This is a genomic window from Pseudarthrobacter sp. LMD1-1-1.1 (genome assembly GCF_040676255.1).
In the GTDB taxonomy this organism is placed as follows: domain Bacteria; phylum Actinomycetota; class Actinomycetes; order Actinomycetales; family Micrococcaceae; genus Arthrobacter.
On record NZ_JBEGHP010000022.1, the window covers coordinates 570,920 to 628,590 of the forward strand.

The 57,671-nt window shown below is 64.4% G+C and carries 43 protein-coding genes (2 of these 43 running past the window's edge); 14 read left to right on the forward strand and 29 right to left on the reverse strand.

The features are described 5' to 3' along the window. The 13 genes from murC to dinB all read right to left on the reverse strand — a co-directional run. Nucleotides 1-609 carry the start of a UDP-N-acetylmuramate--L-alanine ligase gene (gene murC / locus MRBLMD1_RS13155; RefSeq protein WP_364400245.1) on the reverse strand. It extends 768 nt beyond the left edge of the window, so 609 of the gene's 1,377 nt are visible here — the first part of the coding sequence; its start codon is at nucleotides 607-609; the stop codon falls past the left edge of the window. Next, entirely contained in the window at nucleotides 606-1,706 is a 1,101-nt protein-coding gene (murG, locus tag MRBLMD1_RS13160) for an undecaprenyldiphospho-muramoylpentapeptide beta-N-acetylglucosaminyltransferase (RefSeq protein WP_364400248.1), read from the reverse strand. The genes murC and murG overlap by 4 nt, the downstream gene beginning before the upstream one ends. Nucleotides 1,707-1,712: 6 nt before the next feature. Further along, nucleotides 1,713-3,047, reverse strand: a complete 1,335-nt coding sequence (gene ftsW, locus MRBLMD1_RS13165; RefSeq protein ID WP_159632241.1) for a putative lipid II flippase FtsW — start codon at nucleotides 3,045-3,047, stop codon at nucleotides 1,713-1,715. Between the two features lie 2 nt (nucleotides 3,048-3,049). Continuing rightward, a complete protein-coding gene (murD, locus tag MRBLMD1_RS13170; RefSeq protein WP_224025672.1) occupies nucleotides 3,050-4,627 on the reverse strand; it encodes a UDP-N-acetylmuramoyl-L-alanine--D-glutamate ligase in 1,578 nt (525 codons plus the stop codon). After that, complete coding sequence (mraY, locus tag MRBLMD1_RS13175) at nucleotides 4,609-5,718, reverse strand: phospho-N-acetylmuramoyl-pentapeptide-transferase (protein WP_159632243.1); 1,110 nt, start codon at nucleotides 5,716-5,718, stop codon at nucleotides 4,609-4,611. The genes murD and mraY overlap by 19 nt, the downstream gene beginning before the upstream one ends. Continuing rightward, nucleotides 5,715-7,178, reverse strand: coding sequence for a UDP-N-acetylmuramoyl-tripeptide--D-alanyl-D-alanine ligase (locus MRBLMD1_RS13180; RefSeq protein WP_159632244.1), 1,464 nt, complete (start codon nucleotides 7,176-7,178; stop codon nucleotides 5,715-5,717). The genes mraY and MRBLMD1_RS13180 overlap by 4 nt, the downstream gene beginning before the upstream one ends. A gap of 6 nt (nucleotides 7,179-7,184) precedes the next feature. Continuing rightward, nucleotides 7,185-8,816, reverse strand: a complete 1,632-nt coding sequence (locus MRBLMD1_RS13185) for a UDP-N-acetylmuramoyl-L-alanyl-D-glutamate--2,6-diaminopimelate ligase (RefSeq protein ID WP_364400254.1) — start codon at nucleotides 8,814-8,816, stop codon at nucleotides 7,185-7,187. Between the two features lie 96 nt (nucleotides 8,817-8,912). Continuing rightward, entirely contained in the window at nucleotides 8,913-10,715 is a 1,803-nt protein-coding gene (locus tag MRBLMD1_RS13190; protein WP_224025670.1) for a peptidoglycan D,D-transpeptidase FtsI family protein, read from the reverse strand. Between the two features lie 48 nt (nucleotides 10,716-10,763). Then, on the reverse strand, nucleotides 10,764-11,486 hold the full coding sequence (locus MRBLMD1_RS13195) for a hypothetical protein (RefSeq protein ID WP_364400257.1): 723 nt from the start codon (nucleotides 11,484-11,486) through the stop codon (nucleotides 10,764-10,766). Further along, entirely contained in the window at nucleotides 11,483-12,475 is a 993-nt protein-coding gene (rsmH, locus tag MRBLMD1_RS13200; RefSeq protein ID WP_159632248.1) for a 16S rRNA (cytosine(1402)-N(4))-methyltransferase RsmH, read from the reverse strand. The genes MRBLMD1_RS13195 and rsmH overlap by 4 nt, the downstream gene beginning before the upstream one ends. Before the next feature lie 166 nt (nucleotides 12,476-12,641). Next, entirely contained in the window at nucleotides 12,642-13,070 is a 429-nt protein-coding gene (gene mraZ, locus MRBLMD1_RS13205) for a division/cell wall cluster transcriptional repressor MraZ (protein WP_018763545.1), read from the reverse strand. Nucleotides 13,071-13,435: 365 nt separating this feature from the next. Then, the gene (locus tag MRBLMD1_RS13210; RefSeq protein WP_364400260.1) at nucleotides 13,436-13,807 is read right to left on the reverse strand and encodes a DUF3040 domain-containing protein; all 372 of its coding nucleotides are present in this window, start codon (nucleotides 13,805-13,807) and stop codon (nucleotides 13,436-13,438) included. A 252-nt stretch (nucleotides 13,808-14,059) separates the two neighbouring features. Continuing rightward, nucleotides 14,060-15,292 carry a DNA polymerase IV gene (gene dinB, locus MRBLMD1_RS13215; protein WP_364400449.1) on the reverse strand — a complete coding sequence of 411 codons (1,233 nt, stop codon included), beginning with the start codon at nucleotides 15,290-15,292 and terminating at the stop codon, nucleotides 14,060-14,062. A gap of 126 nt (nucleotides 15,293-15,418) precedes the next feature. Here dinB and MRBLMD1_RS13220 point away from each other — a divergent pair, with 126 nt between their 5' ends. Together MRBLMD1_RS13220 and MRBLMD1_RS13225 are read left to right on the forward strand one after the other, a co-directional pair. Beyond that, the gene (locus MRBLMD1_RS13220) at nucleotides 15,419-15,943 is read left to right on the forward strand and encodes a hypothetical protein (protein ID WP_159632250.1); all 525 of its coding nucleotides are present in this window, start codon (nucleotides 15,419-15,421) and stop codon (nucleotides 15,941-15,943) included. Further along, on the forward strand, nucleotides 15,940-17,034 hold the full coding sequence (locus MRBLMD1_RS13225) for a polyprenyl synthetase family protein (RefSeq protein WP_224025668.1): 1,095 nt from the start codon (nucleotides 15,940-15,942) through the stop codon (nucleotides 17,032-17,034). The genes MRBLMD1_RS13220 and MRBLMD1_RS13225 overlap by 4 nt, the downstream gene beginning before the upstream one ends. Nucleotides 17,035-17,043: 9 nt before the next feature. Here the strand turns inward: MRBLMD1_RS13225 and MRBLMD1_RS13230 are convergent, their stop codons facing one another. After that, the gene (locus MRBLMD1_RS13230) at nucleotides 17,044-17,397 is read right to left on the reverse strand and encodes an Rv2175c family DNA-binding protein (protein ID WP_201302431.1); all 354 of its coding nucleotides are present in this window, start codon (nucleotides 17,395-17,397) and stop codon (nucleotides 17,044-17,046) included. A 249-nt stretch (nucleotides 17,398-17,646) separates the two neighbouring features. On the opposite strand from MRBLMD1_RS13230, the gene MRBLMD1_RS13235 reads away from it, so the two are divergent. Next, complete coding sequence (locus MRBLMD1_RS13235; protein WP_364400265.1) at nucleotides 17,647-19,041, forward strand: LysM peptidoglycan-binding domain-containing protein; 1,395 nt, start codon at nucleotides 17,647-17,649, stop codon at nucleotides 19,039-19,041. A gap of 102 nt (nucleotides 19,042-19,143) precedes the next feature. After that, nucleotides 19,144-21,162 (forward strand): Stk1 family PASTA domain-containing Ser/Thr kinase, encoded by a 2,019-nt coding sequence (gene pknB / locus MRBLMD1_RS13240; protein WP_364400268.1) that lies wholly within the window; start codon nucleotides 19,144-19,146, stop codon nucleotides 21,160-21,162. A 51-nt stretch (nucleotides 21,163-21,213) separates the two neighbouring features. Here pknB and MRBLMD1_RS13245 read toward each other — a convergent pair whose 3' ends face one another. Both MRBLMD1_RS13245 and MRBLMD1_RS13250 read right to left on the reverse strand, forming a co-directional pair. Continuing rightward, nucleotides 21,214-22,605 carry a class II 3-deoxy-7-phosphoheptulonate synthase gene (locus MRBLMD1_RS13245; RefSeq protein WP_159632253.1) on the reverse strand — a complete coding sequence of 464 codons (1,392 nt, stop codon included), beginning with the start codon at nucleotides 22,603-22,605 and terminating at the stop codon, nucleotides 21,214-21,216. A 97-nt stretch (nucleotides 22,606-22,702) separates the two neighbouring features. Further along, on the reverse strand, nucleotides 22,703-23,524 hold the full coding sequence (locus MRBLMD1_RS13250; RefSeq protein ID WP_364400271.1) for a lysophospholipid acyltransferase family protein: 822 nt from the start codon (nucleotides 23,522-23,524) through the stop codon (nucleotides 22,703-22,705). Nucleotides 23,525-23,634: 110 nt separating this feature from the next. Here MRBLMD1_RS13250 and MRBLMD1_RS13255 point away from each other — a divergent pair, with 110 nt between their 5' ends. Genes MRBLMD1_RS13255 through MRBLMD1_RS13265 form a run of 3 tightly spaced genes read left to right on the forward strand, consistent with a single transcriptional unit; the run spans nucleotide 23,635 to nucleotide 25,770 of the window. Continuing rightward, nucleotides 23,635-24,423 carry an alpha/beta hydrolase gene (locus tag MRBLMD1_RS13255; protein ID WP_364400274.1) on the forward strand — a complete coding sequence of 263 codons (789 nt, stop codon included), beginning with the start codon at nucleotides 23,635-23,637 and terminating at the stop codon, nucleotides 24,421-24,423. Further along, nucleotides 24,420-25,226, forward strand: coding sequence for an alpha/beta hydrolase (locus MRBLMD1_RS13260; RefSeq protein ID WP_364400277.1), 807 nt, complete (start codon nucleotides 24,420-24,422; stop codon nucleotides 25,224-25,226). The genes MRBLMD1_RS13255 and MRBLMD1_RS13260 overlap by 4 nt, the downstream gene beginning before the upstream one ends. Continuing rightward, a complete protein-coding gene (locus MRBLMD1_RS13265; protein ID WP_364400280.1) occupies nucleotides 25,213-25,770 on the forward strand; it encodes a hypothetical protein in 558 nt (185 codons plus the stop codon). Before MRBLMD1_RS13260 ends, MRBLMD1_RS13265 begins: the two co-directional genes overlap by 14 nt. A gap of 28 nt (nucleotides 25,771-25,798) precedes the next feature. Here the strand turns inward: MRBLMD1_RS13265 and MRBLMD1_RS13270 are convergent, their stop codons facing one another. After that, the gene (locus MRBLMD1_RS13270) at nucleotides 25,799-26,887 is read right to left on the reverse strand and encodes an ROK family glucokinase (protein ID WP_159632258.1); all 1,089 of its coding nucleotides are present in this window, start codon (nucleotides 26,885-26,887) and stop codon (nucleotides 25,799-25,801) included. 170 nt (nucleotides 26,888-27,057) lie between these two features. Here MRBLMD1_RS13270 and MRBLMD1_RS13275 point away from each other — a divergent pair, with 170 nt between their 5' ends. Further along, nucleotides 27,058-28,866 carry an AMP-dependent synthetase/ligase gene (locus MRBLMD1_RS13275; RefSeq protein WP_364400283.1) on the forward strand — a complete coding sequence of 603 codons (1,809 nt, stop codon included), beginning with the start codon at nucleotides 27,058-27,060 and terminating at the stop codon, nucleotides 28,864-28,866. A gap of 94 nt (nucleotides 28,867-28,960) precedes the next feature. Next, a complete protein-coding gene (locus tag MRBLMD1_RS13280) occupies nucleotides 28,961-29,998 on the forward strand; it encodes an AAA family ATPase (protein ID WP_159632260.1) in 1,038 nt (345 codons plus the stop codon). A 152-nt stretch (nucleotides 29,999-30,150) separates the two neighbouring features. On the opposite strand, the gene MRBLMD1_RS13285 is transcribed toward MRBLMD1_RS13280, so the two are convergent. After that, nucleotides 30,151-33,549 (reverse strand): pyruvate carboxylase, encoded by a 3,399-nt coding sequence (locus tag MRBLMD1_RS13285; protein WP_159632261.1) that lies wholly within the window; start codon nucleotides 33,547-33,549, stop codon nucleotides 30,151-30,153. A 301-nt stretch (nucleotides 33,550-33,850) separates the two neighbouring features. Between MRBLMD1_RS13285 and MRBLMD1_RS13290 the strand changes: the two genes are divergently transcribed. Continuing rightward, nucleotides 33,851-34,669, forward strand: coding sequence for a ParA family protein (locus MRBLMD1_RS13290; RefSeq protein ID WP_364400288.1), 819 nt, complete (start codon nucleotides 33,851-33,853; stop codon nucleotides 34,667-34,669). A 100-nt stretch (nucleotides 34,670-34,769) separates the two neighbouring features. Here MRBLMD1_RS13290 and MRBLMD1_RS13295 read toward each other — a convergent pair whose 3' ends face one another. The 5 genes from MRBLMD1_RS13295 to gcvH all read right to left on the reverse strand — a co-directional run bounded on the left by MRBLMD1_RS13295 (nucleotide 34,770) and on the right by gcvH (nucleotide 37,860). Further along, on the reverse strand, nucleotides 34,770-35,363 hold the full coding sequence (locus MRBLMD1_RS13295) for a MerR family transcriptional regulator (RefSeq protein ID WP_018763528.1): 594 nt from the start codon (nucleotides 35,361-35,363) through the stop codon (nucleotides 34,770-34,772). Between the two features lie 233 nt (nucleotides 35,364-35,596). Beyond that, on the reverse strand, nucleotides 35,597-36,100 hold the full coding sequence (locus MRBLMD1_RS13300; protein WP_056331728.1) for a bifunctional nuclease family protein: 504 nt from the start codon (nucleotides 36,098-36,100) through the stop codon (nucleotides 35,597-35,599). Then, entirely contained in the window at nucleotides 36,100-36,816 is a 717-nt protein-coding gene (locus MRBLMD1_RS13305; RefSeq protein ID WP_018763526.1) for a MerR family transcriptional regulator, read from the reverse strand. The genes MRBLMD1_RS13300 and MRBLMD1_RS13305 overlap by 1 nt, the downstream gene beginning before the upstream one ends. A gap of 23 nt (nucleotides 36,817-36,839) precedes the next feature. Next, complete coding sequence (locus MRBLMD1_RS13310) at nucleotides 36,840-37,316, reverse strand: FHA domain-containing protein (protein WP_159632263.1); 477 nt, start codon at nucleotides 37,314-37,316, stop codon at nucleotides 36,840-36,842. Between the two features lie 157 nt (nucleotides 37,317-37,473). Then, on the reverse strand, nucleotides 37,474-37,860 hold the full coding sequence (gene gcvH / locus MRBLMD1_RS13315) for a glycine cleavage system protein GcvH (RefSeq protein WP_159632264.1): 387 nt from the start codon (nucleotides 37,858-37,860) through the stop codon (nucleotides 37,474-37,476). 167 nt (nucleotides 37,861-38,027) lie between these two features. On the opposite strand from gcvH, the gene MRBLMD1_RS13320 reads away from it, so the two are divergent. Together MRBLMD1_RS13320 and MRBLMD1_RS13325 are read left to right on the forward strand one after the other, a co-directional pair. Continuing rightward, entirely contained in the window at nucleotides 38,028-38,897 is an 870-nt protein-coding gene (locus MRBLMD1_RS13320) for an Fpg/Nei family DNA glycosylase (RefSeq protein ID WP_364400293.1), read from the forward strand. Nucleotides 38,898-39,030: 133 nt separating this feature from the next. Next, complete coding sequence (locus MRBLMD1_RS13325) at nucleotides 39,031-40,476, forward strand: polysaccharide deacetylase family protein (protein WP_364400296.1); 1,446 nt, start codon at nucleotides 39,031-39,033, stop codon at nucleotides 40,474-40,476. An 858-nt stretch (nucleotides 40,477-41,334) separates the two neighbouring features. Here the strand turns inward: MRBLMD1_RS13325 and MRBLMD1_RS13330 are convergent. From MRBLMD1_RS13330 to MRBLMD1_RS13355, 6 genes are all read right to left on the reverse strand, one after another. Further along, on the reverse strand, nucleotides 41,335-41,781 hold the full coding sequence (locus MRBLMD1_RS13330) for a hypothetical protein (protein ID WP_364400299.1): 447 nt from the start codon (nucleotides 41,779-41,781) through the stop codon (nucleotides 41,335-41,337). Beyond that, nucleotides 41,778-42,728, reverse strand: a complete 951-nt coding sequence (locus tag MRBLMD1_RS13335) for a hypothetical protein (RefSeq protein WP_364400302.1) — start codon at nucleotides 42,726-42,728, stop codon at nucleotides 41,778-41,780. Before MRBLMD1_RS13335 ends, MRBLMD1_RS13330 begins: the two co-directional genes overlap by 4 nt. Nucleotides 42,729-43,018: 290 nt before the next feature. After that, the gene (locus tag MRBLMD1_RS13340) at nucleotides 43,019-43,687 is read right to left on the reverse strand and encodes a hypothetical protein (protein WP_364400305.1); all 669 of its coding nucleotides are present in this window, start codon (nucleotides 43,685-43,687) and stop codon (nucleotides 43,019-43,021) included. A gap of 591 nt (nucleotides 43,688-44,278) precedes the next feature. Next, nucleotides 44,279-47,392 (reverse strand): Eco57I restriction-modification methylase domain-containing protein, encoded by a 3,114-nt coding sequence (locus MRBLMD1_RS13345; protein WP_364400308.1) that lies wholly within the window; start codon nucleotides 47,390-47,392, stop codon nucleotides 44,279-44,281. A 246-nt stretch (nucleotides 47,393-47,638) separates the two neighbouring features. Further along, on the reverse strand, nucleotides 47,639-47,797 hold the full coding sequence (locus tag MRBLMD1_RS13350; protein WP_364400311.1) for a hypothetical protein: 159 nt from the start codon (nucleotides 47,795-47,797) through the stop codon (nucleotides 47,639-47,641). 74 nt (nucleotides 47,798-47,871) lie between these two features. Next, nucleotides 47,872-47,943 (reverse strand): hypothetical protein, encoded by a 72-nt coding sequence (locus tag MRBLMD1_RS13355; RefSeq protein WP_364400451.1) that lies wholly within the window; start codon nucleotides 47,941-47,943, stop codon nucleotides 47,872-47,874. A 572-nt stretch (nucleotides 47,944-48,515) separates the two neighbouring features. Between MRBLMD1_RS13355 and MRBLMD1_RS13360 the strand changes: the two genes are divergently transcribed. Both MRBLMD1_RS13360 and MRBLMD1_RS13365 read left to right on the forward strand, forming a co-directional pair. Next, nucleotides 48,516-51,887, forward strand: a complete 3,372-nt coding sequence (locus MRBLMD1_RS13360) for an SIR2 family protein (RefSeq protein WP_364400454.1) — start codon at nucleotides 48,516-48,518, stop codon at nucleotides 51,885-51,887. Between the two features lie 481 nt (nucleotides 51,888-52,368). Beyond that, a protein-coding gene (locus MRBLMD1_RS13365; RefSeq protein WP_364400313.1) for a sacsin N-terminal ATP-binding-like domain-containing protein crosses the window boundary here: on the forward strand, nucleotides 52,369-57,671 show its 5' portion. 46 nt of this gene lie beyond the right edge of the window; 5,303 of the gene's 5,349 nt are visible here — the first part of the coding sequence; its start codon is at nucleotides 52,369-52,371; its stop codon lies off the right edge, out of view.

Sequence of the window (57,671 nt, forward strand, 5' to 3'; positions counted from 1 at the left end):
GTACACGGCTTCGGCCGTGCCGTAGTAGTCAAGGTGGTCGGGCTCCACGTTGGTGACGACGGCGATGCGGGGCCGGTAGTTCAGGAAGGATCCGTCGGATTCGTCGGCCTCGGCCACGAAGATGCCGGACGTGCCATGCGCGGCGTTGACGCCAAGCGCGGGGATGTTGGCGCCGACCGCGAACGACGGGTCCAGGCCCGCCGCCTGCAGCAGCACGGTGACCATGGACGTGGTGGTCGACTTGCCGTGCGTTCCGGCCACCGTGACCACGGTGTCATCACCCATGGTGGCGGCCAGCGCCTGGGACCGGTGCAGCACGGGCAGGCCCGCCGTGCGGGCTGCCGCCAGTTCGGGGTTGTCTTCACGGATTGCCGATCCGGCCACCACGGTCTGCGCGTCCGCCAGGTTGCCGGCGGCGTACCCGACGGCGATCCGTGCACCGGCCGCGGCGAGGTCCGCCATGACGGGCAGGTCCTTGGCGTCGGAGCCGCTGACCGGGACGCCGCGCGCCACCATGATGCGGGCCACGGCAGACATTCCTACTCCCCCAATGCCGATGAAGTGCACCTTGCCAAGGGATTCCAGGCCGGGGGTGTTATGGGCGTTCATGCAGATACCGCTTCCAGGACAAGACCAGCCATGCGCTGGTCGGCGTTTCGGATGCCGAGCCGGTAGGACTTCGCTTCCATGGCGGCAAGCCGTGCTTTATCGGTAATCAGCGGAACCAGTTCGCGCGCAACCCATTCCGGAGTGAAGTCACGGTCGGCAACGAGTACTGCGCCGCCTGCGGAGACCAGGCCCGCTGCGTTCAGTGCCTGCTCCCCGTTGCCGATGGGCAGGGGCACCAGGACCGCCGGTACGCCGACGGCAGCGACCTCACAGACCGTGGCGGCCCCGGACCGGGCCAGCAGGAGGTCGGCCGCGGCGTAGGCACGTTCCATGCCGTCGATGTACTCCACCTGCCGGTAACCCTCAGCGGCAAGGGGCTGCCCGGCCGGGTCCAGGACGGTTTTTCCGCGGCCGGTGACGTGGAGGGTCTGGATACCGGCCTCCGCAAGGAGGGCCACGGAGGCTGCGATGGTCCGGTTGATGCTCTGCGCGCCGGAGGACCCGCCGGTGACGATCAGGGTGGGCTGGTGGGGATCCAGCCCAAGGGCCTCGCGTGCGGCGGTGCGGGCAGTCTTCCGGTCCAGGCCGGAAATCTCCTTGCGCATGGGCATGCCCACGTGCACCGCGTTGCGGAGCGGAGTGCCCTCGAAAGCCACAGCCACCCGGCCCTTGAGGAAGGCCCCCACCCGGTTGGCCAATCCTGGCCGGGCGTTCGCCTCATGGATCACCAGGGGTATGCCGCGCTTCCGCGCCGCCAGGTACATGGGCGTGCAGACATATCCGCCGACGCCCACCAGCACGTCGGCGTGCGCCCGGTCCAGGATGGCGCCGGCCTGCCGGACGGCACCGGCGAGCCTGGCCGGCAGGCGGAGCAGGTCAGCGGATGGCCTGCGGGGAAACGGCACCCGGTCGATCGTGGCCAGCTGGACGCCGGCTGCGGGAACCAGCCGGGTCTCCATTCCCGACGGCGTTCCGACCGCCAGGATTGAAGCGTGGGGGGCTTCGCTGCGCAGGGCCGCCGCGATGGCAAGCAACGGGCTGATATGGCCGGCTGTTCCGCCACCGGCCAGGACGATGGAAGGTTGTGTCGGAGTCATCTGGGGTTAGGCACGCTTTCTGGAATTCTTTGGTTGGTTCTTGTCCCGCCCCGGCCGGAGCTTGAACTTCAGCATCCGCTTGGGTCGCATGGCAGGCGCCATCTGCTCCCGGGCCAGGGAGAGGACCACCCCCACCGCACACAGCGACATCAGCAGGGCCGAACCGCCGTAGGAGATAAACGGCAGCGGAACACCGATGACGGGCATGAGGCCGGTGACCACGGACATGTTCACGGTGGCCTGGCCCAGCAGCCAGACCATGATGGTGCCGGCAAGGACCCGGTGGAACATGTCCTCCTGTGCCACGACCACGCGGTAAATGGCAGCGCCGAGGATGGCGAAGAGGATCAGGACGACGACGGTGCCCACCAGGCCGAGTTCCTCGCCGATGATGGCGAAGATGAAGTCGTTGTGGGCTTCGGGAATCCAGCTGTACTTTTGCCGGCTCTGCCCGAGGCCTACGCCCAGCCAGCCTCCGGATGCCAGGCCGTACATGCCGTTGGTGGCCTGGTAGTTGGCGTCAATCCCGTCCGCGCAGGACTGGCCGGTCCACCAGGAGGTGATGCGGCACATGCGGTTTGAAGAGGTGACGGCCATGACTGCGGTGCCGGCGGCGGCGATGATGCCTGCGATGCCGAACAGGTAGAGCGGAACGCCGGCGAAGAACAGGGCCGCTGCCATGATCATCATGATGATCATGGCAGTCCCCAGGTCGTTGCCCACCAGGATCAGGACGATGACGATGGCTGCCATGGGTATGGCGGGTACCAGCACGTGCTGCCATTTGCCCAGCAGCTTGCCCTTTCGGGCCAGCACCGTGGCCAGCCAGAGGGCAAGGGCCAGTTTGGCCGCCTCGGAGGGCTGGAAGGTGATGCCGCCAAGGTCGATCCAGTTCCGGTTGCCGTTGATCTCGGTGCCCACCACCTGGACCAGGCCCAGGAGCAGGACGGCTGCCCCCACGGCGGGCCATGCGAGGCGCTTCAGCCAGACAACGTTGATGCGTGAGAGCACGAACATGGTGAAGATGCCGATCGCGGCGAAGACTCCCTGCTTGAGGGCATCGCCATAAGGGGACTTGCCGGCGGCGATTGATTCAACGCTCGAGGCGGAGAGGACCATCATGATGCCAATGGCGGTCAGGGCCAGGGTGGCACCAAGGATGAGGTAGTAGGTGGAGCCGTTCCGGGACTTGCCCGTGCCCTCAAGCGCGGACCAGAACCGGCGGTACAAGGTGCGCAGTTTTGCGCCGGCCGCGGCGGGCTGCCGGATGGCGGTTGAGCCGGGGCGGGGTTTGCCGCCCTTCGGCTTAACACCCTGCTGCCGGGTGGGCGTGCTGACCATTGTTACTCCTCGCCGGTCTGGGCCTGCCCTTCCACCAGCTCGCGGACAGCGTCGATGAAAGTACCACCACGGTGAGCGTAGGAAGAGAACTGATCCATGGAAGCAGCTGCCGGAGCCATGAGCACGGTATCGCCGGATTCGGCGAGCCGGGCCGCAGACGCAACGGCCCAGGACATCACCTGTTCTCCATTGCCGGGGGTACCGGCAGTGGTGCCGCCGGGCGCCGAAGCAGTCTCCACTCCTTCAGTGTCACCTGCCCCCGGTTCGATCACCGGGACATCCGGCGCGTGTCGCTGGAGGGCTTCGCGGAGGTGCGACGTGTCTGTTCCGATCAGGACCACGGCCTTGAGCCGAGCTGCGTGATCCCGCACCAGGTCGTCATAGCTCACGCCTTTTGAGAGGCCGCCGGCAATCCAGACCACGTTGCTGAAAGCTGACAGGGATGCCGACGCGGCGTGGGGGTTGGTGGCTTTGGAGTCGTTGACCCACAGAACACCGTTTAGGCGGGCCACAGGCTGGATGCGGTGGTCGCCGGGCACGTAGTCCAGGATGCCCTGGCGCACAGCCTTGGGCTCCACGCCGTAGGCGCGCACCAGGCCGGCCGCGGCAAGGGCGTTGGCCACCATGTGGCGCGGGGCCAGCGGTCCAAGGTCGGCCATGGAGGCGAGTTCGGCTGCGCTGTCCTTGCGTTCTTCGATGAACGCCCGGTCCACCAGCAGCCCTTCCACCACTCCGAGCATGCTGATGGCCGGCGTCAGTGTGGTGAAGCCAACGGCGCGGCAGCCCTCCACCACGTCGGCGTTTTCCACCATGCGTTCGGTTTCCACCTGCTCGGCGTTGTAGATGCAGGCTTTTTGGGTCCGCTCGTAGACCTTCGCCTTGTCGGCCAGGTAGGAATCATAGGAGCCGTGCCAGTCAACGTGGTCTTCGGCCACGTTGAGGCAGACGCTGGCAACAGGCGACACCGATTCCGTCCAGTGCAGCTGGAAGCTGGAAAGTTCCACCGCGAAGACGTCGTACTCCACGGGATCCCGAAGGGCATCAAGGATGGGGGTGCCCACGTTGCCCACAGCGATGGCTTTGAGTCCTGCGGCCCGCAGCATCGATTCCGTGAGTCCCACCGTGGTGGTCTTGCCGTTGGTGCCGGTGATGGCCAGCCAGTCGGCCGTCTTCCGGCCTTCCCTGATCCGCACGCGCCAGGCAAGTTCGACGTCGCCCCACACCGGGATGTGCTTCCGTGCCGCGGCCGCCAGGAGGGCCTGGTCTGGGCGCCACCCGGGCGAGGTCACGATCAGTTCCGGCAGTTCGCCGTCGATCCGTGGGAGGTGGGTCACCGCGTCAGGGCCCAGCAGGACATCGGCGGCGCCGACGATTTTCAGGGTGTCGGCGTGTGCACGTGCGGTGTCGCTGGTGGCGGCGTCCACCACCACGACGCGGGCGCCGAGCTCGATCAGGGTGTCCGCGGCCGCGAAGCCGGAGACGCCGATGCCCGTCACGGCGACGCGCAGGCCGGCCCAGTCGGAGTCCCAGGAGACAAGGTTTGCCAGGCGGGGGGAAACGGTCACAGCAGTACAACCCATTCAGCGTAGAAGATGCCCAGGCCAACGGCGACGAAGAGTCCGCCAAGGATCCAGAACCGGACGACGACGGTCACTTCGGCCCAGCCCTTCAACTCAAAGTGGTGCTGCAGCGGCGCCATCTTGAACACACGTTTACCGCCGGTTGCCTTGAAGTAGCCCACCTGGATGATGACGGACAGCGTGATCAGCACAAAGAGGCCACCCACGATGCCCAGCAGCAGTTCGGTGCGGGACAGGATGGCGAATCCGGCTACGGCGCCGCCGATGGCCAGCGACCCCGTGTCGCCCATGAAGATCTTCGCCGGGGAGGTGTTCCACCAGAGGAACCCCACCAGGGCGGCGCTGAGGATGGCCGCCAGAAGGGCGAGGTCCAGCGGGTCCCTGACGAGGTAGCAGCCGCTGCCGGCCTCCCGGGGGGAACCGCAGGCCTGGTTGCTCTGCCAGATGCCCATAAGGGTGTAGGCGCCGAAGACCATGATGGAGGCACCGGCGGCAAGGCCGTCCAATCCGTCGGTCAGGTTCACCCCGTTCGTGGCTGCGGTGACGATCAGGTTGGACCAGATGACGAACAGAATCGCGCCGAGGACGGTGCCGCCAAAGGCGAGGTCGAGCCAGGGCAGGTCGCGGACCAGGGAAATCTTTGTCGACGCCGGCGTCAGCCCGGCGCTGTTGGGGAAGTTCAATGCCAGGATGGCGAAGACGATGCCGACGGCCGCCTGGAGGATGAGCTTGGCTTTGGCGTTCAGGCCCAAACTCCGCTGCCGGGAGATCTTGATGAAGTCGTCCAGGAAACCCACCAGGCCCATACCCACCATGAGGAACAGCAGGATGAGTGCTGAGGCCGAGGGGCCGGGTGAGTCGGGGTTCATCATCAGCATGATGAGGTGGGTGAGTCCGTAACTCAGCAGTACTGCGGCCACCACGACGGTGCCGCCCATGGTGGGCGTCCCGCGCTTGGTGTGGTGGGAGGTGGGGCCGTCGTCACGGATGAACTGGCCGTAGCCGCGGTGCACCAGCAGGCGGATGAACAGCGGGGTGCCCACCAGGGCAAAGAGCAGGGCCAGGCCTGCGCCGATCAATAGAGCAATCACAGCAGAGTGCTCCTTTCGTCGGCAGGGGTGGGGGCTGGGGGTAATGCTATCCGATCGCCCAAATGGCGGAGTCCAACGCTGTTGGAGGACTTGAACAGCACCAGGTCGCCCGGCTCGAGTTCTGCGTCCAGGACGTCGTAGGCCTCATCGAGCGTCTCCGCGAAGAGGCATTCGTCGCCCCAGGATCCCTCCTGCACGGCGGAGACGTAGAGGGCCCTCGCTTCCCGGCCCACTACCAGCAGCCGCGAGATGTTGAGGCGGACAACCTGGGTGCCTACGGCGGTGTGCTCGCGGATGGAGTCCTCACCGAGTTCCAGCATGGCCCCCAGCACGGCCCAGGTGCGCCGTCCCCGGCCAAGGTCGGCCAGGGTGCGAAGGGCTGCCCGCATTGATTCGGGGTTGGCGTTGTAGGCATCGTTGATGATGGTGACGCCGTCGTGCCGCTCGGTACGCTCCATGCGCCAGCGGCTGGCTGCTGCCTGGTTGCTCAGTGACTCCGCGATGTGGTCTCCGGGCACGCCTGCGGCCCAGGCCGCTGCGGCGGCTGCCAGCAGGTTCCCCATGTGGTGGGCTCCGATGAGCCTGCTGCTCACGTGGCGGGGAGGGGCGCCGTCGGGAAGTTGGAGATCGAATTCGGGGCTGCCCCCGGCGTTGGTGTCGGCATTCAGGGCCTGCACCTGGGCGTCCTGCCGGCCTTCCGCGGAAAATCCGAGGACCGTGGCCTCGGTGCGGCTGCGCATGGCCGCGACGCGTTCGTCGTCGAGGTTGATGATGGCCGTTCCCTGGGCGGTCAGGCCTTCAACCATTTCGCCCTTGGCCAGCGCGATGTTCCCGACTCCCCCGAACTCGCCGGCGTGTGCGGTGCCTACTGCCAGGACAACTCCGATGTCCGGCTTGACCATCTCCGCAAGGTAGCGGATGTGGCCAATGCCGGTGGCCCCCATTTCAATGACCAGGTAGCGGGTATCAGTGCCCGCCCGGAAGACCGTGAGCGGGACGCCCACCTCGCCGTTGTAGGAGCCCTGGGGCGCCACGGTGTTGCCCTGCGTTGCCAGGACTCCGGCCAGCAGGTCCTTGGTGGTGGTCTTGCCGGCTGAACCGGTGATGCCCACAACCGTCAGCTGGCTTCCCGCTTCTGCACGGGCGGCACGGATGCGGCGGACGGCTTCGGCGGCGAGGGCTCCCATCGCCAGGACGGCGTCGGGAACCATGATGGAGGGGTAGGCGGTGCCGTCGGGGCCGGGTACGGGGCGCTCGACAAGTGCCAGGACCGCACCGGCAGCGAACGCTGCGTCAATGAAATCGTGGCCGTCGGCGTGCTCGCCCGGCTTCGCGACGTAAAGCGAACCCTGGATGGCTTCGCGTGAATCCGTCACCACCGAGAGGGGCGTAATTCCGGGATCGGCGTCCAGGCGCCCGCTGGTGATTTCGGCGATTTCCGCCGCAGTAAATGCAATCATCTCGGTCTAGGACTCTATCCGGTCGTCTTGGAGAACGTTGAATCCCCTGGCTGTCAAGGCGGTGCGCAGTTCAACCCTGTCGTCCAGGGCGAGGTTAACGCCCTTCACTTCCTGCCATACCTCGTGGCCGCGTCCCGCGACGAGAATGCTGTCCTGGGGGCGTGCCAGGGCCACGGCATGCCGGATGGCTTCCTCCCGCGGGAAGACCTCCAGCACTTCGGCGCCCAGGGACTCCGTCTCCACGGCATCACGCGCCCCGGCCAGCACGTCGGCGCGGATCGCTGCCGCGTCCTCGTCGTGCGGGTCGTCGTCGGTAATGATTACGGTGTCTGCGAGCCGGGCAGCGATGGCACCCATTGCGGGGCGTTTGCCCTGGTCCCGCTGTCCCGTGGCACCGAAAACGACGATCAGGCGCGAGTCCGGTTCCGGGGATTTGACGGCTTCCAGCGCCCTGGCCAGGGCGTCGGTGTTGTGCGCAAAGTCCACCACGGCAGCAGGCCGGTCGGAGATCAGCTGCATGCGTCCGGGCACGGCGACGGTGAAGGGGTCGGCGTGGTCCAGGGCCGCCTGCAGGTCGGAGAGTCCGACGCCGGACGCCAGCACCATGAGCACGGCCAGGGCAGCGTTCGCGACGTTGAAGCTGCCGGGCAGTCCGGTGTGGACGTCCAGGACGGCGCCGTCCGGACCCGCGAGGGTGAAGCTGGTCCCGAGGCCACGCGGCGAGGCCGAGGTAACGGTCCAGTCCGCCGGGCCCGAGCCGCTGGTGCTGAGGGTGGTGACCGGCACCTGGGCGCTGCCGGCCAGCCGCCGGCCCCATTCGTCGTCGACCGTTACTACTGCCTGCCGGGCACGCCCTGGAGTGAAAAGCTCTGCCTTGGTGGCGAAGTACTCCTCCATGGTGTTGTGCAGGTCCAGGTGGTCCTGGGTCAGGTTGGTGAACCCGGCCACGTCGAAGACAAGTCCGTCCACCCGCTGGTAGGAGATGGCATGCGAGGACACTTCCATGGCCGCGGCGTCGAGCCCCCGTTCGTGCATGAGGGCGATGAGGCCGTGGACATCGGTCGATTCCGGCGTCGTGAGAAGGCTGGGAATCGCCTGCCCGCCGGCCAGGATCTCGATTGTCCCGATCAGCCCGGTCTGCCGGCCCAGGGCACGCAGCAGCGAGGTGATGAAGTAGGTGGTGGTGGTCTTCCCGTTGGTGCCGGTCACGCCGAAAAGCTGCAGCGGGCGGCCGTCCGCGGACTGGCTGCGGTAGATCATGGAAGAGAGTGGCCCCACCTCGTTGCGGGGTTTCGCGACGACGAGCACGGGAACCGGCGTGTCCGCGGACAGGGCAAGCAGGCGCGCACCGGCGTCGTCCGTCAGGACGGCCACCGCCCCGGCGCCGATGGCGTCCCTGGCAAAGTCAGCGCCGTGCCTGCTGGCGCCCGGCAACGCCACATACAGGTCGCCGGGCTCGACGGTGCGGGAGTTGAGGGATATGCCTGTGATTTCCACGTCAGCAGCAGGAGCGGGCACGGCTACGCCAAGGGCCTGCCCGACGGCGGCCAGCGGGACGGGTGCGACGGCTTCAGGCCGGAAGCGGCCTGCGCTTTCATCCCGGGCAGCATCGCTGCCGGGCGTGGTGAACTCTGACAAGGGAATCTCCGATGGTGCTAGTGCGTGCCCGGCATGGTTCGGCCCGGGCACTGTGATGCGCTGGATGCTGCTGGTACTTCCGGCCTGGAACAGCCGCTATTTGGCGTACTGGGGCATCCTGGCCGGCTCGCCGGTTGAAGGCTGGACGTTGTAGGTCCGCAGCGTCTGGCTCATAACGGAGCGGAACACCGGTCCGTTGGTGATGCCGTAGATGCTGCCCTTCGGCCGCTGGAGCACCACCTCCACAATAAACCGCGGATCATCCATCGGCGCCATTCCCACGATGGAGGCCGTGTAGCCGCAGTAGCCGGACTTGCCGTCGTCGCAGGGCGATTCGGACGTACCCGTCTTGGCTCCTACGCGGTAGCCGTCGATGCCCGCGTCCTTGATTTCGCCCTCGGTGACGGCGCTTTCCAGGATGTCCTGGACCTGCTGGGCCGTGCTGTCCGAAACGACCTGCCGGGAGGGCTGCGCCGGTACCTTCTCCTCAGTCCCGTCCGGGGAAATGTAGGAGTCGATCAGCCGTGGCTGCAGCATCACGCCGTTGTTCGCGATGCTCTGGTAGGCACGGACCGTCTGGAGGGTGGACTGCGAAACGCCCTGCCCGAACAGGACGGTGTACTGCTGGCGCCCGTCCCACTGGTCCGGGGGCGAGAGGATGCCGGATGCCGTTGCGGGAAGTCCGATGTCCGGCGCCTCGCCAATGCCGAACTTCTTCAGCCAGTCGTAGCGCTGTTCCTTGCTCAGCCGCTGGCCGGCCATCACGGTTCCGGTGTTCATGGAGTACCCGATGATTCCCGCCAGCGTCCGTTCCTCGGTGCCGTGCGTAAACGCGTCGCTGAACGTCTGGCCGTCCACGGTGTAGGTGGGCGGAATGGTGAACGTGTCCAGTGGCTTGGCGAGGCCTTCATCGATGACAGCCGCGGCGGTCATCATCTTCTCCACCGAGCCGGGCTCATACGCTGCGGTCACGGAGCGGACGCCGCGGTCCTTCGCTGCCACCAGCCCGGGGTTGTTGGGATCCGGGGAGTTGGTGTCCGCCAGGGCAAGCAGGTTGCCGGTCTTGGCGTCCATGACGATGATGACGCCCCATTCGGCGCTCAGTTTGTCCGCCTGGCTCTGGATGGCCTGCTGGGCAAAGTACTGCAGGTCCGAATTGAGGGTGAGTTTGACGTCCTTGCCGTTCTGGGGCGGGGTCAGCTCGTCAAGGCCCACGGGGATGCGGAGCCCGTCCGCGCCGATCTCGAACAGGCGCTTGCCGTCCGTTCCCTTCAGCTTGTCGTCCTGTGTCTGCTCAATGCCGGCCAGCCCGGTGGTGCCGTCCTGGAGGAATCCCACCACTCCCCCAGCGACCGCACCGTTAGGGTAGACGCGCTTGCTCACGCCTTCGGCCACAATGCCCGGGACCTGCAGCTTGGAGATACGGTCCTCAACGTCGGGCTTCACGTCCTTGGCCACGATGTAATACGGCTGCTGCCCGGTGACGGCGTCCCTGACCGCATTGGTGTCCATGCCCAGGGCCGAGGCGAGTTCGGAGATTGCCTGGTCGCGGCTGACATCCACCAGCTTTTCGTGGCCGTCGGTTTGTTCCAGCCGCTTGTAGGAGTCGGTTTTCGTGTTGACGCGCTGGTCAACCACGATGTTGTAGCGGATCACGCTGTTGGCCAGGACGGTGCCGCGCGAGTCCAGGATGCTGCCCCGCTCGGCCGGCAGGATGGCGGACGTCATCCGGCTGTTCAGGGCTGCTTCGGCCATGCCGCCGACGTCGAGCCCCTGGACCAGGAACAGCTTTCCGCCCACCACCAGCAGGAGTGTGAGCATGATGCCCAGCCCCAGCCGCAAGCGCTTCGTGGCGTTGGGTACCTTGCTTTTTCCTGCCGTGCCGGTCGTCTTCGCCACCGTGTATTTCCTTGCTGCTCGACGCTGCTGCCTTACCTGCCTGCCGGCCTACTGTCCGGGGACCTTCTGCTGCGGCGCCGGGACGGAGCCGCCGTGAAGTTCGGGGGCCGGCTTCGCCGCAGCTGCTGCGGCCTGTGCCGCTGCAGCCGCCTGGGCTGCAGCCGCCTGGGCTGCGGCTGCCTGGCCGGCATCGGCGGAGGGAGCCGCGGCAGCAGCGGCGCCGGTGGCCGGCGCGGCGGCCTTGTCACCGGCTGCCCCCTTGGCGTCCGCGCTCTTCGCCGGCGGCACGATCAGCTGCCCTGCCACGGCGGGCGACGGGATGACTGCTCCTGTTGCCGCGCCCTTGACCGCGGGGGTGGCCTTTCCTGTTACTGACAGTGTCGACAGGTCGATCTGGCCCTTCACGGTCGACGCCACCATGCCCAGCTCCGTGGCCTTGGCCGCGAGGTTCTGCGGGGCCTCGTAGCTCTGCACCTGCTGGGTAAGGTCCTGGTTTGCCTTGGTCAGCGAGCTCTGCTTGGCACGCAGCTCCACCAGCTGGTATTGCGCGGTGGACACCGAGATGTTCAGGACCAGCACCGCAACCAGCGCCACTGCGAGCATGGCAAAGCACAGCACGACGAAGGGTGCACGCCGTTTCCGCGGGGCCGAGCGGACCACGGAGAGCGGTGTGCGCGCTTTTTGTCCCCCGCCGGGTTTGCCTGCCTGCCTCGTATCGGGCGCCGAGCTGCCGGAAACAACGGGAAAGTTCTTGACGGCGGCGGTGCTCATGCAGCTCTCCTGGCTCTGATTCGTTCTGCCGCGCGGAGCCTGGCGGAGGCGGCGCGCGGGTTTTCGGCGATTTCGACGGCGGTGGGCACCTCAGTGCCTTTGGTCAGGGTCTTGAGTTCGGGCTTGTGTTCTTCCAGCTCCACCGGGAAACCAAGGGGAGCCGAAGACTTGGAGCGGGACTGGAAAACACCTTTGACGATCTTGTCCTCCAGTGAGTGGTAAGACATGACCACGATGCGGCCGCCAAGGGCCAGTGAATCGACGGCGGCAGGAACTGCCCGTTCCAGGACGTCGAGCTCTTCGTTGACCTCGATCCGCAAAGCCTGGAAGGTCCTTTTGGCGGGATGTCCACCGGACTTCGCAGCGGACGCCGGAACCACGGAACGGATCTGCTCCACCAGTTCGCCGGTGGTAGTGAAGGGCTTGGCCGCACGCGCTGAGACGATCCTGTTGGCGATCCGCCCGGCAAACTTTTCCTCGCCCCACTTGCGGATGATCCGGACCAGGTCCTCTTCGCTGTACGTATTGACCACGTCCGCGGCGGTTTGGCCCCGGCTGGTATCCATGCGCATGTCCAGCGGCGCGTCGAAAGAGTAGGCGAAGCCGCGCTCACGCTCGTCCAGCTGCAGGGACGAGACACCCAGGTCCATGAGGATTCCGTGGGCTTCGGCCACGCCGAGGTCTGCCAGGACGTCCTGGATCTCGTCATACACGGCGTGCACCAGGTCAGTCCGGGCGGCGAACGGAGCAAGCCGTTCCCCCGCGAGGGCCAGCGCTTCCTCGTCCCGGTCGATGCCGATGAGGTGGAGGTCGGGAAACCTCTGCAGCATGGCCTCCGAGTGCCCGCCCATGCCCAGGGTGGTGTCGACGGCAACGGGGGTCTCGCCGCGCAGCCGTGCCGCTTCGAATCCCGGTGCCAACAAATTGATGCACCGGTCGCGAAGGACCGGTACATGGCGTTCGGACGTGGGCTTGGGTTGATCGGTCATGCCTGGTCCTTTCCCGCCGTCGTTGTCCCCTGGATGCTTCTGGGATCAGATCCCCATCCGCGCCTACCGTTCCGCCCGCCTGGCTCCGGGGAAGGTGAGCCAGGTTGGCAGCCGATGGGCCGGCTGGAGATCTCATCCAAGAAACCTCTGCCGCCCGTTCCGGAATTCAGAGAATGCCCGGAATGGGATCGTCAGTTTCGGAAAAGGCCGTCTCCTTCTCCGCGAGGTATTCATTCCAAGCCTGGGCGTCCCAGATCTCGGCGCGGGTACCGGCGCCGATGACGGCAAGTTCCCTTCCGAGTCCTGCATACTCCCGGAGCGCCGGTGGAATGGTCACGCGCCCCTGCTTGTCAGGTACCTCGTCAGAGGCTCCAGAGAGAAAGACGCGGATGTAATCACGTGCCTGCTTGGAGGAGATTGGAGCCTCCCGCATCTGCTCGTGGACCCGCGCAAATTCCTTCTCGCTGAAGACGTAGATGCAACGCTCCTGGCCCCTTGTAAGCACCAGGCCGCTGGCAAGCTCCTCGCGGAACTTAGCGGGGAGAATGATCCGTCCCTTTTCATCCAGACGCGGCGAGTGAGTGCCCAGAAACACTGGCCCACCGCCTGTCCGCCGTCAGGAACTGCACATCCCCTATGTTGCAACCACCCTCTTATGTCCTCCACATTACTCCACTTTCCACCACAGTCAACGCAAAACGTGCCGTTGCGGCCCCCAAATATGGGAATAGTCCCTTGAAATGCCGCGGATTGGATGCGGTGGTGGGAAGTGGAGGAAATTTCGGCATCCGCGGCGCCGGCTGAATTCGGCCAGCCGGCAGGAGCCACGGAATTTTCGGGGAATTGCCGATTAAATAGGAAAAGACCCGCCGGAGCGGGTCTTTTCCTGCGGCCCCCCTGTTGCGGGGGGAGCGAAATGGAGGAGCCCGGGGCCGGATAGCGGCCGGGCTTCTGTAGTGCCTAGGGTTCACCCCTGCGGCGCTCGTCCCACCGCTCTTCAAGGCTGCTCATAAACGAACTCCTTTGTTTGCCGGGCTTTCCCGCGCTGGCCTTGGACCCGGCTTTGCCACGGGAACTGCGCATGGTGGCGAAGTACACGCCGCCGCCCATGACCACGAAGCCCAGCACTCCCACAAAGATGTTCTGGAGGGTGACCCCGACCAGAAGCAGGAAGACGCCGGCCAACGCGCCGAGAACCCCAATGACCACATGCCTGGTTGACCATGAACGCCCCGGGTCCGAACCCATGGAGTTCGCAAATTTCGGGTCGTCCTCGTGAAGCTGCTTTTCAAGCTGCTCAAGCAGCTTCTGTTCGTGCTCCGACAGCGGCATCACGACCTCCTTTTGTAGGCCAACGTCCGGGCTGATCCCAGCCATAACTTCTACTCCGATGAACGCCTGCTGTTGCTGGAAAGTTCCCGCTTGGCCAGCCATTGCCAAAACGGGAACCCAGCATGCAGTCGCGGGAGCGGAAGCATGTCCAAGAGGGTCCGGCAGTAAGTCCATTCACTCGAAACTATGTACCTCTAAGGATAGATTGTTGAGGGCTGATCTGAAAGACGGCAATGACTTCGGCGGACCCCGTCAGGCGGGCCGTTGCGTGCTGTCCCCCGGCCGGTTTTCCGGCTCCATCAGGCGGGCCGGAAGGACCGATTTGTTGCCGAATTTGCGCGCCACCTCGTCCAGTGCCTGCTCGGCCGCGCGCCAGTTGTCATCCCTGCGGTCAATGCTCAGCTGGAGCGAGGTCCGGGCCGTTTCCTCGAGCTGCTCGGCCCTGACCCCCACCAACCGGACGGCCATGGCCCTGGTCCCGACGGACTCCAGGAGCTGGAGTGCCACCGCGTAGATCAATTGGGCGCTGTCCACTGGTGTCTGGACGGTCCTGCTCCTGGTGATCGTGGAAAAGTCGGCGAACCGCAGCTTCAGTGCCACGGTCCGGGCCACCATCCCGGAACTCCGCAGACGGCCCGCGGTCCGGTGCGAAAGCCGCAGCAGTTCCCGGCGAAGGAGGGCGTCGTCGTCGGTATCCGTGGCAAAGGTCTCTTCCGCTCCGATGCTCTTTTCCAGCCGCACCGGCGTGACGGGACGGGGATCGATGCCCCAGGCAAGCTGGTGAACGTGCTCCCCCGTAGCGCCCAGGACCTTCTTCAGCGACGACACCGGGGTTGCGGCGACGTCCGCCACGGTGCTGATCCCCATCTTTGCCAGGACCTCTTTGGTCTTGGCACCGACACCCCAGAGCGCACCCACGGGCAAACTGTGCAGGTAGGGCACGGTCTGGTCCGGTCCGATGAGCAGCAGGCCGTCGGGCTTGCACCGGGTGGACGCGATCTTGGCAACGAATTTGGTCTCGGCAATCCCGACCGAGGCGGTGATGCCAAGTTCCGCTGCGACCCGGCGCCGGATCAGCTCGCCAATTCCCCTGGGCGCCCCCAGCCGCCGCAGGGCTCCTGTAACGTCCAGGAAGGCTTCATCGACGCTGAGCGGCTCCACGAGTCCCGTGATGGATTCAAAGATGGCCATCAGCTGCCCGGACACCTCGTAGTAGAGCTTGTGCCGGGGTTCGATCACTACTGCCTGCGGACACATCCGCATGGCCACGGCCATGGGCATCGCGGATTTGACGCCAAAGGCCCGGGCTTCGTAGGACCCGGAGAGAACCACGGAGCGCTCCCCCGGGAAGCCGACGATGACGGGCTTGCCGCGAAGTTCGGGGCGCGTGCGCAGCTCCACGGAGACAAAGAAAGCGTCCATGTCTACGTGCATGATGCACGTGCGCCGCCGGGCCGGAGGGCGCGCGGCGGATGCCTGGTTCATACCTGCGGGCCCCACGGCTGCCATCCTATCGGTTCGTGCGGGCTGCCCTTGTTTGTCGGGAGAGCACCGCAGGCTGGCTAAACTGGAGGCTGGTTCCGCCCCCACAACACCAGGAGGAAAGTCGTCGTGACGGCTATTGGATACTTCAAGCCGGCTGGCCTCGCCGCGCTTGCCGCCGCCGGAGCGCTGGTCTTGGCTGCCTGCAGCCAGGCCCCGTCCGGACAAGCCGAGCCAGCCCAATCCGCTTCCGTCGCCGCCACTCAGTCCTCCCTGACAGCCTCGCCGAGCCCCTCGGCGTCGCCCAATACCTCGGCAACCGTTGGCGCCGTGGTGGAGGGCTTTCCGCAGCAGCTCCTCCCGCTGATGACCGGTGCAACGGTGGTGTCCAGCAGCTTTGACAAGGCGTCTTCCCCGTCCACGGCGGCACTCGTGGGAACCGTCAAAGCGCCCACCGCCTCTGTCATCGATTTCTACAGCAAGGTTCTGGAGGGCCAGGGTTTCAAGGCCGTTCCGGGCGACAACGTCGGCGGGGTGGCATCCAAGGATTTCGTCCGCGGTGACAACGAGACTGTTAATCTCTCCGTCGTGGAAGCTGCCGGCGTCTCCACCTTCACCATTGGTGCCAACGTGGCTGCTGAGTCGGTAAAGTGACCGCCGCGGAGCAGTTAAGGAATGAACAGGCCGACTTTGTAGCAGGGGTGGCCGGGGAGCTCACAGGCTTCCTGACGGCACGGCAGTCGGTCATGTCCGGCATTTCCCCCGACATCGAACCCATCATGGGCTCGATCTCCAATTTGGTCACCGGCGGCAAGCGCCTCCGGGCGCTGATGTGCTACTGGGGCTGGCGGGGCGCGGGCGGCGAGGCGGGGGCCAGCCAGGTCGTCACGGCCGGTGCCGCACTTGAACTGTTCCAGGCGGCCGCCCTGATCCACGATGACATCATCGACCGTTCGGATACGCGGCGGGGCGGTCCCAGCGTGCACCGCCGTTTCAGCCAGCTGCACACTGCGCAGGGCTGGGCGCTGGACAGCGAACGGTTTGGCCAAGCCGCTGCCATCCTTGCGGGCGACCTTTGCCTTTCCTTCAGCGAAGAGGCGTTCACTGACATCGGCGAACGGGCTGCGTCGGGCAGCCGGGCCAGGCTCATCTTCAACCTCATGCGGGCAGAGGTCATGGCCGGCCAGTACCTGGACATCCTGGAAGAAGTAGCAGGTCCGGTCCGGGACCGGGCCGGTGCCGTCGGCAGGGCCCAGTCGATCATCCGGTTCAAGAGTGCCAAGTACTCCACCGAACACCCCCTGGCCCTGGGTGGGGCCCTGGCCGGAGCCACCAATGAGCTGCTCCGGGGCTACTCGGCATTTGCCCTCCCGCTGGGCGAAGCGTTCCAGCTCCGCGATGACGTCCTGGGCGTGTTTGGTGATCCGCTGACCACCGGGAAGCCGGCCGGCGACGACCTGCGCGAAGGAAAGCGGACGGTTTTGGTGGCACTCGCCCTGGACCAGGCTTCGCCGGAAGAGTCGGCATTCATCGATGCCAGCCTGGGCAGCCCGGATCTGTCGGACGCTGACATCCTGGAGATCCGGCGGATCATCGAGGACTCCGGAGCGCTCCAGGCCACCGAAGTCCTCATCAATGAATTCGGCTCGGCAGCCTTCGATGCACTTGACGGGCTTGAACTGGAAGAGTTGCCCAAAACCGCCCTCCGGAGGCTGGCCGAAGCGACGGTCAGCCGAGCCTCCTGAAGCGGGCTGTTACCAGGCCAGGGTCTGGGCCCTGCGCCTGATTTCCGTCTTGCGGCCTTCGCGCAGGGCGTCGATGGGGCGGCCACGCAGTGACTCGTCTTGCGTAAACAGCCACACAATAAGGTCCTCGTCTGAATAGCCGGCGTCCGCCAGCACCACGATGGTTCCCTTAAGGCTGTCCACTACCTGGCCGTCCTGGATGAACTCCGCGGGTACCGAGCGGATTTTCCGGTCCCCCACGCGCAAAGCCGCCAGGGAACGCTCGTCAATAAGGCTGTGCACCTTGGTGATTGATACATCCAACAAACGGGCGACGTCGGGCAGCGGCAACCACTCGCCCACCAGGTTTTCTACGTTACTCACGGATCAAGGTTGCCACGCCGCCCACCCCGGCGCCTAGTCGGCGCATTTCATTCCGCCCCTGGCCTGGGGACACTCCCAAAAAGAAGCTATTACCCGAATTTCCAAAATTCTTGTGCTATCCGCAAATTCATGAGAGATTCACACACATCACAGTTGTAACACTAATAACTTGAGTCACAGTAGTATCAAGATTGACAGCGGCACCCCCGTCCGCGTCCGCACCCGCAGTTGAGAAGAGGATTCTTTCCGATGACGATGTCCCGCTCGCCCAAGCAGCCCCCCAAGCCGAGCCTGCCGATGATTGCCGCCACCACTGCGGCGCTGCCAGCGGTCGTATTGTCATCTTTGGCCCTCGCCCAGCCGGCGACCGCCCAGCAGCCCGTACGGAACATTCCCAGCAGCCTTGCAGCTGCAATGAAGGCACAGGCTGCAGCGAAAGCGGCCGGCACCGTAATCCCCGCCGCAGTTGTCTCCACCACCATTCCCGCAGCGTTCCAGCCCGCGCAGCCGGCGGCACCCGCCGAGTACACGATCCTCCGTGGGGATACCGTCAGCGGGATCGCCGGCCGGTTCGGCCTGAACACCGGGGACATCCTGAAGCTGAACAACCTGCAGGCCAACACGATCATTTACCCGGGCCAGAAGCTCAAGCTGTCCGGCTCCGCGGAGCCTGCGGCTCCTGCACCCGCCGCTGCACCCGCAGCTCCGGCTCCCGCAGCGCCGGCCCCCGCGGGCGGCGCGACCTACACGGTAAAGCCCGGCGACACCCTTGGTGCCATCGCGGCCAGGCACAACGTCTCCCTCTCGGACGTCTTCACCTGGAACAACCTCTCCATGCGCTCCATCATCTACCCGGGACAGAAGGTCAAGGTGGGCGGCGGCGATTCCGCGCCCGCCCCCGCAGCCCCGGCTCCCGCCGCACCTGCACCTGCACCGCTGGCAAACACCGCGGCACCGGCAACGGGCTCCTACACCATCAAGGCCGGCGACACGCTCTCCGCCATCGCGTCGCGCCACGGCGTCAAGCTGTCGGACCTGCTCGCCGCGAACAAGCTGGGCATGACCACGGTTATCTACCCGGGCAGCAAGCTGGTGATTCCCGGGGGCTCCGGCCAGGCAGCACAGCCCGCAGCAGCACCCCAGCCCGCAGCCGCTCCCCTGGTGCCCAGTTCTTTCCTGGGGTTCAGCTACCCGGCCGCTGTTGTCAGCTCCGCCAATGAAAACAAGGCCCTGCTGAACGCCTCGCCCGTTCCCTCGCGGGACGAAATGAAGAACATCGTTGCGGACACGGCACGCCGCATGGGCGTGGACCCCTCCCTGGCGTTGGCTTTCGCCTTCCAGGAATCCGGCTTCAACCAGCGCGCCGTGTCGCCCGCCAACGCGATCGGCACCATGCAGGTCATTCCGAGCTCCGGGCAGTGGGCCTCGGACCTGGTTGGACGGAAGCTGAACCTGCTGGACCCGTACGACAACGCCACGGCCGGAGTAGCCATCATCCGGCAGCTCCTGGCCACCAGCAAGGACCAGGACACCGCCATCGCCGGTTACTACCAGGGCCAGTACTCGGTGAGCAAGAACGGTATGTACGACGACACCAAGGCCTACCTGGCAGCCATCAAGGCGCACCAGAAGAACTTCAGCTGAGCTCCGGCCGCTGACCAATTTCATGATTGCGGGTCCGAACCGTTACCGGTTCGGACCCGTTTTCATTTCAGACGCGTTTTGCTGCGGGATTAGGATCGTAAGGTGCAGGAACACGTGTCAGACCCAGTTGTAGGGACGCTGGTGGACAACCGCTATGCCGTCACTTCCAGGATCGCCCGTGGCGGGATGTCCACCGTCTACCTGGCCGTGGACCAAAGACTGGACCGTGAGGTGGCCCTCAAGGTGCTGCATCCCCACCTCGCAGCCGATGAAAACTTCCTGGGCAGGCTGGGCCGCGAGGCCAAGGCCGCCGCCCGCCTGTCCCATCCGCACGTAGTGGGTGTTTTGGACCAGGGAAACGACGGCAACACCGCCTACCTCGTCATGGAATACATCAAGGGCCACACGCTCAGGGACGTCCTCCGCGACCGGGGCGCCCTGCCACCACGGCTGGCTCTGGCACTGATAGATCCGGTAGTGGAGGGGCTGGGAGCGGCACACGCAGCCGGTTTCATCCACCGCGACGTGAAGCCGGAAAACGTCCTGATCGCCGACGACGGCCGGATCAAGATCGGCGACTTCGGCCTCGCCCGTGCCGTAACCAGCTCAACCAGCACCGGAGCCCTGATCGGGACCGTGGCCTACATCTCGCCGGAGCTGGTCCTCGGCAAGCCGGCGGATGCGCGCAGCGACGTCTACTCGGTGGGCATCATGCTGTACGAAATGCTGACCGGGCGGCCGCCGTTCGAGGGCGAAGTACCCATCCAGGTGGCCTACCAGCACGTCAACGGGATGGTCGGGCCGCCGTCGGACCTGGTCCCCCGGCTGGCCGGCGAAGTGGATGAACTGGTGCAGTGGTGTACCGCCAACGATCCCGAGAACCGGCCCGTGGACGGCAACGCGCTGCTCCAGGAGCTGCGCCACATCCGGACCAACCTCACCGATGCGGAGCTGGACCTGCAGCCGCCGGCAGCGGCCGCCGCTGCGTCGCAGCACGCGACGGAAATTCTGGGCCGCACCAGCAATCCGACAACGCTGCTTCCTCCCTCCCGGCCGGCAGCGCCAGCTTACCCGCCCGGGCTTACGCTGCCCGACGACGACGATGCGGACAGCGGCTGGTCTCCCCCGCCGCCGCGGCTGGGCAAGCGGGCGCAGCGGAAAGCGGACCGGGATAGCGAGAAGCTCCGCGCGCTGGCCGCCGCCACACCGGTTCGTACCCTGCGGGAGGGAAATCCGCGCCGCCGCGGCTTCATCTGGGTGGTGGTCCTCATCCTCGCGACCCTGCTGGCGACGGGCGCGGGCTGGTTCTTCGGCATGGGCCCCGGTGCCGCCGCTGCCGTGCCGGCAGTAGCCAACAAGACAGTGGCACAGGCCCAGCAACTGCTCAACGGGGTGGGCTTCCGCTCCACCACGAGCGACGTCTTCGACGACGACGTGCCCACCGGACTCGTGGTGGGCAGTGAGCCTGCCGCTGGGACGGAAATCCGGAAGTTCCAGCCCGTCTCATTGCTGGTGTCCAAGGGGCCGCAGCTTTTCCCATTGCCACCACTCACCGGCGGGACTCTGGACGCGGCGAAGAGCGCCCTGAACGCGGCGGAGATGGCGCTGGGGACGGTCACCGAAAAATTTGATGAGGAAGCAGCTGCCGGTACCGTCCTGTCCCAGGATCCCGCTGCCGGCACCCCTGCCCGGCACGGTACTCCCGTGGGACTTACGGTTTCCAAGGGACCGCAGCCTATTGCCGTTCCGTCGGTCGTCGGTAAGGCCGAGGACGACGCCGTCGCTGCGGTTGAGGCAGCAGGCCTTACTGCCGAGGTAGCCCCCGACCAGGTGTTCGACCGGAACGTTCCGGAGGGCGCCGTGGTCAGCCAGTCCCCGGCCAACGGGACGCTGACCAGGGGCGGCACGGTGACCCTGACCATTTCCAAGGGCCCGAAGATGGTGGCTGTCCCCAGCTTCATCGGCAAGCAGGCCTCGGAGGCACGCAAGGCGCTCGAGGCACTGGGCTTCCAGGTCCGGGTGAACAACATCCTGGGTGGCTTCTTCGGCACCGTGCGGGACCAGTCGCCGGTGGACCGGGAGGTCCCGGAAGGCTCCGTCGTCACCATCACGGTGGTGTAGTCCAGGTGGGCAGGCATCAGCCTGCCCACCTGGAACCGTTTGGCTTGGTTCCTAGTGCTTGGCGAGCGCGCCGGCCACCAGGAAGGCCATTTCGAGTGACTGCATGTGGTTCAGGCGGGGATCGCAGACAGACTCGTAGCGGTCCAGGAACGCATCCTGGTCGATCGGGTCGGCGCCGCCCAGGCACTCGGCGACGTCGTCGCCTGTCATCTCCACGTGCAGGCCGCCCGGTACCGTCCCCAGTCCGTGGTGCACCTCGAAGAACCCGCGCACTTCGTCGATGACGTCGTCGAAGTTCCGCGTCTTGTACCCGTTGGGCGAGGTGACGGTGTTGCCGTGCATGGGGTCGGTGACCCACAGGACCTGCGCCCCGGAGGCGGTGACCTTCTCGACGACGGCCGGCAGCTTTTCGCGGATGTTGCCGGCGCCCATGCGGGTGATGAAGGTGAGGCGGCCGGGCTCGCGGTCCGGGTCGAGCTTGTCGATCAGGCGCAGGGCGTCGTCACCGGTGGTGGACGGACCCAGCTTCACGCCGATGGGGTTGCGTACCCGCGAGAGGAAGTCGACGTGGGCGTGGTCCAGTTCCCGGGTACGCTCGCCGATCCAGAGGAAGTGGGCCGAGGTGTCGTACGGGAAGCCGGTGCGGGAGTCGATGCGGGTCAGCGCGCGTTCGTAATCCAAGAGCAGGGCCTCATGGCTTGCGAAGAATTCCACCCGCTTGAGGGCTTCGAAGTCGGCGCCGCAGGAGTCCATGAACTTGATGGCACGGTCAATGTCGCGGGCCAGTGATTCGTAACGGGCGTGGGCTGGGTTTTCGGTGAACCCCTTGTTCCACTGGTGCACGGAGCGCAGGTCCGCGAAACCGCCCTGTGTGAAGGCGCGGATGAGGTTCAGGGTGGAGGCCGACGTGTGATACGCCCGCAGCATGCGCGCGGCGTCGTGGCCGCGCGACTCGGGGGTGAAGTCGTACCCGTTGACGATGTCGCCGCGGTAGGCGGGCAGGGTCACGCCGTCACGTGTTTCGTCATTGGAGGAGCGCGGCTTGGCGAACTGGCCCGCCATGCGGCCCATCTTGATGACCGGCATCGCGGCACCGTAGGTGAGCACCACGGCCATCTGGAGGATGGTTTTGACTCGGGCGCTGATCTTGTCCGCCGTGGCAGCCTCGAAGGTCTCGGCGCAGTCGCCGCCCTGCAGGAGGAACGCCTTGCCCTGGGCAGCGGCAGCCAGCCGCTCGCGAAGGACGTCCACTTCGCCTGCAAACACCAGCGGCGGCAGGACCGACAGTTCCTTCACCGAGGCCTCAAAGACATCCCGGTCCTGCCAGCTGGGCTGCTGGGAGATGGGAAGGTCCCGCCAGTGGTCCAGTCCGGGATAGTTGGCCGCTCCGCTCTGGGCGGTGCTGGACAGAGAAAAGGCTGGTTTTGCAGATAGCTCAGTCACCCTCTAAGACTAGCGGCAGGGCGGCAGCGGCGGGCACCGGACCGTCACGCTGCCCGCTGTCCCCGTCACAACTGCCCCGGGCCGCCGGAAGGTTCCGCTATCCCGCGGCCTCTGTGCCGGCGTCGTCCTCCACACCGGGGCGGCCCGGCGCCGGGCCTGACCCGGAGTCCTGGACGAATCCGTCTCCGGAGGCTGCCGGGGCCGCGAGGGGCTCGGCGGCAGCCCGCGGTTCCTCCGGCTTCCCGGCCAGCCGCAGCTTCACCACGGCCGCGTATTCATCCACGTACTCCTGGCCGGAGAGCCGCATCAGCCGGGACATGATCTCGTCCGTGACCTGGCGCTGGACCGTGCGGTCCTCGGCCTGCTCCCGGTACTGGCTGAAATCCAGCGGTTCGCCGAAGATCATGCCGATCCTGCGGATGTTGGGCAGGCGCTTGCCGATGGGCTGGACCTTGTCGGTGCCGATCATGGCGACGGGGATCACGGGGACCCCGGCCTGGAGCGCCAACCGTGCCACGCCTACCTTGCCGCGGTACAACCGTCCGTCGGGGCTTCGCGTGCCCTCCGGGTAGATGCCCAGCAGGCCGCCGGCGCTGAGTACTTCCATCCCTGCGTTCAGGGACGCGGCGGAGGCAGCGCCCCCGGAGCGGTCCATGGGCAATTGGTTGGTGAGGCGGAAGAACGCGGCCGTGAGCCTGCCCTTGATGCCGGTTCCCGTGAAGTACTCCGACTTGGCGAGGAAGACCACAGGGCGCCGCACCATGAGCGGCATGAAGATGGAGTCGGAGAACGACAGGTGGTTGGAGGCGATGATGGCGGCCCCCTGCGCCGGAATGTTGTCCAGGCCCTTGACCCAGGGCCTGAAGAGCAGCTTGATCACCGGACCGAGGAAGATCCTTTTCATGACCCAATAGAACACGTGGTGAACCTCTCCGGAAGGCAGCCCCAGGCCCTGCGTCGGGCCTGGCCAGCGATTCAATGCAACCCTACTCTAGTGAGATTTGGCTGGAACAGTGACACGATGGAGTCATGACTGAAAGCAGCCCCCCGTCCCGTCCGGCCGCTTTCAGTTATCCGGGCCACGGCGCCAACGCCCGCACCGGGGTGGCCATTTGCCACGGTTTCACGGGCAGTCCCCTGAGTATCATGCCGTGGGCACAGCACCTCGCGGACCTCGGATACGCCGTATCCGTCCCGCTTCTGCCGGGGCATGGAACAGACTGGCGCCAGCTCGCGCTGACCGGCTGGCAGGACTGGTACCGCAGCTACGAAAAGGCCCTCCTCGAGCTGGCGGCCCGGACGGATTCCTGTTTTACGGCGGGCCTGTCGATGGGCGGTGCGATTGCCCTCCTCGCAGCATCGCGACACCCGGTGGCAGGGGTCAGCGTGGTTAACCCGGGCCTGAGCTTCTACGACCGCCGGGTGCGGATCATCGGCCTCCTCAAATACTTCCAGCGGACCACGGTCCCCATCCAGGAGGAGCAGACCGGGGCGCCGGCGACGAACGATGGCGATTACTCCCTGACGCCGCTCGCGGCAGTGCATGAGCTCAAGAAACTGTTCGGTGCAACCGTACGGGCGCTGCCCGGTGTCGACGCCCCGGTCCAGGTCTTCAAGTCGCGTACCGACGCCGTGGTCCCGCCCACATCGCTGGCCCTGCTGCGGACGGGGTTGGGCGCGAACCTCACCGACGTGGTGGACCTTGCCAGCAGCGGCCATGTGGCTACTCTGGACGTTGACGCGCCCGCGATCTTCGCCAGGTCAGGAGAATTCGTCGCCGCCCACGCCCGCCACACCAGTCCCTTGGAGACGCCATGACCTCCGGTCCGGACCACAGCCCGTTCACCAGCCCCTTCAGCGGCGAAGGATCCCGCACGGGGGTGGTCCTGTCCCACGGCTTCACGGGAAGCCCCCATGGCCTGCGCGCCTGGGCCGCGGCGTTCGCCGCAGCCGGTTTTGCCGTCCGCATGCCGCTGCTGCCCGGCCACGGGACCACGTGGCAGGATCTGGCCCGCACCCGCTGGCAGCAGTGGCACGGCGCCCTGGATGACGCCTTCCTGGAACTGGACGCGGAGTGCGACCAGGTCTTCGCAGCCGGCCTGAGCATGGGCGGGGCTCTGGCCCTGCGCATTGCGGCCACCCGGCCTGTCGCGGGAGTGATCCTGGTGAACCCCGGCCTGGTAATTGATGATCCCCGCGCGCCCTTGGCAGGGATCCTGAAGCTGGTGCTCAAAAGCACCCCCTCCATCGGCAATGACATCCTCAAGGCAGGGATGGATGAGGGTGCCTATGCACGCACACCCGTGGCCGCTGCCCACGAACTGAACAAAATGTTCAGGGACACCGTCCGGCTCCTGCCCCGGGTCACCGCACCCGTGCAGGTCTACCGCTCCACCGTGGACCACGTGGTGTCGGATGCCAGCATGGACGCCCTCCGGCGCGGGCTGACGCACGCTCCGCTGGAAGTGGTGCGGCTGGAGAACAGCTACCACGTCGCGACCCTGGACAACGACGCCGACCGCATCTTTGAGGGGTCTGTTGAGTTCATCCGGCGCGCCCTTCAGGATTCGCCGGCCGGCCCGGCGCGGCCCGGACAGGAGGTCCGCAGTGAACAGGCCTGACTCCGACCAGCCGGACCAGGGCGCCAACCAGGACGACGCCGTCTGGCTGGACCTGGTGGCAAGGCTGGAATCGGACACGGTGGCGATTCGCCCCGATTCCCCCGCCCCCGGGGAACATGTGCCCACCGGTCCGGTGGCTGCTGCGCCGGAACCCCCCGCGCAACCCACGTTCCGCGACTTCGATCCCCTAGGGCTGGCGGGAACTCCTCCCGCCGAAATGTCCGCGGCCGAACGTCAGGCGCGGCCCGGGAATGGCGCGGACGTGCCCGGCGAGGGTCCCAAGGACTATGACGTGGACGACGACGGCGAAGAGTTCGTGCCGGAGGAACCGCCCAGCCTGGCCGGCACCGACCCCCTGACCATGCTCGCCTGGCTAGGGGCCGTCGGCGGACCCGTTGCACTGCTGCTCTCAGCCATGTTCTGGCGGTCAGCGCCCCTGCTGGCCATCGTTGGCATCGTTGCGGTGTTCGTGCTGGCCACGGTGTACCTGATCATGAAGCTGCCCCAGGAAAAGAACGGCGACGACGACGGCGCCAGGGTCTAGCTCCCCGGCGGCCGCACCGCCGTCGTCCTCAGCTGCGGACGCGGCTGCTGACGCGGGAAAGGTCGGCAGCTCCGATGAGCCCCGCGTTGGGGCCCAGGGCCGCCAGCTCGATCCCTGCAGCCGGGCGGAATCCGCGCCCCGTCAGGTTCCGTGCGAAGGCCTTGCGGGCCGGTTCCACCAGCAGGTCGCCCGCTGAGCACAGGCCGCCGCCAATGACGAACAGCCCCGGGTCCAGGGCCGCTGCCAGGTTGGCCAGCCCGAGGCCCAGCCATTCGCCGACCTCCTCGATCAGCTCCCGCGAAGCGGGGTCGCCGGCGAGCGCCAGTTCGGTCACGATGGCTCCGGTGATCGCTTCCGGATGTCCCCCCACGGCCGCCAGCAGGTCCTGGGCCATCGGTGAGTTGGACCGTGCCAGGAGCCGGGCTTCCCGCCCCAGGGCGTTGCCGGAAGCGTACTGTTCCCAGCAGCCGCGGTTGCCGCATTCGCAACGGTGGCCGCCCGGCATGATGATCTGGTGGCCAAACTCCCCTGCCACGCCAAAGCGGCCGCGTTCCACCCTGCCGTCCATCACCATGGCGCCGCCGATGCCGGTACCCAACGTGATGCAGACCAGCCGGTCCTCCCCCTGGCCGGCGCCGAAGCGCCACTCAGCCCATGCTGCGGCATCGGCGTCGTTGGTCAGGAGCACCGGACGGCGGAGGAGCCGCTGGAGGTTGTCACGCAGTGGCTCGTTGCGCCAGGCCAGGTGCGGGCTGAAAAGGACGGTTCCGCCGGCAAGGTCCATCCAGCCGGCTGCGCCGATGCCCACTGACCAGATGCGGTGCCCCCGGCCGAGTTCCTCCACCAGTTCGACAATGACCTGCTCTACTGCCCGCGGGTCCGTTCCGGGGGTTGAGCGGCGGGCCTCGCTGAGGATCCGTCCTTCGGCGTCCACCACGCCGGCAGCGACCTTGGTTCCCCCGATGTCGATTCCGATGGCCAGTCCCTTGCGGCCCAGGCGGAGGTGGCCGCCGGTGCCGCCATGGAGCTGTCCGGCACGGTGGGTGGCGGGACGGCGGCGCCACGGAGCTGGTCTTTTCAGGGGGCCGGCCTGATCGCCGGGCAACGGTCCGTACATAGTCCACCATTCTAGGCGGGCGGAAACATTGTCTTGACATACAGCCCTTCACAGCGCCCATTGACGGCTAAGTTACTCGCCAGTAGGTTTGTGTACTGCACTGTTCCGCCCGGGGTACTAGTCTTTAGGCAAACCCCCTGCGCGGGACTTCAGATATCAAAGGAGCTATAGTGCGCGAATTCAGTGTTCCGCCCCTGGTTGTTGTCCCGCCCGAAACCAACATCACTGACCTGGTGCTGCGGCAGGCGGCCAAGCCCAGCAACCCGGCACTGTTTTCCCGCCTGGACGCCTCGGGTGCGTGGCGCAATGTGTCCGCCACCGAATTCCTGGCCGACGTCAAGGCTTTGGCCAAGGGGCTCATGGCGAGTGGAGTCGGCGCCGGTGACCGTGTGGGCATCATGTCCCGTACCCGCTACGAGTGGTCTCTCGTGGACTTTTCCATCTGGTTCGCAGGAGCGGTCTCGGTCCCCATCTATGAAACCTCCTCCCCTTCCCAGGTGGCCTGGAACCTGGGCGACTCCGGCGCGGTGGCCGCGTTCGGCGAGTCCGCCCAGCACGAGAACATCATCCGCCAGGCCGTCACCGCCGAAGGCCTGACGGACGTGCAGCACGTGTGGCAGCTTGAGGGCCAGGGCCTGGACAGCCTCCGGGAAGCAGGGCGCGGCGTCAGCGACGAGGACCTCGAGTCCCGCCGCAAAGCTGCGGGACTGCGAGACGTCGCCACCATCATCTACACCTCCGGAACCACGGGACGCCCCAAGGGCTGTGAGCTGACGCACGGCAACTTCGTGGAACTCTCGGACAATGCCCTGGGCATTATCGGCGAAATTGTCCACGAACATGCCAAGACCATCATGTTCCTGCCGCTGGCCCACGTGTTCGCCCGGTACATCTCGGTACTGGCGATGGCAGCCGGAACCACGGTGGCCCACACCCCGGACATCAAGAACCTCCTGGCTGACCTGCAGAGCTACGAACCGACGTTCATCCTGGCGGTGCCCAGGGTCTTCGAGAAGGTCTACAACTCCGCGCTGACCAAGGCCGAGGACGGCGGCAAAGGCGCCATCTTCCACCGGGCTGCCGAGACTGCCATCGCCTTCTCGAAGGCGCGGCAGGACGGACGGGTGGGACTGAGCCTGAAGCTGCGGCACGCGTTGTTCGACAAGCTGGTCTACGGCAAGCTGCGGGCTGCCATGGGTGGACATGTTGCCCATGCCGTGTCCGGTGGCGGCCCCCTGGGCGAGCGGCTGGGCCACTTCTTCCAGGGCATCGGCCTGCAGGTGCTGGAGGGATACGGGCTCACCGAAACCACCGCGCCCATCACGGTGAACACCCCGTCCCGGATCAAGATCGGTTCCGTGGGCAAGCCCCTCCCGGGCAACTCCGTCAAGATTGCCGACGACGGCGAGATCCTGGCCAAGGGAGTCTGCGTCATGCGCGGCTACTACGGGCGGGATGACCTCACCGCGGAGGCGTTCACGGATGGCTGGTTCCATACCGGGGACATCGGCAAGCTGGATGACGATGGTTTCGTCTGGATCACCGGCCGCAAAAAGGAAATCATCGTCACCGCCGGCGGCAAGAACGTCATCCCGGCCCTGCTGGAGGACCAGATCCGTGCCGACGCCCTGGTATCGCAGGTTCTCGTGGTGGGCGACAACAGGCCCTTCATCGGGGCCCTGGTAACCCTGGACCAGGAAGCCCTGCCGGGCTGGCTCCAGCGCCACGGCCTTCCGGCGGACACCACCCTGGAGCAGGCAGCGGCCAATCCAGTGGTGAAGGCAGCAGTGCAGGACCTCATTACCGCGGCAAATTCGTCGGTCTCCCAGGCCGAGGCCATCAAGTCCTTCCGCATCGTTCCGGCCGACTTCACCGAAGCCTCCGGGCACCTCACGCCGTCAATGAAGGTCAAAAGGTCGCAGGTCATGAAGGACTTCGAAAGCGTAATCGAGGAAATGTACTCCGCCCCGCGCTCCTGAGGCCGGTAACACGAAAGGGTCCTCCCATGGCGGGAGGACCCTTTCCTGTTCCACGGACCACCCCTGGTCCGGCATCGGGTACTACAGTGGTTGCATGGCTGCCAGCCGCAAACCGCTCGATGACCTGCGCGAAACCATCGGACACCTCGCCGATCAGCTCAAGCTGCCCGGCGGTTCCGAGCGCGTGGACGACCTCGTGGGCGATCTCATGGGGGCCAGGCCCGGGCCGGCCCGGCCGCTGTCCGAAGTGCAGGCTGAACTCGACGCGCTGGTCGGACTGGAAACCGTGAAGGAACAGGTGCGGGCCCTCGTCGCACTGCTCCAGGTCCAGGCACGCCGTAAGGCGCACGGCCTGCCGGAGGTTGCCACATCACAGCACCTGGTGTTCCTGGGAAACCCGGGCACGGGCAAAACCACCGTGGCGCGGCTCCTGGCCGAGATGTACCGCGCGGTCGGCCTGCTGCAGAAAGGCCACCTGGTGGAGGTGGACCGTTCGGGCCTGGTGGGGCAGTACGTCGGCCAGACCGCCATCAAGACGGACCGGGTGATCCGGCGCGCGCTGGACGGTGTCCTGTTCATCGATGAGGCCTACGCGCTGGCCCCTGAGGACGGCCGGATGGACTTCGGCCCGGAGGCGATCGAGGTCCTGCTCAAGCGGATGGAGGACCACCGCCACCGCCTGGTGGTGATTGTGGCAGGGTATCCGGCGCTGATGGAGTCCTTCCTGCTCTCGAACCCCGGGCTGCGCTCCCGGTTCGCCCGTGAGATCACCTTCCCCGATTACTCCGTGGACGCGCTCCAGACGATCTTCCACCAGATGCTGGCCCAGCATGAGTACATGCTGGAGCCGGGTGCGGACCAGATGCTGCGCCGCATCTTCACCGGGCTCCATGCGGGCGAAGACTCCGGCAACGCGCGGTTCGCCCGCACGCTGTTCGAGCAGGCACTCAACCGCCAGGCGCTGCGGCTCTCGCTCGACGAGGAACAAAGCCTCGACGCCCTCGATCGTGAAGCCGTCATGACCCTCACCGCGGACGACATCGTCCAGGCCGCGCTGGCCCTCGGCGAGGAGCCGGAGCCTGAACCGGCGCCGGAACCGGAGCAGCCACGCTGGTGGCGCTGGCTGGCCTGACCGGACCACTGCGGCTTTGCACTGTTCCCGGGATGGCGGGCTTTCCTTCTCCACGCAAAACTGCTCCCCGAAGGCCGGAACTGAATTCATCAGTCCAACTTCCGGGGAGCCGTTCACGAGCGGGAGGACCCTTTCGCCGTCTCCGGTGAAGCCTACTGGTCGATGACCAGCAGCAGGTCTCCGCCCTGGACCTGTTCCACGGCGGAGATGGCGAGGCGGGACACCTTGCCGGCTACCGGCGTCGTAATGGACGCTTCCATCTTCATTGCCTCGATGGTGGCCACGGTGTCTCCGGCCTTGACCGTCTCCCCTGGCTTGACGGTGACGGTGACGGCACCGGCGAAGGGGGCGGCCACCTGGCCGGGCTGCGCGGGATCGGCTTTCTCAGCGGCCTTGACGTTGCTCACCACGGAACGGTCGCGCACCACCACGGGACGGGACTGGCCGTTCAGCGTGCACATGACGGTACGCATGCCCTTCTCGTCCGGCTCCGACACGGCCTCCAGGGAGGCGATCAACCGTACGCCGCGTTCCAGCTGGATTTCGTGCTCGGTGCCGCGCTGGAGGCCGTAGAGGTAATCACGGGTATCCAGCACCGAGATGTTCCCGTATGTCTCCACGCTCTTCAGGTAGTCCTTGGTGGGCCCGTCGAAAAGCAGCCGGTTCAGCGTGTGCTGCCGGGTCTTGGAGTCGGACTTGAGCGCTGCGCTGTCCTCGGCGCTGAGCTCGACGTCGCGGACCTTGACGCTCCTGCCCTGCAGGGCCTTGGTGCGGAAGGGTTCCGGCCAGCCTCCGGGAGGATCGCCGAGCTCGCCGGACAGGAAGCCGATGACGGAATCGGGGATGTCGTAGTTCTGCGGGTTGGCCTCGAAGTCGGCGGGGTCCGCGTTGAGTCCCACCAGGTGCAGGGCGAGGTCGCCCACCACCTTGGAGGACGGCGTCACCTTGACCAGGTGGCCAAGGATCCGGTCCGCTGCCGTGTACATGTCCTCGATCGCTTCGAACCGCTCCCCCAGGCCCAGGGCCATGGCCTGCTGGCGCAGGTTGGAGAGCTGCCCGCCGGGAATCTCGTGCTTGTACACCCGGCCGGTGGGGCCGGGCAGGCCGGACTCGAACGGCGCGTAGACGCGGCGGACGGCCTCCCAGTACGGCTCGAGCGAGCTGACGGCGTCCAGGCTGAGGCCGGTGTCCCGGGGCGTGTGGGCCAGCGCAGCAACAAGGGCCGACGCCGACACCTGGCTGGTGGTGCCGGCCAGGGATGCGGAAGCCACGTCCACGGCATCCACACCGGCGTCGACAGCCGCCAGGAGCGTAGCCAGCTGGCCGCCTGCGGTGTCGTGGGTGTGCAGGTGGACGGGCAGGTCGAAGCGTTCACGCAGCGCCGCGACGAGCTTGGCGGCGGCAGCGGGCCGAAGCAGCCCGGCCATGTCCTTGATGGCCAGGATGTGGGCTCCGGCGTCGACAATCTTCTGCGCCAGCCCCAGGTAGTAGTCCAGGGTGTAGAGCTTCTCTTCCGGGTCCAGCATGTCGCCGGTGTAGCAAAGCGCCACCTCTGCGACGGCGGTGCCGGTGGCCCGGACCGCGCGGATGGCAGGAGCCATCTGGTTGACGTCGTTCAGGGCGTCGAAGATGCGGAAGATGTCAATGCCCGTAGCGGCAGCCTCGTTGACGAAAGCTTCGGTCACTTCTTCGGGGTAAGGGGTGTAGCCCACGGTGTTGCGGCCGCGCAGCAGCATCTGGATGCAGACGTTGGGCATGGCCTTGCGCAGTGCAGCGAGCCGGTCCCAGGGGTCCTCGCCCAGGAAGCGCAGTGCCACGTCATAGGTGGCGCCGCCCCAGGCCTCGACGGACAGCAACTGCGGCATGAGGGCCGTAACGGCGGGGCCGGCGGCGACGAGGTCGCGGGTGCGGACACGCGTGGCCAGCAGGGACTGGTGCGCGTCACGGAAGGTGGTGTCGGTGACGGCAACGGCATTCTGCCCGCGCAGTGCCTTCGCGAAGCCTTCCGGGCCCAGCTCAAGAAGCTTCTGGCGTGAACCGGGTCCTGCCTGCATGTCCTTGACGTCGGGCAGCTTGTGGGCCGGGTCCGAATGCACGGCCCGGTCGCCGTTGGGCTTGTTGACGGTGACGTCGGCCAGCCAGGTCAGGAGCTTGGTGCCGCGGTCGGCCGAGACGCGGGCCTTGAGCAGCTCCGGGCGCTGGTCGATGAAGTTCGTGGCCACATCCCCGGCGATGAAGTCCGGGTCATCCAGCACAGCCTGGAGGAAGGGGATGTTCGTGGAGACGCCGCGGATGCGGAACTCCGCAAGTGCGCGGCGGGCGCGGGCAACCGCGGCGGGGTAATCCCTGCCGCGGCAGGTGAGCTTGACCAGCATGGAGTCGAAGTGGGGGCTGATCTCGGCACCGGAGTAGACCGTGCCGCCGTCCAGGCGGACACCGGCACCGCCTGCCGAACGGTATCCGGTGATCTTTCCGACGTCGGGGCGGAACCCGTTGGCGGGGTCCTCGGTGGTGATGCGGCTCTGGAGGGCGGCGCCGCGAAGCCGGACGGTGTCCTGGGAGAGGCCAAGATCGGCCAGCGTCTCTCCGGAGGCAATCCGCATCTGGGCCTGGACCAGGTCCACGTCCGTGACTTCCTCGGTGACCGTGTGCTCCACCTGGATGCGCGGGTTCATTTCGATGAAGACGTGCTGGCCCGCCCGCTCGCCCTCCGTGTCAACCAGGAATTCGACGGTACCGGCGTTGACGTAGTTCAGTGCCTTGGCGAACTTCACGGCATCCCGGTACAGGGCCTGGCGGATGCCCTCATCAAGGTTGGGCGCGGGGGCGATCTCGATGACCTTCTGGTGCCGCCGCTGGATGGAGCAGTCGCGCTCGAAGAGGTGCATGACGTTGCCCTCGGCGTCCGCGAGGATCTGCACTTCGATGTGCCGCGGGCGGAGGACCGCCTGCTCCAGGAACATGGTGGGATCACCGAACGCAGCATCGGCTTCGCGCATGGCTGACTTCAGGGCTTCCGGCAGTGCCTCGCGGGTGTCCACCCGCCGCATGCCGCGGCCACCGCCGCCGGCGACAGCCTTGGCGAAAATGGGGAATCCGATCTCATCGGCGGCGGCCAGGAGCTCGTCCAGGTCTTTGGACGGCTCGCTGGACTTCAGGACCGGCACCCCGGCCTCCCGGGCCGCCTTCAGGGCCGCCACCTTGTTGCCGGCGAGCTCAAGCACTTCGGCGGGCGGACCCACGAAAGTGATGCCGGCTTCCTTTGCCGCTCGTGCCAGTTCCGGGTTCTCGGAGAGGAAACCGTAGCCCGGGTAGATGGCGTCTGCGCCGGACTCCTTCGCGACGCGCACCACTTCCGCCACGTCCAGGTATGCGCGGACGGGATGTCCTTCCTCGCCAATCAGGTAGGCCTCGTCCGCTTTCTGGCGGTGGATCGAGTTACGGTCCTCTTGGGGAAAAACGGCAACGGTCTTAGCGCCCAGCTCGTAGCCGGCGCGGAAGGCCCTGATCGCGATTTCGCCGCGGTTGGCCACCAGAACTTTGGAAAACATACTTCTCCTGCATCATTGCGGGTGGATCGATGAGTGGTCACAGTGTCTAGGACCTGCAAGGACAAACACAAATCTTTGTGGCCACGGTCACAGATTTTCCCGTCATGTCCCGAACGCTTTCAGCCTGGCTGGCGGAAACCGCCCCGGCAGCACAGTCGGTGCCATGCCGACGCCCGATAAAGCAGGATTCGCCGACGCATCAACATATGATGAGTAGGGCGGCAGGACCGTCCGGCTTCGGCTCTGCCGAGGCAAACATTACCCCCAACACGGCATCCGGCGTTAGGTTTTGGTCTCTCAAGTGCAAGTAGTCAGCATCAGCAGCCTCAAGGGTGGAGTCGGCAAGACTTCCGTCACCACAGGATTGGCGTCTGCGGCGCTGGCCGCAGGAGTCCGCACGCTGGTGGTGGACCTGGATCCGCACGCCGACGCCACCACCGCCCTAGGCGTGCAGCCGGGTGACCAGCTGGATATCGGCAGGATGCTGAAGAGCCCGCGCCGGGCGAAGCTGGCTGAGAACGTGGTGCGGAGCAGCTGGGCCGACCACGCCCCCTCCAACGGTTCCGGGCCCGCCGTCCTGGATGTCGCCGTCGGCTCCGCCTACACCGGTATCTACGACCGGCCGGACCTTGGCCGCCGCGATCTCCGGCGGCTTTCCGCCGTGCTCGCCGGCGCCGCGGACTACCAGCTGGTCCTGGTCGACTGCCCGCCCTCGCTCAATGGCCTGACGCGCATGGCCTGGGCGGCCAGTGACAAAGTGGCCCTGGTGGCCGAGCCGGGCCTGTTCTCTGTTGCCGGTACCGAACGCACCATGCGGGCCATCCAGCTGTTCAAGCAGGAGTTTGCGCCCAATCTTTCGCCGGCAGGGATCGTTGCCAACCGGGTCCGGAGCGGTTCCTCCGAGCACACCTACCGGCTTGCGGAGATGGAGTCCATGTTCGGCGAACTCCTGCTGAGCCCGCGCATTCCTGAGCAGGCCAACTGGCAGCAGATCCAGGGCGCAGCCCACCCCGTCCACCATTGGCCGGGTGATTCGGCAAAGTCCGCGGCCGGTTTGTTTGACGACCTGCTGTCCAACCTGATGACGGCCGGCAGCGGCCTCCGCAGCCGCGCCCGCTGACCGGGACGTTCCGCAGGCCGCAGAAACCACAGCGCTTAAACGAATAAGGGGCCGCCCTCCAGCTGGAGGGCGGCCCCTTATTCGTATGGCTGCGGGTGGGTCAGCTGATCTTCCGCGCTGCCCGGCGCTTGCTCAGTTCGTCGTCCGGAAAGGACTGTTCGGCGGCGTGCTCGCTGGGCAGCGATGCAAGGCTGCCCTCGACCTCGCGCCATACGCGTCCCACTGCGATGCCGAACACGCCCTGGCCGCCCTGCACCAGGTCAATGACCTCATCGGCGGAGGTGCACTCGTAGACGCTGGCACCGTCGCTCATGAGCGTGATCTGTGCCAGGTCCTCAACGCCGCGCTCCCGCAGGTGTTCCACGGCGGTGCGGATCTGCTGGAGGGAAACTCCGGTGTCCAGGAGCCTTTTGACCACTTTGAGGACCAGGATGTCGCGGAATCCGTAGAGCCGCTGCGAGCCTGAACCGGCGGCGCCGCGGACGGCCGGTTCGACGAGTCCGGTGCGGGCCCAGTAATCGAGCTGGCGGTAAGTGATGCCTGCGGCCTTGCAGGCAGTGGGGCCACGGTAGCCGGCGTCCTCATCCAGTACCGGCAGGTCTTCGGTGAACAGGAGGCCTTGGGCACCACTCACGGGCACAGCAACACCAGCCGTGGGCTGTTTAAGCCCGCCTGCTTCGCCTTTGGGACTCACCTGGATCCTCCTTGTCGTACGCTCCCCCGGAACTGATACAGCATCCTTGGCATGAAGACCATGGGTGTAATTTCTCCGCGGGGCGCACTTTCCAGTGTGACTTGCGCGGCTGCCGTAAGCAAGGGAACTTGATACTTCGACGTTAGGCCCGGCGGGTCCCGAGGTCAAAGACCTCGGGGGCTTCGAAGAGGCGTGTCGAAACTTTCAGCCTTAACTTTAACCTTAACGTGACCTTAGCCGTCGAAGTCCTCTGGTTCCACGTCGTCCAGGAATTCACGGAAGCGCCGCAGTTCGCGCTCCTCGTCCACGGTGGGGCCCGGCTCGGCGTCTTCCCCCTCGTCGTGCTCCGTAATGCGGACGCCTGCCTCATCCATTACGGAATCGGCACACCAGATCCGGCACTTGGCGCGCAGCGCGACCGCCAGCGCGTCCGAGGCGCGCGAGCTCACGGTGGTGCCGTTTTCGAACTGCAGCTGCCCGTAGAAGATGTTGTCCTCCACGGCCACGATGTTGACGCTGACCACGGAGTGGCCCAGCGACTCCACCACGTCCACCAGGAGATCGTGGGTCATGGGCCGGGGCGGGACCACGCCCTGCTGGGCCAGGGCGATGGCGCTGGCTTCCGGGGTGCCAATCCAAATGGGAACGTGGCGTTCGCCGTGCATCTCTTTGAGCAGGACCAGCGGCTGGTTGGAAGGCAGTTCGATGCGAACGCCTACAATCTCGACTTCGATCATCAGATGTCCATGCGTGAGATGTGGTCCTGCACCAGGGCCCGGTGCAGGGTGAGGCAAAGATCGCTGATCTCGCGGGCCGCCTCTGCCGCGCGTGCCTGGGATGCCGAGTCCTTGCGTGAGGCAAGGGGCGCGACAGCGCGTTCCACCAGGCCGAATTCCCGTTCGGCTGCTGCCTGGAAGGGCCTCAGGTGCCGTGGTTCCAGGCCGTGGCTTTCCAGCTGGACGCAGGCGCGGGCCACTTGGAGGGCGTGCTCGTCGAACTGGCCGTTGCTGTGGCTGATGAGGCCGAAGCTCAGGAGGGACTGCAGGAGCGGTACGCTGGCGCCGGACTCGGTACGGAGCTGCTCCTCGCTCAGCTTGCGGCCACGGTTTTGCAGTTCGGCGGCCAGTTCATCGGAGACAATGCGGGGGGAAACCACGACGCCGGGCGGCAGGTTCTCCGGCCGTTCTCCCCTGTCGATGGCGTCAAGGTAGTCCTTGATCACTTTCAGGGGCAGGTACTGGTCCCGTTGCAGGGCCAGCACGAACCGCAGCCGCTCCACGTCGCCATCCGAGTACTGCCGGTAGCCAGCGGGGGTGCGCCGCGGGTTGATCAGCCCTTTTTCCTCCAGGAAGCGGATCTTCGACGCGGTCATGCCCGGGAAGTCGGCGCTCAGCTGGGCGAGGACTTCACCAATGTTCAGGACCTGGGGGCCCCGGCGTTCCGGTTGTGCCATTGCCACAGGCAGCGGTCCCCGGTTCAGCTGCGGCCTGCAGCCGTGGCAGGGCTCAGGTAGAAGGTGAGGCGGAACTTGCCGATCTGGACTTCGCTGCCGGACTTCAGCTCCACGCTGTCCACGCGGTCATGGTTGACGTACGTGCCATTGAGGCTGTTCTTGTCCACCACTTCGAAGCTGCGGGCGGTGCGCCGGAACTCCACGTGGCGCCGCGATACCGTGACGTCGTCCAGGAAGATGTCGGCGTCGGGGTGGCGCCCCGCGGTGGTCACATCCGAATCCAGGAGGAACCGGGCACCGGCGTTCGGGCCGCTGTGGGCAACGAGCAGCGCCGAGCCGGCAGGCAGGGCCTCCACCGAGTTGCGCTCTTCCGAGGACAGCTTGGGCGCGATGATGGGTTCGTCAGTGACGGGGGTGAGATGGATCGAGGTGGTCTCCGACGACCTAGCCGCACCCGTGCCGTATTCCCCATCGGCAGGGTTGTGTCTGTGGCCAGCCATGGATTCCTCCTCTTAGACGTTGCGGGCACTCAACCCGCAACCAACGGTTAGTCTCCGGTCCTGTCCGGCAGGTCCGGCGCCGGCTCCCGATCCGGGCTCTGACGTGCGCAGACGCCATGCCCGCGACGCGGGGCCGGACCGGAAATACCGGTTAGCTTTAGCCTACCTGTTGTTCGTACTCGGATGCACTGAGCAAAGACTCAACGGCGTCAGGTTCGGCCAGTTTGATCTCGATGAGCCAGCCGTCGCCGTAGGGATCGGTGTTGATCAGGGCCGAATCGCTGTCCAGGGAGTCGTTGCGTGCCACGACTTCGCCGGAAACGGGTGCGTAGATGTCGCTCACGCTCTTGGTGGACTCAACCTCACCCACCACTTCGTTTGCCGTAATCTTCGTGCCGACCTCGGGCATCTGGGCGTAGACGACGTCTCCGAGCGCGTCCTGGGCAAAATCCGTGATTCCCACGCGGACCACGCCGTCGGCATTCGGGGCGGTAACCCACTCGTGTTCGGCGGTGTAGGACAGGTCTTCGGGAATGTTGCTCATGGGGGGCCTTTCATCGGGGTACGCGCCAATGTCACAAGGGGCCCGGAAATCGGGCCGCCGCTGAAAGTATAGGCATAACTGCCGGGGCCGGCACGGGCCTTTCTGACAAGATGGAACCCATGAGTGCAAGCACCGGTGCAGCATCTTTGGGGAAGGTGGGGTAGGCCATGCCGGAACTGCCGGAAGTCGCAGGCCTGGCCGCGTTCCTTGATGAACAGCTGCGTGGCTGCGTGGTCACCAAGCTGCAGGTTGTCTCCTTTGCCGTGCTCAAGACGGCCGATCCTCCCTATAACGCGGTCGAGGGCCGCACCGTATCCGGCGTCCGGCGGTTCGGAAAATTCATCAGCATCGATACCGGCGGCATTTCCCTGGTGTTCCATCTGGCACGGGCCGGCTGGGTGCGCTTCACGGACTCCCCCGCCGACAGCCAGCTCCGGATGGGCAAGGGCCTCATCGCGGTCCGGGGCGCTTTCTCCGGGCCGGATGGTCCGCGCGGGCTGGACCTGACGGAAGCGGGTACCAAGAAGAGCCTGGCGGTCTACGTGGTGCGTGATCCGCAGGAGGTGCCGGGCATCGCCTCGCTGGGCCCGGACCCCTTCACGGAGGCGTTCGACGCCGGCATGCTGGCTGAGATCCTGGCCGGCAGTTCGCAGCAGATCAAGGGCCTCCTGCGCAGCCAGAGCGTCATCGCGGGGATCGGCAACGCGTACAGCGACGAGATCCTGCACGCGGCCCGCATCTCGCCCTTCGCCATCGCGAAGTCACTGGACCGGGAGACCGTACAGGTGCTGTACGACGCCATCCACAGCGTACTGGGCGCAGCGCTGGCGGAAGCGGCCGGCAAGCCGCCCAAGGATCTCAAGGACGTCAAACGCAGCCATATGCGGGTCCACGCCCGTGCCGGCCAACCCTGCCCGGTCTGCGGCGACACCGTCCGTGAGGTGTCGTTTGCGGATACCGCACTGCAGTACTGCCCCACCTGCCAGACCAAGGGCAAGATCCTGGCTGACCGGCGCACGTCCAAGTTCCTGAAGTAGGAAGATCAGGCACCCGGGGCGTTGCACGGCCTGCCCGGGCAGATTCGGGACTTCCGGTCCTGCCCGGGCACGCCCCCGGGGCGTAGCGTCTTGATCAAGGCTCGCATGTCTCGGTCAGTACGAAGGGGTCACAATGCGCCGGTCCCGACCCGCCGTCCTCGGAATGGCCTTGGCCCTCGCCCTCGGCGGTGGCCTCGGGGGTACGGCTCTGGGTCCGCCCGCGGCCACGGCGTCAGCGGCAGCCTCGGAGCGGAGCCTTCCGGCGTCGGCAGCGGTCCAGCAGGTTGGCGACGACGCGATCGTCCAGCACTATGAGCAGCTCGGCGGCGGCGCATCGTTTCTCGGAGCGCCCGTCGGCAGCCCGTACGACATCGCTGGGGGCCGCGCCCAAAACTACGCCGGCGGCACCATCTACTGGAGCCCCGCCACCGGAGCCCACGAAACACACGGCTCAATCGGCGGACACTACCTGGAACTCGGCGGCCCAGCCGGCTTCCTCGGCTTCCCCCTCACCGACGAAACCGCCACCCCAGGCATCCCCGGCCGCTACAACAACTTCGCCGGCGGCACCATCTACTGGAGCCCCGCCACCGGAGCCCACGAAACACACGGCTCAATCGGCGGACACTACCTAGAACTCGGCGGCCCAGCCGGCTTCCTCGGCTTCCCCCTCACCGACGAGACCGGAACCCCCGACGGAGTTGGCAGGTTCAACCACTTCGCCGGGGGCTCGATCTACTGGAGCCCCGCCACCGGAGCCCACGAGGTGCATGGAGCCATCCGCGCCCAGTGGACGGCACTCGGTTGGGAGCACAGCAGGCTCGGCTACCCGACCAGCGACGAGTATGGCATCACGGGCGGACGACGCAGCGACTTCCAGCACGGTTCGATCCTGTGGCATGAGGCCAGCAGCAGGATCGAGGTCATCTACACCAGCGTCCCGTCAGCGCTCCTGGGCGTGGACCTCGAGCGGATTCCGACCACGCAGAAGGTTGTCGCACTCACGTTCGACGCCGGCGCCAACGACGCCGGCCTGCGATCCATCCTCAGCACCCTCACAGCCAACGGGGTCCCCGGCACATTCTTCCTCACCGGAAACTGGGTCAACCAGTTCCCCTCCGACCCGGCCCTGATCTACAACGCGGGGAATCGAATCGGCAACCACTCCATGACCCACCCGGACTTCACCACCCTGACCGACGCCCAGATCGCGGCCGAGATCAGCGGCGCGCAGAGGGCCATCGAGGCCGCAGGAGGCGACCCGCTCCCGTTCTTCCGCTTCCCGTTCGGCGCCCGCGATTCGCGCACGATCGCCGACGTCAACGGCGCCGGCTACGCGGCGGTCCGGTGGACCGTCGACACCCTTGGCTGGCAAGGCACCATGAACGGAACGCGCGGCCCGGACTTTATCGTCCAGCGCGTCATGGCTTCCGCGCAGCCCGGTGAGATCGTCCTGATGCACCTCGGCTCGAACCCGGACGACGGCTCAACGCTCGACGCTGCGGCCCTCCCCCAGGTGATCTCCCAGCTCCGGGCGGCGGGCTACGGCTTCGTCACCCTCGACGCGGCCCTCGGCTGACTGTCCACCATGCCCTGCACCACCCAGGACACCCCCAACCGGACATTTCACCCCCGGCTCCCGGGGTGATTTGTCCACATGACGGTGCGCAGCCGGGAATGACCATGAAACCCAAAAAAGCGGAAAGCGCCGGAGAAATTCTCCGGCGCTTTCCGCTTTTTGGTCGGGCTGACAGGATTTGAACCTGCGACCCCTTGACCCCCAGATATAGGCATGGGTTTCATCGGTGTCCGCCACCGTCCGATAAATCCCTAGGTTCCGCGGAAGTTGTACGGTGGCGGACACCCACGAACACCGGCGGCTCCGGCCGCGTTGCTACACCCGTTGCTACATTGGCATTACCTGGGGCGGCACCGAAACAGCTGCTGGGCAGATGCCTGTGCGCGGGGCGGTCATACAGCCTTTCGATTCGGAGAAGGCCTCAACCCCGAACATCTTCTTCCGCAGGTGCCACGAGAGATCAGTTTCCAGTGATCCCTGCCGCCCTTGTGCACTTAGGTTGACATAGCTGGCGACGCGTCTGTGAACATAGCCAGGCACTGCACGCACTGGAACACCGTTCCGGTCTTGCGCCGCTCAAGCACATAGAAATGCGGCCCGGCTTTGTCGCATTGCGGGCAGTCAAGCATGGAGTATTGATTTCCCTCAGCGGTCGGCTTCGTCCTCATGTGTTGATGCTAGGCGTTGGAAATCCTTATGGATATGGAGGTAGCCCGGCTCCCCAGTGGGGTCAAACCCCGGCTACGTTGGCGGCGCAGGGAGAGTCGTCGCCGAAAGGGTGGTCCCCGCCAATTCATCTCGTACCCCCGAAAGCTTTGAAAGCCGGTGCTCGGTGAGGTGGAGACCGATCACAGCCGCCTACAACGTCCAGGTTCTTTCGCCCTTCTTCAGTTCGTCGACGACAAACTGAACATTTCCTAGGTCCTTGAACGGGCTGGACTTTGCGAGATCCGCGATCTTCTCGAGCACACTCGACGCGAGCTGGGCATCCTCCTTCTTCATCGCATCGTCGAGGGAGTCGAAGAGACGTCGGAAGGTCTCCCTGCGTTCGTCGAAGGTGAGGTCAAGACCCTTTATTAAAACGTCTCGTTGAGCGATGATGCTTTCTCGCTGGGTCGCCTCCCAGGCGCGGATCTCCTCCCGCCTTGTGGCCTCCCCCTGCACTACCTTGACCCACGTATCGATCGCGGTAATGACTTGTGTGGCGAGCTGTCCGAGATAAAGGTGGTTGCCTGAGACGCCGAGCAAACCTTTCGTATCTTTGCCGAGTGACGTGATGTTGGGGACGCGCTTGGAGGTTGTCATGAGTATTTCTCCACGATCTTGACGGAAATTTCGGTCGGGTCGCCGGTTTCGGGGTCGGTGACGGGGGTATCGATTACTTCCGCAATCGCGGTGATCAACTGGTACGCCGTCAGGAACAAACGTCCGTGTCCGTCGGGGTCGAAGTCTAGAAGCTCGAGCTGGTCAAGCGCTTCTTCCCCAAGCGAAACAAGCCGCGACAGGACTGTGGACAGTTCGTCAATGCGCGTCCTCACGGCGAGGAGTCGCTCCTTGGCCGTCTCTATGTGTTCGATGGAGACGTTGATCTCCGAGGCATACGCAACTGCCTTGGTCTTTTCCTTTGCTCCCAGGACTCCTACGGTGAGACCGGCGACGAGGACACCGGGCGCAAACATGATCATGTTGAGTACCACGGCGCCAGCGGCTATGCCACCTCCACCGGCCGCGAGAGTGCCACCACCCAGCCATGCCAAAGTGGCATTGGTTGCCGCTGCTCCTGAAAGGCCTGATATGGCGGTGCCTGTGCCGGCGGCCGCGAAGGTGCTGACACCCCAGAGGGCAGCACCTTGGGCGCTTGCAGCTGCGCCGAGAGCACCGAAACCCCCGGCCAGCCCGATCCTTGCCTGTTCGACCTCAAACTTCAGCTTCGGAATCGACGGCACGTGCACTTCGACACCATCGATGATGCGGCGGTCAAGACGGTTCACGAGGTGAGAGTGATTCTCCATCCAATCAGCGAAACGGCCGATGGTATCCCGTTGCGCGTGCAGCTGGTTTCGCCCGTACCCCTCTACGATCTCCTGCGTGACGCTTTGTACCTCGTTAAGTCCGCTCACAGCAACATCGTGGTGTCCCTTTGCGTCTGCAGCTATCGAGCGGGCTTGAACTTTGTCCATCACGCCCTTGCCACCCGCAACGAGCCCTCCGGCAGCCGCGATCATAAGAGGGATAACGAGTGGGGCGACCATGAATCCTCCAGGTCATTGGCAAGAAGCGGGATGCCTCTGGGATAGAAGCTAATCCTAAGCTTAAGGAGGGAACTCCTTTGGGCTGCTTCCCCTGCCGATGGCAGATGAGGGATTCGAAACCTCTATACAGGGTAGGCAAGGCGGCAAAAACCGCAGAATTCCGCGGATTTTATGGCTGGGGATAACGCAATCTATCGCCTGTTTCGGTACGAGTGTTCCGAAGTGTTGCCACGGAATCCGAGCCAGCTAGGCCACCTTCGTGAACGTCTGGGCCACCCGTCAGCTCGGAGCTACACCGCATCGAGTTTGATGCTGGTGGACAGGGCGCGGGCGTCACCACCGATCACCCCGTGCCGCCAAGCCAGAAAATAGAACTCCCACCAGCTGCTGAATCCCCTTGCCGTATGAGCATTCAAGGGGCGCCTCGCCTCCACCATGGAGGGCTTTAGATCGGCCGACTCGAGCACCTCCGGGCGGCGCTTGAGGATCTCAATCTCCATTTCCCACCACAGGAGCGGAGGCGAAGGATGGGGTTGCTGCGCTCCGGCGAGAGAGTCGAGGTTGTAGAAGCGGCCTCCGCCACCGTAATTAGCTAGCGCTTTCAGCAAAGGCTCTGTCCACTCGATTTCCAGCGAATCCTTGACCGCCTGCCAAACCACGGGCGGGTGGACGGCATCATCTATACGCGTAGCGATCCCGGCCATGGCCTGCGCGTTCAGCTTGAGGATGTTGTGGCTGAAGGCCTGCATCTCAGCCTTGGAGGGCCATTCCCTGTTCGTTTCCAAGGCGGTCAGGCCGATTGTCAGTTTCAACATTTTCTCGGCCGCTGTAGATAGGCAGACAAGCACCGGGTCGGCGTCTCCTTGGCTGCCCATGTTGCGCAAAAGGGTAAGGCCAGTCCTGGCGAGGCTCGCCGCGGAGGCTGCTTCCGCTTCGAGGGTGAGCACGCGTGAGTTCATGAGCGCAAGCCTCTCACGCCGACTGGCCTAACCGGCTGCGCAGCCTTTGCGCGACTCCCGCACATAAGAATTGGGGTTGCCTCAGAGTAGATGCAGGGCCGTCGCCACAGCCGATTACAAGGAGCTGTGCCATGACCCCCTTATGCGGACCTCTTCGATGAGGACCTGGACGGTGTCGCCGACGCGCTCGACGCTGTGATTTCACGGCTGAGTGTTGCAAAAGTGTTGCCACGGGCGGTTTCAGGGGAATAGGAAGGGCCCGGAATTCCGCTAGTTTTCGCGGAATCCCGGGCCTTTCCCGTGGGTGGCAGATGAGGGATTCGAACCCCGTAGGCGTTGCCAGCTGATGCACTGTTAGAGCACGGGCGTCTTGCCCAGCGCCATCAGGTGCTGTTGCGTACTGTTTACGCGAGGTCAGGCGCGCTCCCCCGTCCATGCCGTGCTACTTCGAACCTCTCCGTAATGACAGGTGTGTCTACAGTTTGTCTACACGGCCAGATGACTAAGCCTCAAAGCCGGCCCTGCATCGGCCACGATGTGTGATGTAGTCCGCCAAAAGACCAGCAGCTCATTTCCGGAGTTCCTGATGCACTACTCGCCAAAGAGGTCCAACACCGCTGCGTCTAGTTCCTCGGTGATACCTGCCTCCGCCAAGGCTTTGCGAATCAGCTTTCGAGCAGGGACAAAGTTGCGGCCGTCAACATCCACTGTAGCCGCCACCTCTTCGGCCCACTTACCAAGTCCGGCTATACGAGTATGCAACTCATTGCCAGGATTGAATGCCTCAATGTTCAGATATTCAAATGGCATCCGATGGAAATGACGGGTGCCGTTATTTCCCACGGGTTGATAGGGCTCCACTCCAACTGTGGTGGACGGCGCATTCAGTACAGCAACGATGTAGTGTGCCTCTTCAGCGCTCTTCACCGGGAGCCAATAAAGGGACGTGTCGACGATGGCATCCTTATCTAGGACGCGGGCCGCCGACAGCCTGCTCCCGGAAGTGGTGTAAACGATTCGATGAGGAAACGAACTTTCTAACTGCGCCGTGAGTTTGCCGTGATAGTCCATGCTTCCGAACATGTCTAGCGTTGAACCGCTATGTGCAGTCCAAACCCCTGCCACCTGTTCCCACCACTTGGAGAGGCCCGAGTACGCGTCAATGTCCGCTTTGGTCATGAGGCGCTTATCTTCAATGGGAAGCACCCCGTTCCAGGGATCGACGATCCTGAAATCACCAATGCTCTGCCCAAGGAGAACCGGCCGAACAAACTTGTCCTCCACCTTCCCGGATAGGCCGGGCAACTCTTTGTATTTCTTATCCTCCTGCTGGCTCCGTTTTGAGACTACCGACGTAAGCCCGGAGGCCCCGCCCAGAGCTGACGTAGCCCCTGGTTCCACAAAGATCAGGAAGCGCGGGACAAGGCTGGCTCCTTGACGGGCGTAGTCCGTGTAGGGAGATAGGGCTGTGACGGAGGCGCTGATCTGCTTCAGATCGACAACTTTGTCCTCCAAGAGAGGGGCAACGTCGGCGAGCTTGAGGGAGTTACTCTTCAGTTTTGCGGAGTATTGAATCGCCTTGGCTGGCAATCGGACGGGCTTAGTACTCCTTGTTCCAAACAGGACGCACGAAGGCACTGGAAACAAATTGGGCTGTATGTGCCGCAGTGACCAGGGTGTTTCAAACTCTGCAGCTACGTAGTCCCGGGCAACCGCAGCCTTTGATGAAGGTATCTTCCACCTACCGCTGCGGAATCCCTCGTAGTGCCCTCGAGTGAGAACGGCCAACGGGGCGACCAATGCGAATTTGCCGCCGGGCTTGAGGTATTTCTCGATCGCCCTTACCGCAAACATTGCCACCAGGTCTTGGTGGGTCGCGTTTTTTCCGCCTACCCATAAGCCGCGCAGGGTGCAGAGTTCGCGAAAACGCGTCCGCATCGAACTGGACATGAACCGTTGGGACAGCCAAGGCGGGTTGCCAATCAGGACGTCGACTTGCGAGTCGGGCATGGACAGCCAAAGTGGCCGTGCCTGGTTGCGCACAAAGTACCCCCAAATGTGGTTCTCCTTGCGGGCATTCAGCTGGCACATCAGCTCGAAGGTGGTCCGGAAGATATCCCGGTCCCTTTTCGTATTGATTCTGTGGCGTTTAAAAATCGGGAGAGGGTTTGGAGTGTTATCAGCTTCGTTGGTGTAAGTGATTGCGAGATCGGCAAGATCGGCAACGATGCGATCGAAACGCGATGCGTCAAATCGGTTGTTTTCATCCGTTAGCTCAGTGATCGGAAATACTAGCTCGCGGGAAACCGACATCAACGCGAGCTGGCCTTCCGTCTGCTCCGCGCTGGCCATATCGGCCAGGGTGATATCAGTTGACACGGTCACGAGATTGTTTTCAATGGCGGCATCACGTGACCACTGCATTGAGTCGCCGAGATATACAGGAACGACGACACTACCGCGCTTGGACTGCAAACGAGCTTGTCCGATAGCCATGAGGTAGGTAACCCGGGCGAGAATTACGGAAACGGGGTGGATGTCCATGCCAAACACCGAATGTTGGAGACCGGCCAAGACGGTGGCATTGTCTCGGCCCAAGGACTCCGCTGCGTCCAGGTAGAGCCGAGCGGAGTGGAAGACAAAGGTTCCACTCCCACAAGCTGCGTCGAGCGTGGACTGATTCAAAGGATCCGTCACGGCTTCGCGGACTACTTTCTCAGCGACCCAGTCCGCCGTGTAATACTCGCCAAGGTCCTTCCGATTTGAGATCACCGACTCATAGAGAACCTTTAGCACGTCATGTTCGACGTTCTTCCAAGCAAACCGATTTAGCTCCCTGATGAGCTGAGATATGAGCTGCTCGCCTTCCTCGCTGTGAAGGAACCAGTCAAAGAAATCCGATTCAACGACATTGAAGATTTGGGCTTCCTCGAAGGCGCGTCCAGCCAGGACGTCACGCGCACTCATAGTACTGATGTCCACGCCGGCAACCGCGTGCGCGATGATTGCGGCCTCCACGCCCAGTAATGTATGCGAACAGAACAAGTCGTCAGCGTCCGTAAACTGCTCCCCGAGGGCAGTCCGCAGGAGGCGTCCCCAAAGCGCCTTTTTGAGCCGCACTTCGGGGTGTTTCTGGGTCCGCCTATACATGCTGGTAAGCGATTGGTGATCCAGCTTGAATGCAGGCGAATCAAAGCCCAAGTGGCGTTCGATGAGTTCCGGGGTCGGAGTCAGGTTATCAAGGGCGGCGAGAACGCTATCAAGCCAGTCGACCATTTTCTTTAGTCCCCCGGCGAGGGGTCGAAACTCGACGACGTGGGTAAGTTCGTCCGCATCATCGAGGACGTCCAAGTTGTAGAGCCGCCAGAGCGAACCGTCGGTTAGGATTCCGACATACCGCGCGCCTGTGCTTGTGGAGCGCTGGCGGAGATAACCTGCAAGCTGCTTCTCAGCGTCGGCCAGGATTCCCGCCTTCGTCAAGTCCCGCTTGACTTCAATGATTAGGTTGCCGGCTTCCACGTCAATGCGCCGGAGCGTCCCATCACCAAGCTGGGCTTCCATGTCCACGGTGTGTACGCGGTCCTCGTGTAGGTTCAGTGGCGCCATCAGAATAAAGGAACGTATATCGGCCTGAAGCGTGGCTTCCGACCTTTTCGTATCCCTCACTCGGATGCGCGCATAGAAGTCCTCTAAGCTTTCAGCCACTTCTCCCCCTTGTTTTTGCAGCGGCCTATCCGGCAGTTTTAAACGCTGCGCTTACCTTCCGCCTGTCCAGTCCACCCAGCCTATCGCTTAGTATTTCCCAGACCGGTTCATGACTTCCCATGGAAGCGCAGACGGGAGCGGAGTTGCTGCCACTGGCCGTCTGGCTAAGCGTCACCACGGCCGCCGCCGTGGTAATTTGGCCCGTGAGGCCAGACTCCGTGATCGAGCCGCGCCTGATCTGATGTCTCACGCGTCCTGCTGGCCGCGGTCGGAAGACGGCGCCCGTTCGAACTTGTGCATGTCGCGCGGGCGGAGACGATTCTTCGGGCCGTCCTTCTCGAAGCCATTAAAGGCGTCGATCATGAAAATGCCGGTCCGTGACTGAGCGTCCTTCTTGTCGAGCACGATCAGACAAGCCGGGATGCCTGTGTTGTAAAACCAGTTCCCGGCAGTCCTACAATCGCCTCAATGAATTCGCGCTAGATGAGCTCGGTGCGGCTGGTCGCCTCGGCGTTGCCGCGGAAGAGCACCCCAAGCGGCAGGACGACCACACCTCTCCCGGTCGACTTGAGCGACTTGACCGTATGCAGCAGGAAAGCGTAATCGCCGCTCTTCTACGGCGGACTGATGCAGAGTTCATGCGGCATCTGCAATCCCTGGAGGAGCAGGAGGGTGGACGGGCTGGTTGCAACCCGAAGGGAGCTCCGTCCACACGCGGGGAGTTCAGGAGACTTGGCGGGGCACTGATAAGTAACGGCAGGCCGGCCCCGCTGACCGTCCAGCGGCGCCCACCGGTAGAGAACCCCTCCGCCACACCTTCAGAACGCCTATCGGTGCGATGATGTTGTTTTGTCGCGTTGTCGTTGTGATAGCGCAATGGAAGTTCATCAACGGTGGCAGTGCCGCAAAGGGGGATCAGGTGTGGATAACGAGTGACGTCAATCTGCCCGAAGCAGTTCTGGACGCACAATCTGCTGGGCGTTTGGTACTTTTTGTCGGTGCGGGCGCGTCGGTCGATGCTCCATCAAGCCTTCCGCTTTTTGACAAGTTGGCGCGTCAATTGGCAGATATGGCACGAGTACCTTTCGATGACACTGTTGCCCTGGACTTCTTCTTGGGAACGATGCCGGCGAGCTTTGATACTCACCGACATGCTCGCGACCTAATCGCTCGCGAAGAATCCACGCCTAACAGAACTCATGCAGCGCTAGTTCGAGTGGCTTCTTCCGTTGGCCAATTTCGGATAGTTACAACGAACTTTGATAATCATCTTTTAACGGCAGCAGTAACTGAAGGGATTGAAGTTGCGGACACCTGGATTGGTCCTGCCTTGCCACTGGGGGACGATTTTACGGGCCTCGTTCATCTTCACGGCTCTGTGCTCCGAGAGCCGCGAGAGCTAGTTCTAACCGATGGCGACTTCGGGCGCGCGTACCTTACCAATGCGTGGGCTACACGGTTCCTGCTGCCGATGTTCCAGAGTTTTACGGTCCTATTTATCGGTTATAGCCATGACGACCCAATCATGCGGTATCTCGCACTTGGTCTGCCGTCCGAGACGCCGCGATATGCCTTTACGAAGGCCGAGGAGACCAACGACGCTAAGTGGTCAAGGCTTAGGGTAAATACCATCGCTTATCCAGTTCGGGACAACGACCACGGTGCCCTTGTTGCCGCACTGGAGGCCTGGGACCTCCGTGCGCGGATGGGGCAAACCGAGCACCATACGCGGATAATCGAACTCGTAACTGGTGGACCGACGCTCACCCCGGTCGACTACGACTATCTCGTCGCTCGACTTGTAAACGCTGTGAGTGCTCGCCACTTCGTCCAAGCGGTCACGGATGTTGACCCTGATCTCCAGGTAGCGTGGCTCCAATGGGCGGAAGGCTTGCCGGAGTTTAAGGCCCTATTTGATAATACGGACGGAGACGCCGCTGCCACCGTTCTAGGCAACTGGTTCTGTCATGACTTCATTGCGCTGCCGGACCTTCACGGGGCAGCGCTACAGACAGTGCAGCGGCTGGGGCATTCCTTCAGCAATAGCCTTTTCCAAAGGGCCTGTTGGGCAGCAGACAAACTGAGTGAGGTGAATGCTGAAGCTGGGCGGCGGTGGAAGGCCTTCCTCGCGACCTCAGTGGAAGGCCGATCAATGCCGGTCGCTACAGAGACCCTTCTCTCGTACGTACCCGATAACCGCCCCGAGGACCTGACTGTGCTCCGGGCAGCCCTCAGACCTTACCTAGTGCTCAAGCAACGCTGGTACCTTGATGACGCGGACGACCTCACAGCAGCCCCTGATGCTGAAGTCCGCTGGAGAACGGAGGAGGACGCCCTTACCGGGCACGTCTTAAAGGTGATCGAGGTAAGAGCACCCGGCGACTCCATACTCGGAAACGTGCTGGAAGAATCCCTGAGCGCTGCCTACGACCTGCTCGACTCCTACCACGGCCAACGCCCGTGGGATCCCCTGAGCGTCGGCCGCTCAGCAATTGAACCTCACGAGCAGGATGAATTTCTTGGCCCGGTGGACGCCGTCATCACTGGATTACGAGCCTATGGTGAGAAAGCTCTGACCTCACGACCGGATTTGCCCGACCGATGGTGGTCGTGCAATGGAGTACTCTTCCGACGCCTGGCCATACACCTGCTAGCACTTGACGCTTCGAGGACAGCTGACGAGAAGATCTCGTGGTTGCTCCGAAAGTCTGTTCTCTTTGAATCTGATCTGAAGCATGAAACGTACTCCCTACTTAAAGTGACGACCGCAAGCGCTTCGCACGAAGTCCGCAATCAACTTCTAAAGTCAGCTCAAGCCGGACCAAGCATCTCCGATGATGTTACGGAATTCTCCCCCGATGATGACCGACATATCAGATACGCGACCTACAACTTGCTCGTATGGTTGACCCAAGTGGCACCGGACTGGTCGGAGGCCGGCACGGCTTTGGCAGCAGCACAGGCCGCAAACCCAGACTTCGCCCCGCGAGAAAATCCTGACTTTGATACTTGGATGACGAGCGGAACCTGGGGAGGAAAACTGCCTATGGAACCGGCGGACTTCATAAGGTTGTTTGAAGCGGATCCAGCGGATGCCATTGAGGTCCTTCTAGCCCGGGACTACTCGAAACGGAACTTCGACCACCCTGAATGGCGCGACGCCCTATCTCTCGTCAGCCAAGTGGCTGAGTCTCGACCCGAGATCGGTGACCAATTCTGGGCAATGATAGACGAGCTGGGGAAGTACGAAACTCAAGCAAAAGATCTTCGTGAAGCTATCATTGGCGGCTGGGCAAAGGCCACCCTAGATGGGATCGCCGACAAAGTTGTCGCACGAGTTGCATCACAAGTGGGTGTTATTGAATCCGCGCGCTCCGTCAGTCGTTTCCTGCTAGAGCAGGTGAACAAACAGGTTGACAGCGACGAAACACCTACCCTCGCGTCCATGCGCCGTACAGCACTCCGTCTCTGGGAGGAGCAGGTCCGCAAATTCACCCATCCGGACGGCGCGGACCTCGTCTCGAACGTACCGCTGCATCTCAATTCCTGGCCGGGCGACCTCGCTCATTACTGGACAGTCGAAGTTGATCGACGGTGGCGAAAGCATCGCGATGACTGGGCGGGCCTTAGCGATGAAGAACGAGATGCCTTGACGAACCTCCTCGACGGCCCGCCGCAGGCGCTGGATGCCACCCAACCGGCCTTGGCAAGTTACTTGTACTTCTTCTTCATGGCTGACGAGACCTTCGCGGTTGAACATGTGTTGCCGCTTTTCCATGACGATGTCACTGCCGGCTTGGCTTGGAATTCCTACTTACGTCACCCCCGCCACAACGATAAGTTGCTCGCCGCCGGTCTTCTGGACAGCACGATTGCACAGTGGGCGCGACTGGAGGCACTCAAAGGTGCACAGATTCGATACCGATTCTTCGCGCTAGTCATCTCAATCGCCTCATTTGCGGGCATCACTCCAGAGTCAAGACGCGCACTGCTCGACCAGAGCGTGCTTACCGACGACGGGGCACATGAAGCCGACTTCGCACAAGCGGTCGTGCGCTTCCTCAGTGAAGACAAAATTGATGGCGGGGAAGTGTGGAGAAGATGGCTCCGCGACCATCTAGCAGAACGACTGAGAGACTTGCCCAGGACGTTGAACATCGAAGACCTGACGTGCTGGGCAGACGTCGTCCCGTATTTAGGCGACGGAATTCCGGAAGCGGCGAAGATGCTGAGCAACCGCCGCATCGGACTCGGGAAGCAGGCCCTCAGTCCAAGGTTTCCGGAGGGGACGCTCTCCGTTCACGGACCGGTTCTATCTGTCCACTTCGCCGAACGCATCTACAACACGTCTCAGCGCAACTACTTCACCACCCGCTACGTAAACCAGCTCATTAGCACAGTGAGAGAGACACTAGGCGACGGCGGTGTGCAACCCCTAAAGGATGCCGCTGCAGCAAAGGGGTTCACCGAAGACGACAGCTATGCGGAAAGCTAGTGACGCCGCGTCCAGCGAGAGGCCGCTAACGCGCGGGCCCGCTAGCGCGGCATGGAGGCCCGGCAGTTGTGACGGGGCTTAAGCGGTCCGCTCCTGACCCCGAGTGGGTGCAGATGTACCGTCAGGGCAACACCACTCCGAAGATTCCCGCCGGATGTGGCGTGGGGGAGACTCGTCTCCCCCCGTCTACCACGCGGCGTTAGGGGCCTTTCCCGGATGGTAACGCTCTTCAACGAAGAAGGCCGAAGACGAGCCACCGCGCTTACCGCTAATTTTTGTTCCGCTTCGCTCCAAAGCCAGGCAACCTCAGGCTCACACCTAACATCGCTGGTCCAAGCAAGCACCTGAGCGACGTGACGGGCCGGCCGGAACAGCTCTGGGCTAGCGAATCCGCCACGGATTTCGACGGATGCTCCGACAACCCCTACTAATATCTGATGCAACAGCAGGATCAAAAACACATTCGTCCGGGAGGCCGCCAATGAGCGGGAAGGATACCGAGACGCCGTCAGACACGCCAACATCGCGTGAAGCGGCCGATGGTTGGCTGCGCAACCGCGCCCAACGGACCGTACAGGCCCATCTAAATACGCGCGAGGACGCAGACTTCGCCCGCTCCGTGAAAAGCATGATCGACCACACCGTCCACGAATACGGTGGGCGCTTTCTATTCGAGCTGATTCAGAACGGCTACGACGAGCAGGACCCGGATCGCACCGACGGACGCCTCGCCATCATCCTGGATGAAGACGAACTCGACCATGGTGTTCTCTATGCGGCCAACACAGGCCATGGGTTCACCACCAGTAATGTCCGGTCGATCGCGAATCTCGGGTTGAGCGACAAAGAGATCGGGCAGGGAATCGGCAACAAGGGCGTCGGTTTCAAGAGCGTGCTGCAGGTCTGCCAGGCGCCAGAAGTCTACAGCACCCTGCCCGACGGCAAGCCTGGGTTCTGCTTCCGCTTCGCTCAGCCAGACGATATCCGAGAGCTGGTCGGTGGCGATCCGACCAGCACCCAGCATGTGCTCGAGGAGATGTCGCTCTATAGCGTCACCGTGCCGTCGGAGCACACGCCCGACCGTGTGAGCGAACTCTGGCGCCAAGGCTTTGCCTCAGTGATCCGCTTGCCTCTTCGCGAGGATGCACGCGATGTGGTTGTTGCCCTCCTCGATGAGATATCGGGCTCTAGTGTGCCGGTACTCCTGTTCCTGCGTCGCCTCGCACAGGTCACCGTCCAGAAGGAACACCGCGGAAACGTCACCGCAGTGGTGCTCACACGTGAAACGGAAAGCATCTCCGATTTGCAGGTCGGATCGTCTTGCGAACTTGTTTCTCTCGGCGGCGACGACCGCTATTTAGTATTCACCCGGGCCGTATCGCGCGAAGCGGTCGGTGCCGCGATTCACTCAGCCGTGGAGAACTATCAGCTCGATCCCCGCTGGGAGAAGTCGAAGTCACCAGTCGAAGTGTCAATCGCCGTCCCCTACGGCACGCCGGTCGCTACCACAGGACGCTTCTTCACCTACCTGCCCTTAGGCGAGAAGGCACCATCACCCTTTGCAGGGCACCTTAACGCGCCATTCTCTACTAATCTCGCCCGAACAGATGTCGACAACGCCAACCCGCTCAATCGCCTTCTGCTGGCAGCCACCGCAGAACTCTGTCTGGATGCCGCCGAGGCACTGACCGCGTGGTCTGAGTGCCAGCCAGAGTCGGTACTCGACATCGTCTGCTGGGATGCTCAGTGGGTCTCGTTCCTTATAGAGCAGGCCGCCGCCCAAGGGGCGCCCCTTGCCGAGCGCCCTCTAGTGCCAGCGCAGATCTCCGGTCGATGGATATCCTTCAACGAGGCTTGGCGCTGGCCGTCGTCCGAAACGGGCGTGTTGACGGCCGCGCGTGTAACGAATACATGCGAGGTCGATTTCCTCCCCGAACTCGAACCTGAGCGCGCTCGTCGCATCAAAGACATGCTCGCGGCACTCGGCCACAGCGGTGATCCCAGCAGCGAGCAACTGGCGACCTGGACGGAAGCAATGCTCGAGGATATGCGTGCCAAACGGCGCCCGATCGCAGAATGGGACCAAGCGTATGCGGACATCGCCCTATTGTTTGCTTCGCAAGCGGGCACGCTTCGCTCCCGCCGCATCCTCCTGACCGACGACTGGGAACTGCGCCCTTGCGCCAGTAGCGGTCGGGCCCCCGACAATGTGATCTCACGGGAGGCGACTCCATTCTTCCCGCCTGCCCGCCAACCCGTCGACGAGGAAGACAACTTCGACCCTGAGGTCGATCTTGAACTGCCCAAATCGCTCCGTAATCGGCTGTTCAACCTGCACAGCGGCTTGACCTGGTACGTCAACCGTCAGCGCACCCCGGCCCGCAGCTTCTTCCAGAACAACCGCCTGATCCGAGGTTTCGACACACGCAGCATTCTCGAACACGTCCGTGGTGTACTTGCCGGAAGCCGCTCCAAAGCGGTATCCCGTGACGCCATACGGCTCGTCTTCAATCTCAGCCGCAGCGCACCCACCAACATGAACCTGGCTGAACTCGGCCTGCGGGTACCGACGCTCGAAGCCCGCTGGATCCCGGCCGCCGAGGCGCTGTTCTCCGCCGGATGGCCAGGAACACGAGGCGACGATCTCACACTCATCGCGAATACCCCCGCCAATCGCTCGATAGAGCTAAGCGCGCTCTCAAGCCGGCTGATCGCGATGCCGTCCGAGCTGCCCGGAGCCGCGGACAACACTGCCGCTTGGGTGGAATTCCTGAGAAGGATCGGTGTCGGAGACCTACTCCGGCCGACCGAGTACAGGGAAACCCGTACGCTATACGGCCGCTCGCTTGTTGCCAGCTCGCTCAGCAATGTCCCCGAGATGCCCGCCGCCGTCGCCGAGCAATGGCGCGGACAGCTTCCGACGAGGTCGCACGCCTACCACCCAGAGACCCCGTACAGACAGATGACTTCTCTCTTCTGGCTGCCCGGCCAAGCCGACTGGGACCAGCTGACCGAGAAGGTGCGACAGGCCCTGTGCCGTCAGATCCTCTACGGGCTGAAGGAGTGGGAAGACGAGGTCTTCATGACCACGTGGGAACGGGATCGAACCGGATACCGTGACCCGCGACGCTTCGCCACACCTTTACAGGCGTTCCTGGCGACGGCGCCATGGCTGCCGGTCCAGCGTCCAGGGCAAGCGCACGAGGCGTTCGTCACCCCGGCGCAGAGCTGGACCTTCCCTATCCGGGGCGACGAGACTCCTCCGCGCTTCGCCACCTTGCTGTCCAAGCAGCTAAGAGATCTCCTCGACGACGACCCTCAGGCGATTCGGCGACTCCGGCAGCTGGGCCTCGGGGTGTGGGGTGCCCGCGAGGATGCTCCCCGTCTAGTCCGCCATCTCGGCCAACTCGTGGCATCCGATGAGGTGCCAGACCTTTATGTCGCGCAATTTCGCAACTTGTACCAGCGCGCCTGGGCCGATTGCATTGCCGTCCCTGATCCACAACCGTTCCCCGATGATGCGGCCTGTTGGTTAGTCGCCGACGTCGGCGGGACCACGACGGCGCTCACTATCCCACCAGTGGACGATGAGCCAGAGCCGCAGGATCTGGTCGTGGCTTCAACCGATGACGAGCGCAGCCTCCTGCGGCTACTTGCTGACTTCCAACGCCCGGTGCTCTCCGTCTCCAGCCGAGCGGATCAGGTAACGGCAGTCCTGAAAAAGCGAATCGGCGATCGCGTCCAGCGCGCTAGCGACATTGCCCCGATCGTACTGGTCAATGGCAGCCGCTTCTCCGGGAACGGTGCCACTGACCCTACACTCCTCGTCGACATGATGCCGACGCTGCCTCTCCTGATCGCTACCTTGCTCGAATTCCGGCGCGGCTCATTCAGCCACCTGGGGCAGCGTGCCTTCGAGGATGGCCTTGACGCGTTGAGGCGGGTGCGGCTTGTGTTCGCCGCTCAGATAGAGGTCAGCATCGGCGACGACACCCGTTCGCTACCTGCCCGGTCGCAAGGAGTGCTGGCAGTCCCTGACACCACTTTCCCGACCCTAATAGTGGGGACGAGGGGACAGAACCTGGAATGGAAGACCCTTGACGCCCTCGCTGAACCGCTGATGCATCTGCTCGGTCGACCGGAGATTGCAACGGAGTTCCGCTTAGCCGTCACCCGGATGCAGTCCGCCTCCGTTCCTCTTGGCGACATCGCCCACGATGATGTCGCGAACGCCTGCGAGGTCTCCTTGGACGACGTCCATACGACGGCCCGGCGCATTGAAGCGTCCGTGACCCCGTTGCTGGAACGTCTCTACCCGTTTGTAGCCCTTTTCGCCGGGCCCGAGGCCGCATCTTCCTTCGACCCCGAAACCTCCGGGGTGAGCAGCGAATCCGACCTACGCCACGAGCTCGCCCTGCTCACCACGCAGTTGCCTACCGCCGGCGCTGAGCTTTTGAAATGCGCCCTCGACACTTCTTCCATCGACGACCTGCGGCGGAGGCTCGAAATCCCGCTGGAACAACTCAATGCCATACTCCAGACACTCGGTAGGCGCTACCGTCCGATCGACTACACGAAACAGCTCGCCGAGGACTTCGCCGACCACGTCCGCCGTCACCACGATCGGATCCTGGACAGGATTCGGTGGGCGCGTTGGGATCGCTTTGAGGCTTTGCGCCCACAACCGGACTGGTTCGCCCTCCGCGACCCCGCCACGATCCTCCCAGATCCGGGATGGGGGCGGACACGAGATAGCCTCTCGGCAGAAGAGATGGATGAGCGTGTAAGTGCAGAGCTTCAGCGCCTGCTTGGCACCGCGCCGCCTTCAACCGGTAACCCGCTCTTCCCCAGGACAGAATGCGCCGAGATCAACGCCCGCCTGGTCAGCACCTCGATCAGCAGCCTTGCTGCAATCGTGCGGGCCTGGCTCGCTGTCCTGGACCTGCCCGTCGAATCGCCATGGACTGACCCGGAAACCGCCCGCCGCACGGCGCTCGATGCCCTCGATCGAGCGGGTGCCCTGGACTTCGTCAAGCTCGACGAAGACGCGCTGCTCCGATGGCTGCAGGTTCTGGAACTCTGGCCAGCCGAGATGCCCCTATCGGCGGACCCGGCAACGCTGGGACTGAACGCGTCAAACCTTGAGGCACAGCGCACGGAGGAGGCGCAACGACGGGCCGATGCCGCCCGCATCCGACGCATCGTCTACATCGACAACCAGGCGTTCGACCTCGAGAACGGACACAGCGCCCTCGTTGAAGCCCTCGAACGCTCTCTGGGGGCCACTCCGGGGGTCATCACCACTCGGAACCGCTACACGTCGCTTCAAGAAGTTTCACAACAATCAAGCAGCAAGGGCGGTTCCGGCGGCCAACCACTCGGCATGGCCCGCCAACCTCGGCTAAGCGACCAGCAGAGAGATGCGATCGGCTTCGCCGGGGAATGGCTGGCCTACAAATGGCTGGACCGCGTCCACAAGGAGGCGTTCAGCCCTGAGTGCTGGGTGTCCGCGTACCGCGAACTGGCTTTCCCAGGGCGGGGCGACGACGGCTTGGGCTGGGACTTCCAGGTTCCCAGCCGCAGGGGCCCTTTGCTTTATGAAGTGAAGACCAGCCAAGGCGAGGGTGGTCAGCTCGAACTGGGCGAGACCCAAGTGCTGGCTGCTCAAGCGAACGCCCGCAATGGGCTGTGGCGATTGCTCGTCGTTACAGACATGCTGAACGAGAAGCGGAAGATACGCATGCTCCTGAATCCCTTCGACCCCAGGGCACGGGGCCAGTACAC

Excerpts from the sequence above, each read along its gene's own strand:
- murG (WP_364400248.1), bottom strand. The coding sequence starts at position 1,706 with ATGACTCCGACACAACCTTCCATCGTCCTGGCCGGTGGCGGAACAGCC.
- ftsW (WP_159632241.1), bottom strand. The coding sequence starts at position 3,047 with ATGGTCAGCACGCCCACCCGGCAGCAGGGTGTTAAGCCGAAGGGCGGC.
- murD (WP_224025672.1), bottom strand. The coding sequence starts at position 4,627 with ATGGGTTGTACTGCTGTGACCGTTTCCCCCCGCCTGGCAAACCTTGTC.
- MRBLMD1_RS13180 (WP_159632244.1), bottom strand. The coding sequence starts at position 7,178 with ATGATTGCATTTACTGCGGCGGAAATCGCCGAAATCACCAGCGGGCGC.
- MRBLMD1_RS13195 (WP_364400257.1), bottom strand. The coding sequence starts at position 11,486 with ATGAGCACCGCCGCCGTCAAGAACTTTCCCGTTGTTTCCGGCAGCTCG.
- rsmH (WP_159632248.1), bottom strand. The coding sequence starts at position 12,475 with ATGACCGATCAACCCAAGCCCACGTCCGAACGCCATGTACCGGTCCTT.
- MRBLMD1_RS13210 (WP_364400260.1), bottom strand. The coding sequence starts at position 13,807 with ATGCCGCTGTCGGAGCACGAACAGAAGCTGCTTGAGCAGCTTGAAAAG.
- dinB (WP_364400449.1), bottom strand. The coding sequence starts at position 15,292 with ATGAACCAGGCATCCGCCGCGCGCCCTCCGGCCCGGCGGCGCACGTGC.
- MRBLMD1_RS13235 (WP_364400265.1), top strand. The coding sequence starts at position 17,647 with ATGACGATGTCCCGCTCGCCCAAGCAGCCCCCCAAGCCGAGCCTGCCG.
- MRBLMD1_RS13255 (WP_364400274.1), top strand. The coding sequence starts at position 23,635 with ATGACTGAAAGCAGCCCCCCGTCCCGTCCGGCCGCTTTCAGTTATCCG.
- MRBLMD1_RS13260 (WP_364400277.1), top strand. The coding sequence starts at position 24,420 with ATGACCTCCGGTCCGGACCACAGCCCGTTCACCAGCCCCTTCAGCGGC.
- MRBLMD1_RS13270 (WP_159632258.1), bottom strand. The coding sequence starts at position 26,887 with ATGTACGGACCGTTGCCCGGCGATCAGGCCGGCCCCCTGAAAAGACCA.
- MRBLMD1_RS13280 (WP_159632260.1), top strand. The coding sequence starts at position 28,961 with ATGGCTGCCAGCCGCAAACCGCTCGATGACCTGCGCGAAACCATCGGA.
- MRBLMD1_RS13285 (WP_159632261.1), bottom strand. The coding sequence starts at position 33,549 with ATGTTTTCCAAAGTTCTGGTGGCCAACCGCGGCGAAATCGCGATCAGG.
- MRBLMD1_RS13300 (WP_056331728.1), bottom strand. The coding sequence starts at position 36,100 with ATGATCGAAGTCGAGATTGTAGGCGTTCGCATCGAACTGCCTTCCAAC.
- MRBLMD1_RS13305 (WP_018763526.1), bottom strand. The coding sequence starts at position 36,816 with ATGGCACAACCGGAACGCCGGGGCCCCCAGGTCCTGAACATTGGTGAA.
- MRBLMD1_RS13310 (WP_159632263.1), bottom strand. The coding sequence starts at position 37,316 with ATGGCTGGCCACAGACACAACCCTGCCGATGGGGAATACGGCACGGGT.
- gcvH (WP_159632264.1), bottom strand. The coding sequence starts at position 37,860 with ATGAGCAACATTCCCGAAGACCTGTCCTACACCGCCGAACACGAGTGG.
- MRBLMD1_RS13320 (WP_364400293.1), top strand. The coding sequence starts at position 38,028 with ATGCCGGAACTGCCGGAAGTCGCAGGCCTGGCCGCGTTCCTTGATGAA.
- MRBLMD1_RS13325 (WP_364400296.1), top strand. The coding sequence starts at position 39,031 with ATGCGCCGGTCCCGACCCGCCGTCCTCGGAATGGCCTTGGCCCTCGCC.
- MRBLMD1_RS13330 (WP_364400299.1), bottom strand. The coding sequence starts at position 41,781 with ATGACAACCTCCAAGCGCGTCCCCAACATCACGTCACTCGGCAAAGAT.
- MRBLMD1_RS13335 (WP_364400302.1), bottom strand. The coding sequence starts at position 42,728 with ATGGTCGCCCCACTCGTTATCCCTCTTATGATCGCGGCTGCCGGAGGG.
- MRBLMD1_RS13340 (WP_364400305.1), bottom strand. The coding sequence starts at position 43,687 with ATGAACTCACGCGTGCTCACCCTCGAAGCGGAAGCAGCCTCCGCGGCG.
- MRBLMD1_RS13360 (WP_364400454.1), top strand. The coding sequence starts at position 48,516 with ATGCCGGCGAGCTTTGATACTCACCGACATGCTCGCGACCTAATCGCT.